Origin of the sequence: Aliamphritea ceti (assembly GCF_024347215.1) — a bacterium.
GTDB lineage: Bacteria > Pseudomonadota > Gammaproteobacteria > Pseudomonadales > Balneatricaceae > Amphritea > Amphritea ceti.
Genome location: NZ_AP025282.1, coordinates 346029 through 403270 on the forward strand (window position 1 = coordinate 346029; position 57242 = coordinate 403270).

General features: G+C 49.0%; 54 protein-coding genes (2 of these 54 cut by a window edge). 30 read left to right on the forward strand and 24 right to left on the reverse strand.

What is annotated here, in order from left to right:
- Together OCU49_RS01480 and OCU49_RS01485 are read right to left on the reverse strand one after the other, a co-directional pair.
- Positions 1–1653, reverse strand: partial view of a methyl-accepting chemotaxis protein gene (locus OCU49_RS01480; protein ID WP_261843260.1) — the 5' portion only. The gene continues 57 nt to the left of window position 1, outside the view; 1653 of the gene's 1710 nt are visible here — the first part of the coding sequence; its start codon is at positions 1651–1653; the stop codon falls past the left edge of the window.
- 225 nt (positions 1654–1878) lie between these two features.
- Complete coding sequence (locus OCU49_RS01485) at positions 1879–2778, reverse strand: LysR substrate-binding domain-containing protein (protein WP_261843261.1); 900 nt, start codon at positions 2776–2778, stop codon at positions 1879–1881.
- Positions 2779–2863: 85 nt separating this feature from the next.
- On the opposite strand from OCU49_RS01485, the gene OCU49_RS01490 reads away from it, so the two are divergent.
- Positions 2864–4408 carry a trimethylamine methyltransferase family protein gene (locus OCU49_RS01490; RefSeq protein ID WP_261843262.1) on the forward strand — a complete coding sequence of 515 codons (1545 nt, stop codon included), beginning with the start codon at positions 2864–2866 and terminating at the stop codon, positions 4406–4408.
- 100 nt (positions 4409–4508) lie between these two features.
- On the opposite strand, the gene OCU49_RS01495 is transcribed toward OCU49_RS01490, so the two are convergent.
- Positions 4509–5075, reverse strand: coding sequence for a phosphoribosyltransferase (locus OCU49_RS01495; RefSeq protein ID WP_261843263.1), 567 nt, complete (start codon positions 5073–5075; stop codon positions 4509–4511).
- 419 nt (positions 5076–5494) lie between these two features.
- Here OCU49_RS01495 and OCU49_RS01500 point away from each other — a divergent pair, with 419 nt between their 5' ends.
- The gene (locus OCU49_RS01500) at positions 5495–6793 is read left to right on the forward strand and encodes an NCS2 family permease (RefSeq protein ID WP_261843264.1); all 1299 of its coding nucleotides are present in this window, start codon (positions 5495–5497) and stop codon (positions 6791–6793) included.
- A 64-nt stretch (positions 6794–6857) separates the two neighbouring features.
- Here OCU49_RS01500 and OCU49_RS01505 read toward each other — a convergent pair whose 3' ends face one another.
- From OCU49_RS01505 to OCU49_RS01515, 3 genes are all read right to left on the reverse strand, one after another.
- On the reverse strand, positions 6858–7091 hold the full coding sequence (locus OCU49_RS01505) for a Rho-binding antiterminator (protein WP_261843265.1): 234 nt from the start codon (positions 7089–7091) through the stop codon (positions 6858–6860).
- 77 nt (positions 7092–7168) lie between these two features.
- Positions 7169–7372 (reverse strand): dodecin, encoded by a 204-nt coding sequence (locus tag OCU49_RS01510; RefSeq protein WP_261843266.1) that lies wholly within the window; start codon positions 7370–7372, stop codon positions 7169–7171.
- 139 nt (positions 7373–7511) lie between these two features.
- On the reverse strand, positions 7512–8618 hold the full coding sequence (locus OCU49_RS01515; protein ID WP_261843267.1) for an SPM autocatalytic domain-containing protein: 1107 nt from the start codon (positions 8616–8618) through the stop codon (positions 7512–7514).
- Between the two features lie 930 nt (positions 8619–9548).
- Here OCU49_RS01515 and OCU49_RS01520 point away from each other — a divergent pair.
- From OCU49_RS01520 to OCU49_RS01555, 8 genes are all read left to right on the forward strand, one after another.
- Positions 9549–10676 carry an aminotransferase class V-fold PLP-dependent enzyme gene (locus OCU49_RS01520; protein WP_261843268.1) on the forward strand — a complete coding sequence of 376 codons (1128 nt, stop codon included), beginning with the start codon at positions 9549–9551 and terminating at the stop codon, positions 10674–10676.
- A gap of 247 nt (positions 10677–10923) precedes the next feature.
- Positions 10924–11349 (forward strand): GlcG/HbpS family heme-binding protein, encoded by a 426-nt coding sequence (locus OCU49_RS01525; RefSeq protein WP_261843269.1) that lies wholly within the window; start codon positions 10924–10926, stop codon positions 11347–11349.
- Positions 11350–11436: 87 nt separating this feature from the next.
- A complete protein-coding gene (glyA, locus tag OCU49_RS01530; RefSeq protein WP_261843270.1) occupies positions 11437–12687 on the forward strand; it encodes a serine hydroxymethyltransferase in 1251 nt (416 codons plus the stop codon).
- Between the two features lie 64 nt (positions 12688–12751).
- Positions 12752–14137 carry an L-serine ammonia-lyase gene (locus tag OCU49_RS01535; RefSeq protein ID WP_261843271.1) on the forward strand — a complete coding sequence of 462 codons (1386 nt, stop codon included), beginning with the start codon at positions 12752–12754 and terminating at the stop codon, positions 14135–14137.
- 210 nt (positions 14138–14347) lie between these two features.
- Positions 14348–15991 carry an electron transfer flavoprotein-ubiquinone oxidoreductase gene (locus tag OCU49_RS01540; protein WP_261843272.1) on the forward strand — a complete coding sequence of 548 codons (1644 nt, stop codon included), beginning with the start codon at positions 14348–14350 and terminating at the stop codon, positions 15989–15991.
- 501 nt (positions 15992–16492) lie between these two features.
- Positions 16493–16957, forward strand: coding sequence for a hypothetical protein (locus tag OCU49_RS01545; RefSeq protein ID WP_261843273.1), 465 nt, complete (start codon positions 16493–16495; stop codon positions 16955–16957).
- A gap of 73 nt (positions 16958–17030) precedes the next feature.
- A complete protein-coding gene (locus tag OCU49_RS01550) occupies positions 17031–17498 on the forward strand; it encodes a DUF1493 family protein (RefSeq protein WP_261843274.1) in 468 nt (155 codons plus the stop codon).
- Positions 17499–17543: 45 nt separating this feature from the next.
- The gene (locus OCU49_RS01555; protein ID WP_261843275.1) at positions 17544–18065 is read left to right on the forward strand and encodes a DUF6653 family protein; all 522 of its coding nucleotides are present in this window, start codon (positions 17544–17546) and stop codon (positions 18063–18065) included.
- A 33-nt stretch (positions 18066–18098) separates the two neighbouring features.
- Here the strand turns inward: OCU49_RS01555 and OCU49_RS01560 are convergent, their stop codons facing one another.
- Positions 18099–18803 carry an ABC transporter permease gene (locus OCU49_RS01560; RefSeq protein ID WP_261843276.1) on the reverse strand — a complete coding sequence of 235 codons (705 nt, stop codon included), beginning with the start codon at positions 18801–18803 and terminating at the stop codon, positions 18099–18101.
- A gap of 66 nt (positions 18804–18869) precedes the next feature.
- Positions 18870–21164, reverse strand: coding sequence for a heavy metal translocating P-type ATPase (locus OCU49_RS01565; RefSeq protein WP_261843277.1), 2295 nt, complete (start codon positions 21162–21164; stop codon positions 18870–18872).
- A 199-nt stretch (positions 21165–21363) separates the two neighbouring features.
- Here OCU49_RS01565 and OCU49_RS01570 point away from each other — a divergent pair, with 199 nt between their 5' ends.
- The 5 genes from OCU49_RS01570 (at position 21364) to OCU49_RS01590 (ending at position 23740) form a co-directional block, all read left to right on the forward strand.
- Positions 21364–21726: a hypothetical protein gene (locus tag OCU49_RS01570; RefSeq protein ID WP_261843278.1), complete on the forward strand. Its 363-nt coding sequence runs from the start codon at positions 21364–21366 to the stop codon at positions 21724–21726.
- Between the two features lie 118 nt (positions 21727–21844).
- The gene (gene cueR / locus OCU49_RS01575) at positions 21845–22240 is read left to right on the forward strand and encodes a Cu(I)-responsive transcriptional regulator (RefSeq protein ID WP_261843279.1); all 396 of its coding nucleotides are present in this window, start codon (positions 21845–21847) and stop codon (positions 22238–22240) included.
- A gap of 42 nt (positions 22241–22282) precedes the next feature.
- Complete coding sequence (locus OCU49_RS01580; RefSeq protein ID WP_261843280.1) at positions 22283–22804, forward strand: DUF411 domain-containing protein; 522 nt, start codon at positions 22283–22285, stop codon at positions 22802–22804.
- A 109-nt stretch (positions 22805–22913) separates the two neighbouring features.
- Positions 22914–23522 carry a LysE family translocator gene (locus OCU49_RS01585; RefSeq protein ID WP_261843281.1) on the forward strand — a complete coding sequence of 203 codons (609 nt, stop codon included), beginning with the start codon at positions 22914–22916 and terminating at the stop codon, positions 23520–23522.
- Complete coding sequence (locus tag OCU49_RS01590) at positions 23489–23740, forward strand: hypothetical protein (protein ID WP_261843282.1); 252 nt, start codon at positions 23489–23491, stop codon at positions 23738–23740. Before OCU49_RS01585 ends, OCU49_RS01590 begins: the two co-directional genes overlap by 34 nt.
- 88 nt (positions 23741–23828) lie before the next feature.
- Here OCU49_RS01590 and OCU49_RS01595 read toward each other — a convergent pair whose 3' ends face one another.
- Complete coding sequence (locus OCU49_RS01595; protein ID WP_261843283.1) at positions 23829–24125, reverse strand: MTH1187 family thiamine-binding protein; 297 nt, start codon at positions 24123–24125, stop codon at positions 23829–23831.
- A 291-nt stretch (positions 24126–24416) separates the two neighbouring features.
- Between OCU49_RS01595 and OCU49_RS01600 the strand changes: the two genes are divergently transcribed.
- The 3 genes from OCU49_RS01600 to OCU49_RS01610 all read left to right on the forward strand — a co-directional run bounded on the left by OCU49_RS01600 (position 24417) and on the right by OCU49_RS01610 (position 27544).
- Positions 24417–25844, forward strand: coding sequence for an aldehyde dehydrogenase family protein (locus tag OCU49_RS01600; RefSeq protein WP_261843284.1), 1428 nt, complete (start codon positions 24417–24419; stop codon positions 25842–25844).
- Positions 25845–26015: 171 nt separating this feature from the next.
- On the forward strand, positions 26016–26645 hold the full coding sequence (locus OCU49_RS01605; RefSeq protein ID WP_261843285.1) for a TetR family transcriptional regulator: 630 nt from the start codon (positions 26016–26018) through the stop codon (positions 26643–26645).
- 38 nt (positions 26646–26683) lie between these two features.
- Positions 26684–27544 carry a HalD/BesD family halogenase gene (locus OCU49_RS01610; protein ID WP_261843286.1) on the forward strand — a complete coding sequence of 287 codons (861 nt, stop codon included), beginning with the start codon at positions 26684–26686 and terminating at the stop codon, positions 27542–27544.
- A 41-nt stretch (positions 27545–27585) separates the two neighbouring features.
- On the opposite strand, the gene OCU49_RS01615 is transcribed toward OCU49_RS01610, so the two are convergent.
- Positions 27586–28500, reverse strand: a complete 915-nt coding sequence (locus OCU49_RS01615; RefSeq protein WP_261845295.1) for a pseudouridine-5'-phosphate glycosidase — start codon at positions 28498–28500, stop codon at positions 27586–27588.
- 38 nt (positions 28501–28538) lie between these two features.
- Complete coding sequence (locus tag OCU49_RS01620) at positions 28539–29642, reverse strand: PfkB family carbohydrate kinase (RefSeq protein ID WP_261843287.1); 1104 nt, start codon at positions 29640–29642, stop codon at positions 28539–28541.
- A 206-nt stretch (positions 29643–29848) separates the two neighbouring features.
- On the opposite strand from OCU49_RS01620, the gene OCU49_RS01625 reads away from it, so the two are divergent.
- Positions 29849–30289 (forward strand): Lrp/AsnC family transcriptional regulator, encoded by a 441-nt coding sequence (locus tag OCU49_RS01625; protein ID WP_261843288.1) that lies wholly within the window; start codon positions 29849–29851, stop codon positions 30287–30289.
- Between the two features lie 9 nt (positions 30290–30298).
- On the opposite strand, the gene speB is transcribed toward OCU49_RS01625, so the two are convergent.
- Together speB and OCU49_RS01635 are read right to left on the reverse strand one after the other, a co-directional pair.
- Positions 30299–31114: an agmatinase gene (speB, locus tag OCU49_RS01630; protein ID WP_261843289.1), complete on the reverse strand. Its 816-nt coding sequence runs from the start codon at positions 31112–31114 to the stop codon at positions 30299–30301.
- Positions 31115–31126: 12 nt separating this feature from the next.
- Positions 31127–31882, reverse strand: a complete 756-nt coding sequence (locus OCU49_RS01635; RefSeq protein WP_261843290.1) for a transporter substrate-binding domain-containing protein — start codon at positions 31880–31882, stop codon at positions 31127–31129.
- Between the two features lie 288 nt (positions 31883–32170).
- On the opposite strand from OCU49_RS01635, the gene OCU49_RS01640 reads away from it, so the two are divergent.
- Positions 32171–33055: a DMT family transporter gene (locus OCU49_RS01640; protein WP_261843291.1), complete on the forward strand. Its 885-nt coding sequence runs from the start codon at positions 32171–32173 to the stop codon at positions 33053–33055.
- 2 nt (positions 33056–33057) lie between these two features.
- Here the strand turns inward: OCU49_RS01640 and OCU49_RS01645 are convergent, their stop codons facing one another.
- A complete protein-coding gene (locus OCU49_RS01645; RefSeq protein WP_261843292.1) occupies positions 33058–33516 on the reverse strand; it encodes an Lrp/AsnC family transcriptional regulator in 459 nt (152 codons plus the stop codon).
- Positions 33517–33825: 309 nt separating this feature from the next.
- Between OCU49_RS01645 and OCU49_RS01650 the strand changes: the two genes are divergently transcribed.
- The 5 genes from OCU49_RS01650 (at position 33826) to OCU49_RS01670 (ending at position 40620) form a co-directional block, all read left to right on the forward strand.
- On the forward strand, positions 33826–34572 hold the full coding sequence (locus OCU49_RS01650; RefSeq protein WP_261843293.1) for a response regulator transcription factor: 747 nt from the start codon (positions 33826–33828) through the stop codon (positions 34570–34572).
- A 123-nt stretch (positions 34573–34695) separates the two neighbouring features.
- Complete coding sequence (locus OCU49_RS01655) at positions 34696–36027, forward strand: diguanylate cyclase (protein ID WP_261843294.1); 1332 nt, start codon at positions 34696–34698, stop codon at positions 36025–36027.
- The gene (locus tag OCU49_RS01660) at positions 36005–37411 is read left to right on the forward strand and encodes an ABC transporter substrate-binding protein (RefSeq protein ID WP_261843295.1); all 1407 of its coding nucleotides are present in this window, start codon (positions 36005–36007) and stop codon (positions 37409–37411) included. The genes OCU49_RS01655 and OCU49_RS01660 overlap by 23 nt, the downstream gene beginning before the upstream one ends.
- Positions 37412–37436: 25 nt before the next feature.
- Positions 37437–39659: an ATP-binding protein gene (locus tag OCU49_RS01665; RefSeq protein ID WP_261843296.1), complete on the forward strand. Its 2223-nt coding sequence runs from the start codon at positions 37437–37439 to the stop codon at positions 39657–39659.
- 85 nt (positions 39660–39744) lie between these two features.
- Positions 39745–40620, forward strand: coding sequence for a DMT family transporter (locus OCU49_RS01670; protein WP_261843297.1), 876 nt, complete (start codon positions 39745–39747; stop codon positions 40618–40620).
- 80 nt (positions 40621–40700) lie between these two features.
- On the opposite strand, the gene OCU49_RS01675 is transcribed toward OCU49_RS01670, so the two are convergent.
- From OCU49_RS01675 to OCU49_RS01700, 6 genes are all read right to left on the reverse strand, one after another.
- The gene (locus OCU49_RS01675; RefSeq protein ID WP_261843298.1) at positions 40701–41147 is read right to left on the reverse strand and encodes a DUF6789 family protein; all 447 of its coding nucleotides are present in this window, start codon (positions 41145–41147) and stop codon (positions 40701–40703) included.
- Positions 41148–41192: 45 nt separating this feature from the next.
- Positions 41193–42803 (reverse strand): FMN-binding glutamate synthase family protein, encoded by a 1611-nt coding sequence (locus OCU49_RS01680; RefSeq protein WP_261843299.1) that lies wholly within the window; start codon positions 42801–42803, stop codon positions 41193–41195.
- Positions 42804–43186: 383 nt separating this feature from the next.
- On the reverse strand, positions 43187–44455 hold the full coding sequence (locus tag OCU49_RS01685) for a TauD/TfdA family dioxygenase (protein WP_261843300.1): 1269 nt from the start codon (positions 44453–44455) through the stop codon (positions 43187–43189).
- A 12-nt stretch (positions 44456–44467) separates the two neighbouring features.
- Complete coding sequence (locus OCU49_RS01690) at positions 44468–45901, reverse strand: amidase (protein WP_261843301.1); 1434 nt, start codon at positions 45899–45901, stop codon at positions 44468–44470.
- 12 nt (positions 45902–45913) lie between these two features.
- Entirely contained in the window at positions 45914–46675 is a 762-nt protein-coding gene (locus OCU49_RS01695; RefSeq protein WP_261843302.1) for an SDR family NAD(P)-dependent oxidoreductase, read from the reverse strand.
- Positions 46676–46713: 38 nt separating this feature from the next.
- Complete coding sequence (locus OCU49_RS01700; protein ID WP_261843303.1) at positions 46714–47877, reverse strand: mandelate racemase/muconate lactonizing enzyme family protein; 1164 nt, start codon at positions 47875–47877, stop codon at positions 46714–46716.
- 269 nt (positions 47878–48146) lie between these two features.
- On the opposite strand from OCU49_RS01700, the gene OCU49_RS01705 reads away from it, so the two are divergent.
- On the forward strand, positions 48147–49169 hold the full coding sequence (locus OCU49_RS01705; RefSeq protein WP_261843304.1) for a GlxA family transcriptional regulator: 1023 nt from the start codon (positions 48147–48149) through the stop codon (positions 49167–49169).
- Positions 49170–49201: 32 nt separating this feature from the next.
- Here the strand turns inward: OCU49_RS01705 and OCU49_RS01710 are convergent, their stop codons facing one another.
- The 4 genes from OCU49_RS01710 to OCU49_RS01725 form a co-directional block, all read right to left on the reverse strand.
- Positions 49202–49906, reverse strand: coding sequence for a transmembrane anchor protein (locus OCU49_RS01710; protein WP_261843305.1), 705 nt, complete (start codon positions 49904–49906; stop codon positions 49202–49204).
- Positions 49907–49932: 26 nt separating this feature from the next.
- Positions 49933–50589: a HupE/UreJ family protein gene (locus OCU49_RS01715; protein WP_261845296.1), complete on the reverse strand. Its 657-nt coding sequence runs from the start codon at positions 50587–50589 to the stop codon at positions 49933–49935.
- Between the two features lie 124 nt (positions 50590–50713).
- Positions 50714–51097, reverse strand: a complete 384-nt coding sequence (locus tag OCU49_RS01720; RefSeq protein WP_261843306.1) for a hypothetical protein — start codon at positions 51095–51097, stop codon at positions 50714–50716.
- A gap of 116 nt (positions 51098–51213) precedes the next feature.
- A complete protein-coding gene (locus OCU49_RS01725) occupies positions 51214–51975 on the reverse strand; it encodes an IclR family transcriptional regulator (protein ID WP_261843307.1) in 762 nt (253 codons plus the stop codon).
- Positions 51976–52306: 331 nt separating this feature from the next.
- Here OCU49_RS01725 and aldA point away from each other — a divergent pair, with 331 nt between their 5' ends.
- The 4 genes from aldA to OCU49_RS01745 all read left to right on the forward strand — a co-directional run.
- The gene (aldA, locus tag OCU49_RS01730; RefSeq protein ID WP_261843308.1) at positions 52307–53731 is read left to right on the forward strand and encodes an aldehyde dehydrogenase; all 1425 of its coding nucleotides are present in this window, start codon (positions 52307–52309) and stop codon (positions 53729–53731) included.
- 157 nt (positions 53732–53888) lie between these two features.
- Positions 53889–55181 (forward strand): MFS transporter, encoded by a 1293-nt coding sequence (locus OCU49_RS01735; protein WP_261843309.1) that lies wholly within the window; start codon positions 53889–53891, stop codon positions 55179–55181.
- Positions 55181–56413 carry a mandelate racemase/muconate lactonizing enzyme family protein gene (locus tag OCU49_RS01740; protein ID WP_261843310.1) on the forward strand — a complete coding sequence of 411 codons (1233 nt, stop codon included), beginning with the start codon at positions 55181–55183 and terminating at the stop codon, positions 56411–56413. The genes OCU49_RS01735 and OCU49_RS01740 overlap by 1 nt, the downstream gene beginning before the upstream one ends.
- 4 nt (positions 56414–56417) lie before the next feature.
- Positions 56418–57242, forward strand: the 5' portion of a protein-coding gene (locus OCU49_RS01745; RefSeq protein ID WP_261843311.1) for a GMC family oxidoreductase. The gene runs 789 nt beyond the window's last position; only the first 825 of its 1614 coding nucleotides appear in the window; its start codon is at positions 56418–56420; the stop codon falls past the right edge of the window.

The following is a 57242-nucleotide window of genomic DNA, read 5'->3' on the forward strand; positions in this document are numbered from 1 at the left end:
TTCTTCGCTGGCGTGGCTGGTCTCCCGGGTTGAAACAGAGGTTTCTTCCGCGATTCGCCGAATACTTGTGATATTACGGCTGATTTCTTCAGTGACTGCACTTTGTTCTTCGGCGGCACTGGATATCTGAATGTTAAAACTGCTTATTTCCCGGACAGCGCCGGCGATACTAGTCAAAGCCTGGCTGGCAGCATCGCTTTGGCTAAGAACTTCACTGCTTTGTAGCTGGCCGGCTTCCATAGCCAACATCGCGGCCTCAGAACCTTCTTGCAGTGCCCCGATAAGGGTTCGGATCTGTTCAGTCAGATTCTGGGTGCGGGAGGCAAGGTCACGTACTTCATCGGCGACAACTGCAAAGCCTCTTCCGGCTTCTCCTGCACGGGCTGCTTCAATGGCAGCATTCAGCGCCAGCAGATTGGTCTGTTCCGCCACTGACTGGATGACATCCAGTGCCGCTGAAATTCCCTGTGAGCTCTTGTTTACTCCGGAAATAACTCCGGCTGCCTGATTAATCTGCTCTTCGAGAGCCTGCATGCCGCTAAAGTTATTATTGACGACCAGCATACCGTCGCTCACAGCACTGGAGGCTGTTTCTGCTGCCAGGCTGGCATTCTCGGTAACGTTGGCGACATCACTGGCTGCACTGGCAAGCTGATTAATGGCCGTGGCGATCTGATCGGTTTCATTGTATTGCTCGGTGACCGCAGCATTGCTCTGGGTTGAAATTGCCGATAATTCTTGTGAGGCAGAAGCCAACTGACCGGATGCCTGGCTAACTTCACCGATGCTATTGCGCAAAATGCTGAAGAGGTTGTCCAGATCGCGGGATAGCTGACCCAGTTCAGTGTTACCGGAGAGATTAATGCGGCGGGTCAGATCCAGGTTATTGGCAATATCATCAACGGTATGACGTACATGGTTAATACTGCGGATGATCTGACGGCCTATCAGGTAACTGATGAGCAGAATCAGCAGTGTGGCGGTGCTACCGACGCTGAGAACCAGTGTGATGGCTTGTTTTTCATGGGCTTCCGCCCGTTGACCTGCAGCTTCTGTGAAAGCGCCCAGATTCAGTAAGACGGTTTCAACTTTTTGATTCAGGGTGTCTTCTTCCTGTTCGACGTTCCGGCTTAGCTGTTCGGCCTCGGGCAGATTGTTATTTACCAGTTCGGTAAACACTTCATTGGCATGTTGTCCATAAATGCTGTGCATGTCGGCAATATGAGTAAATTCGGTTTCAAACTGACGGAGCTTTTGCATATCTCCCTGGTCGGTGGTGTGTTCTTCAACGTTTACAATAAAACTTTGTGCCTGCTGGAGAGTATTTTCCACTTGTTGGTTGAGGCTGTCGAAGTGTTGACGGGCTTTAGCAAAACCAGCCTTAGAATAGCTGTCATTTTGCAGCGACATCAGTGTGCCGTAATGCAGGCTACGCTCGAATTCGACTGACTGCTCAAGCTGCTTGATGGCCATTTCCGTAACCATTGCTGTCATGGGAATATCTTCTTCGGCTACTGCTACCAGTTCGTCCCTGATATTGAGTAGCTGGTAGGTAGTGCTACTGATAACGGTCAGCAAAGCAATTGTTGCCAGCGATGAAAGGGCTATCAGTTGTTGTTTGACGGATATATTTTTTAACAGATTTTGCAGCATGACTATATTCCATTATGGTCAGGTACAGTACAGCCTGAAGGGGGCAGGCTGAAAAAGGCTTTCGATACAGAATAGCCGGGATTATGGGACCGTCAATGAAAAAGCATGCTGTATAAACAGAATCAATACTCAGTCTGTGTGAGACTAAAATTAACCTATTTAAATCAACTGCTTGAAAATGTGATGAAAGCGGTGATAGCCAGAAGCAAGCACCGCCCGGCGAGATCAGCGCATTTCTTTTAACAGCCAGTCGAGCAGTGCCTGAGCATTTTTATTCAATGCTTTATGTTCCGGCGCGATGATGTGAAACGGCTGATTAGTTGCGATTTTCTGCTCACAGGGTGCGACCAGTTTACCCTGCTGAATCAGTGGTCCGACGATATGCTGCCAGCCCAGCGCCAGCCCCTGGCCTTCCATTGCTGCCTGCAGAACAATTGAGTAGTCGTTATAGGTTTCATCGCCCCTGGAGCTTTCCCGGGTAAGATTGCAGTTTTCAAAAAAGTGTTGCCAGTTATAGCGCGAGATGTAACGTTCCTCTAAGTGGATCAGCGGAATGTCGTTGATACCGGAGAGGTCGCTCAGCTGATGTCTGGCTGCAAATTCCGGACTGCAAACCGGTATCAGAATTTCTTCAGCAAACTGCCAGCGCTGAAAGCCTCTTTCAGGTGCCAGACCTAATGGGATGCACAGATCAAAGCGACTATCCTGCAACCCCTGATCAGTATCCTGGGTGATGCAGTGCAGCTGTACTTCCGGATAAAGATGCTTAAAGCGTGCAATACGTGGCATCAGCCAGTGGCTGGCAACGGATGTAGATACCAGCAGCGTAATCTTTTCGGGCAAGGTATGGCTGAGAGTTTCTTCCAGCCCCTGCTGAATTTCTGACAGGCCACGATGAATCCGTCGGGCGAGCTTCTCTCCTATTTCGGTTAATACTACGCCTTGTGGATTGCGCTCGAAGAGTTCGACGCCAAGGCGTTCTTCCAACTGACGCACGCCGTGGCTGATGGCCGGCTGGCTGACATTCAGTGCGTCTGCTGCTTTGGTGAAACTGTTTTCCTGGGCTGCCAGATGGAAGGCCAGAATTGATCTGCTAGTGAGCAGGTGCATATTAATTTTTTTCATATCAGGCATTATCACAAGGGTAGTGGCTCGCCCAGTCTAGCGCTGATAAATTGGTTTCACAAATCAAGAGTTAGCGGTTAGTGCCATGAATTCAAATAATAATATACGCCCCACTCGCAACAGTCGCCGACGTCGTCAGGCACGTCACGCAGCACCTGCAAAAGAGGCTGCTGCTTATATCCAGCGGCAAATTCCCCATTACAATTTATTAAGTGATGAAGGCCTTGAGGCTATCGAGCATCATGCTGAGGTAATTCTGCATGAGTTTGGTATTCAGTTCCGTGATGACCCGGAAACGGTTCGCCTGTTTGTTGAAGCCGGTGCGGAAGCAAAAGGTGACATTGTGCACTTTCCTCCAGGACTGATTCGCAAACTGGTGGCAACGGCACCGGCAGAGTTTACTCAGCATGCCCGAAATTCTGCCCGCACTGTGCAGATTGGCGGAAATAATACTGTACTGGTGCCAGCCTATGGTTCGCCGTTTGTATTTGATCTGGAGAAAGGTCGTCGTTATGGCGCGTTGGAAGATTTCCAGAACCTAGTGAAGCTGGCCTATATGAGCCCTTATCTGCATCACAGTGGCGGGACTATTTGTGAACCGGTGGATATTCCGGTGAATAAGCGCCACCTGGATATGCTGTATAGCCATATGCGCTATTCAGATAAAGCGTATTTAGGCTCTATAACGTCGCCTGAACGTGCTGCAGACTCGATTGAAATGTCGAAGATTCTGTTTGGCGATGAGTTTGTGGATAACAATTGCGTAGTGATGGGGAATGTAAATGCTACCTCGCCACTGGTGTTCGATGGTGACGTGACCCGGGTAATCCGCACTTATGCTGCAGCGGGTCAGGGGATGATTATCTGTCCCTTTGTGCTGGGTGGAGCAATGGGCCCGGTAACACCAGCAGGTGCTGTTGCACAGGCACATGCTGAATCATTGATCGGTGTAGCGCTGACGCAGATTGTGCGTCCGGGAGCGCCGGTGATTTATGGTAATTTCCTGACCACAATGTCATTGCGTAATGGCTCGCCTACTTTCGGTCAGCCTGAAGCCAGTCTGGCGTATTTCGCGATCGGGCAGCTGGCCCGGCGGGCGGGACTACCTTTGCGGTGTGGCGGGTCTTTTACTTCATCGAAAGTGTCTGATTTCCAGGCCGGGCAGGAAAGTGCTGATGCACTGATGCCAGCGCTGCTGTCTGGCGCTAATTTCGTGTTGCATTCAGCCGGTTGGTTAGAAGGTGGCCTGACGATGGGGTATGAGAAGTTTATGCTGGACGCGAATCGTCTGGGAATGATGGCTAAGATGATGGGTGGGATGGCGCTGGATGACAATGCGTTTGGTCTGGATTCGTATCGCCAGCGTACCGAACATAATGAGCACTTCCTCGGTACTGCTCATACGATGGCGAACTACACCGATGTTTTCTATGAGTCGAATACGGCGGACGCCAATTCGTTTGAGCAATGGGAAATAGAAGGCAGTAAAACAGCGGAGCAGCGTGCACATGATCTGTTTAAGAAACAGCTCAGCGAATATCAGGCCCCGGAGATAGATCCGGCCGTTGATGAGGCGCTGCTTGATTACATAGAGAAAAAGAAGGCCTCAATGCCGGACCGCTGGTATTGATGTCAGATATCAGGACGTAAGTGCTTGTCATTTATGCTGTGAACAAAAAAAGGCTGACGCATTTCTGAGTCAGCCTTTTTTGTAACAGATACAGCGGTAATTACAGGCCGTATTCTTCGTAGATCTCTTTCAGACCTGGCTTATTCGTAATCGCCTCTTCGCGGGTCAGACCCTGAAGCTCGTGCGGGAATACCAGCCATTCAGAAGATTCGTGAATGTAGTAGTCCGGAACCAAACCTTCAGTCTTGTTGTTGGCCGGCTTGTACCATGGCGTAGCAATACGGATGTCGTGCGGCGTGTTCAGGCGGGCTTTGGTTTTCAGCGTCTTGATCACAGCTTCAACACTCAGGCCGGTATCGAATACATCATCGACAATCAGCAGAGAGTCAGGCGCATTTACGTTGCGGATCAGGTAATCCAGACCGTGTACACGGACTTCTTTCGCGCGGGAATCAATACCGGTGTAAGAAGACGTACGGATCGAGATATGGTCGGTTTTCACGTCCATCGTTTCCAGCAGTTCCTGAACAGCGATACCAACTGGTGTACCACCACGCCATACACCGACGATAAAGTCTGGACGGAAACCACTGTTGTAAACCTCAATCGCCAGACGGAAAGAGTCTTCCAGCAGCTCCTGAGCGCTTAAATATACTTTGTTAACCATAATCGAGCCTATCTTCTGCTGACTGGGGATCGTCCCGGTGCCGCTGAATTTTTAAGTTGGGTTCTACCGGCGTCATCTCTGCCTGGCGGGCTGCAAGTTTGCAGATGCCGTTACTGAAATCAGTAAGGAAAGAGGTTCAGGCGTGAACAAATACGACATTATAGTGAATAACTTTTGCTCTGTAAGCTTGATGTGTACAGTTTTTATGTATTTTTACCAACTGGTATGACTTTCAGTCTTGTATCTGTCTGATAGTCGCTATAGCCTTAGGCGCTTTTTTTCGGGCAGTGCTTTTGGGGCGGGTAAAAATAACCATAAAACCGGCTGCAAACTGATGGCAATAACAATAATCAGCCTTTAGCGACACCATTCACCGCGACGATAAAATTTCCAATTGTTTCATAAAGGATGATTGATCCATGCAAGCTCTGATGAGTTATTTCAAAATCGCTGAACGTGGCAGCGACATTCAAACTGAGATTCGGGCAGGTATTACCACTTTCCTGACGATGTCTTACATTCTGTTTGTGAATCCGCAAATTCTGAGTATGGCTGGCATGCCTGCAAATGATGTTGCGATTGCAACTGCACTGGCAGCGGCAATTGCGACTATGATCATGGGTGTATTTGCTAACTTCCCGTTTGCGCTGGCGCCGGGTATGGGCCTGAATGCCTACTTCACCTTTGGTGTCGTTCAGGGGATGGGCGTTGACTGGCAGGTTGCGCTGGTAGCTGTCTTCCTGGAAGGTCTGATTTTCATGGCACTGGCGATGACCGGTGTGCGGACCAAGCTGATTAATGCGATTCCATCATGTATTAAGATTGCCACGATGACAGGTATTGGTCTGTTTTTGGCGATTATCGGTTTTCAGGGCGCTCAGCTGACAGTTGATCATCCGGCCACACTCGTCACGCTGGGCAATTTACATGATCCAGGCGTATTGCTGGCGCTGGCCGGTATTGTGCTGATTTCTGCACTGATGATCCGTAAGGTAAAAGGTGCAATTCTTATTGGTATTGTGAGTGTTACCCTGATTGCCTGGTTTACAGGTTTGGCACCGGCACCGGAAAACATTGTGGCAATGCCTTCGCTGCCAAAAGAAACCTTTATGGCACTGGATTTCTCGCAGATCTTTAACGCCACACTGATTACAGTTGTGATTGCCTTCCTGTTTGTGGATATCTTCGATACTGCGGGTACTCTGATGGGTGTGGGGCGTTTGGGTGGCTTCCTGAATATGAAGGGTGAATTACCAGGAGCGGACCGTGCTTTCATGGCGGATGCTTCTGGTACAACGGCCGGTGCTTTGGTAGGTACCAGTACGGTTACGACTTATGTTGAATCTGCTACAGGTATTGAAGAAGGTGGTCGAACAGGCTTAACGGCAGTTGTAGTCTCTATTCTATTCCTGTTATCTCTGTTCTTTACGCCATTGTTTATTGCAGTACCTGCGTTGGCGACTGCTCCTGCGCTAATTGTTGTTGGAGCGCTGATGATGTCAGCCGCCCGTGAAATGGACTGGACCAAGCTGGAAGACGGTGTGCCGGCTTTTCTGACAATTATTGCTATGCCATTCACCTATTCTATTGCTCACGGTATTACCTTAGGTGTTATTTCTTTCGTGCTGATCCGTATTCTGACGGGCAAGACAAATGAAATTCATCCGCTAATGTGGGGGTTGGCGGTCGCGCTGGTGGCATATCACGGTTTCATGTAAATCAGTGATTATTGTTTGAAGACAAAAATTTAAATATAAAAATCCCCGCTATATGCGGGGACTTTTAGTAAGGCAGTCTGGACTCAATCAGATCCAGCCGGATGCGGTGTTTATCGCCGCTTTGAGTAATCGCTATCAGATATTCAGCGCTGTCGCTGATTTCAATATCGAGAAAGCGCAGTACTTCGGTATGTTCACCCGAAATATCCGTCCAGCTGACGGTATGCACAGCCTGACGCATGCAGGCCAGTTCATAACCATCATGCATTTCACACTGAATAGGTTGGTAGTCTTTCATACAGGTCACCAAATGTGGGATATCTGATGATGATATCCCGGTAACGGATGTTTGGCACTGAGCGGTTGTTTATATGCTTAGAGTCGGTAGCCGACTTTAAGCGTGACCTGATAGTGGCCAACTTTGCCATCGACGATGTGTCCGCGGGTTTCAATGACTTCAAACCAGTCGAGGTTGGTGAGAGTCTTATTGCATTCAGCCAGGGCATTTTCAATGGCATCTTCAATGCTGGTTTTAGACGAACCGACAACTTCTACTTTTTTATAAACATGATCAGACATCTGTGTCTCCTCAGGATAGGGAATCTCTCAAAACCTGATCTCAGTGTATGCAGAATTTGCCCGTATAGAAAATAAGAGATAACAGAAAACCGGCGTCCGCTGCTGTACCTAAGATGAGTCAGCGAACGCCCCGACAGGGTCAGACGACCATATCTACTTGCTGGACAGCACCGGAGTCACCGGCTTCTGTAAGGTAAAAGCCGGTTGCCCGTACCCGGCCATTGATTTGGTTATCACTGCCTTTTATATCGAAGGGCGTGTCGGCAGAACCCAGATAGATCGCGCCGATACCCCGGTCAGCGAGAGACTCTAACTTGTCTTCATCAACCGTTTTGGTCCACAGCTGTAAGTCGGCAAAGATACTGTCATTTTCATCAATGTAGCCGTTGCCATCTTCATCATACTGAGCCAGATCAGCAAAACCGTCACCGGTGAGAGCGCCGAACAGTTCGGTACCGTCGTTGATGGTGCCGTCATTGTTTTTATCCAGTGCCAGCATGGCACCATTACCGTTCAGATAACTGATGAGTTCCTGATCGCCATCTGCATCCAGATCAAAGCTGTATTTTTCGTCACTCAGATCTGCGGCTTCGCCCTGAAAATTGATGATTAACGGGTCCGTGAACGTGACTTCTTTGGTCATTTCAAATTCCCGGGTTTCGGTGTAACTACGTTCCATTTTTAACTGCATAGACAGATCAAATTCTCTGCCGTCAGCGGTTCTCACAACGCCACAGCTGGAAAATTCAGTGCATTCATATTCGGAGACGGTTTCTTTCATTTTTACCGTCACTTCCAGTTTGGCAGGTTGGATTTCAGTGCTGTGAGGCGTGTCGCCGCTTTCGGCCTGTTTCGCCTGGCTGATCAGCGCCATAATATCGCTGTTGGCAGAGGTTGCCGTAATGCGCTGACCGCTGACGGCCTGAAGCAGCCCCTGAAACAGTCGGTCATTGGCGAGCTGTTGCTGGTCAGTTATTTTCTGTTGTTCGGCAGGGTCCCGAAAACGGAAGCCTTGATCAGTCATTACTAATATGGATGAACTTGGATCCTGCTCTGAATCCTGTTGCTGGTTACTGCCGTCGGTGCCAGCTGGATTCGCAATGTCATCCGGTGCGAAATAGTTGGTCATGTTGTCGAGGAATAATTTACCGAACTGCAGGTCGCTGTTCAGTGAAGCACTGAAGCTACGAGACTCGGTTTTTTCATGGCTGGCACTCAGGTTGATGTAACTGGTGTCGATTATCATTGTCTTACTCCGTGTCGTGCTGAAAATAGCACCCGCCCTGGCTATACAGATAAGCCTGATGCCGGTCACCTGAACTTCATGGTTTCCTGTTTTCTTCCCTGAAATAGCGCGCAGGTTCCCCTATACCATCGGTCGTAACCGATAGCGGTAAAGCTGCCTGCAGGCCAGACACCGGACGAGCATACCCCTGGGAAGCTGAGCTCTGCCCGGCCGTTTGCCGGCAGACTCTGCTGCTCCCATCTTCTTCGGGCATAGGGGTACCCCGACATCTGAAAAACGCAGATACCCTGGCTCGAAACTGTGCATTGAAAATTCTTACCGGCGCAACGGTACAGCTACAGTCATTTGTCTGACTGTAATCGGTAGCGGGCCTGTTCGGACAGCAAGCTTTAGCGGCTTACGTTTGATGGCCTAAGATATTGATTTTCAATGTCTAATAGTTGAAATAATAAGCTTTGTCGTAAAGCCTTCTCCTGTGTGAATAACCTGTAGCCTGGTGATAGCCCGACTGTCGGCGTCGCGTATAGCTGCCGTTAGTTGGTTCATTTCAACCGGCTGTTCAGGCCGATGTTAAAAACTGGCTTTAGAAATGAAGCAAGAAGCGGGCCTAAAGTGATAATTCTGCTATGCAAGAAAAATTTCTCATCGTGAAAACGAATTATGCTAGTCGAGTATTGCAGTAGCTGGTGCTAATAAAGCCGGGAATTTGGCCTCATCTGTGTCGATATTTGTCTAAAATGCGGCGATATTACGCATTTTTGACAATGAGTATTCCGTTAGTCTGTAGTCTGGTGCTTACGCTATATGGGGATTGGCATTAGTCGCGCCGGTACAAAAAATATACATTTTTTGTTTACGAAGCTTGCCTTTTAAATAGTCTTAAGGCAGCATCGTGAAAAAATAATTACAAATTTCACGAAGAGCATAATAATGACAAATATTTCATCTCCTGTGGATCCTAACGGTCTGCTAGAATATTCCGTGGTTTACACCGATCGTTCCCTGAACCACATGTCCAAATCTTTCCAGAGCGTGATGAATGATATTTCCCGCACTCTGAAATCTGTTTATCAGGCAGACGCTGTTGCTGTTGTACCGGGTAGTGGTACTTTCGGTATGGAAGCGGTTGCCCGTCAGTTTGCTAACAATAAGAAAGCACTGATTATCCGTAACGGTTGGTTCAGCTTCCGCTGGACACAAATTCTTGAAATGGCTGATTTGCCATCAAGCTGCACTGTCATGAAAGCCCGTCAGACTGAAGAAGGCAGCCAGGCCCCTTTCGCGCCGGCGCCGATCGATGAAGTTGTTGCGGCTATTCACGCTGAAAAACCAGACGTTGTTTTCGCACCGCATGTTGAAACCTCTTCAGGTATGGTTTTGCCATCTGATTACATCAAGGCTGTTGCTGAAGCTGTTCACGCGGTTGGTGGTCTGTTTGTACTGGACTGCATTGCTTCCGGTGCAATCTGGGTAGACATGAAAGCCCACGGTGTTGATGTGCTGATCAGTGCGCCTCAGAAAGGCTGGAGCGGTTCGCCTTGCTGCGGTCTGGTGATGATGAACCAGCGTGCTCTGGCGGTACTGGAAACAACAGAAAGCAACAGCTTTGCCTGCGACCTGAAAAAGTGGCTGCAAATCATGAACGCATACGAAGGTGGTGCACACGCTTACCACGCGACTATGCCAACTGATTCTCTGGCGAGCTTTGCCCAGGTGATGAAAGAAACTGAAGAATACGGTTTCGATAAAGTTTGTGCTGCTCAGCAGGAGCTGGGTGACAAAGTGCGTGCATTGCTGGTTAGCAAAGGTATTAAGAGCGTTGCTGCTGAAGGCTTCCAGGCGCCAGGTGTAGTAGTTAGTTACACCGGTGATGCCGGTTTCCAGAACGGTAGCAAGTTTGCTGCTGAAGGTATGCAAATCGCTGCGGGCGTACCCCTGCAGTGTGATGAGCCAGCTGATTTCCAGACCTTCCGTCTGGGTCTGTTCGGTTTAGACAAGTTGTACGATGTTGATGCAGCTGTTGCCAAGTTTGAACAAACTCTGGAGAGAGTCCTGTAAGCAGGATTAGAGTAAGTTCTACCGTCGCGGCGTTCATCACTGAACGCTCCGGGCGCCTGCGGTGATCCCGCAGGTAGGCCCGGGAATCAGCATTTTGTAATGCAATGAGAAATCTTTCGGTAAGTTACAACTGACACATAGATTTCATATTAGGGCACCGAAAAAATAACAAATGTAGTGAAAAACGATACCGTACCTCAAAACCCGGTTATGATGTTTTTCAAACAAACTTAAAAAGGTGAATCAAATGAGAATGATGCCGAAACTGACCTTGCAAGATGCCCAACTGATCATGCAAGCCTGCGTTGCAAAAGCAGAAGAAATTAATGTAGATATGGATATTGCCATCACTGATGACAGTGGCAATCTGTTGATGTTCCAGCGTATGGACAATGCGCGGATCACCAGTATCGATATCTCTATGGGTAAGTCTTTTACTGCCTCCGCTGCGCGTAAATCTACCCGTGAATACGGTGAAGTAAGTGTGCCGGGTAAACCTGCTTTTGGTATTAATACCAGTAACCAGGGCCGTTTTTCTATTGTTGCCGGCGGTGTACCGATTTTTGCCGGTGAGCACATTGTTGGTGGTGTCGGCTGCAGTTCAGGCACCCCAGACCAGGATGAAGTGGTCTCTCAGGCCGGTGTTGACGCGTTTCTTGCGTCACTGAAGTAATTTCCTTTTTTGAATTGATGCCGGGCCCGGTTTAACCGGGCCCGTTTAGTTGCTGGTGCCTGTTCGCCAGCAAGAGGTAAGAATATTATGTTTAATAAGCAAGATCGTATTGATGCCTTTGATGCAGAATTGTGGACCGCCATGCAGGCTGAAGAAGCCCGTCAGGAAGAGCATGTTGAGCTGATTGCTTCAGAAAACTACACCAGCCCTATGGTTATGCAGGCGCAGGGTTCCGGCCTGACAAACAAGTACGCTGAAGGTTACCCGGGTAAGCGTTACTACGGTGGTTGTGAACACGTAGATGTGGTTGAGCAACTGGCCATCGACCGTGCTAAAGAACTGTTCGGTGCTGACTACGCAAATGTCCAGCCGCATTCCGGTTCTCAGGCTAACTCTGCTGTATATATGGCACTGTGTGAGCCGGGCGATACTGTTCTGGGTATGAGCCTGGCACATGGTGGCCACCTGACTCACGGTTCTAAAGTAAGCTTTTCCGGCAAGATCTATAACGCTGTTCAGTATGGCCTGAATGATGCCGGTGAGATTGATTACGCCGAAGTAGAACGTCTGGCAAAAGAGCATCAGCCAAAGATGATCGTTGCCGGTTTCTCTGCTTATTCCCGCATTATCGACTGGCAGAAGTTCCGCGACATCGCCGATATGGTCGGTGCTTACCTGTTTGTTGATATGGCACACGTTGCTGGCCTGGTTGCAGCTGGTCTGTACCCTAACCCGGTACCAGTTGCTGATGTTGTAACTACAACTACCCACAAAACACTGCGCGGTCCGCGTGGTGGTCTGATCATCGCCCGTGCTAATGACGCAATCGAGAAAAAGCTTAACAGCGCGGTATTCCCGGGTGGTCAGGGTGGCCCGCTAATGCATATCATCGCGGCAAAAGCTGTGGCGTTCAAAGAAGCGCTGCAGCCTGAATTTACCGGTTACCAGCAGACAGTACTGGATAATGCCCGTGCAATGGCTGAAGTATTTATCGAACGTGGCTACGACGTAGTATCCGGTGGCACCGATGATCATCTATTCTTATTAAGTCTGATCAAGCAAGGCATTACCGGTAAAGACGCCGATGCCGCGCTGGGCCGGGCGAACATTACAGTGAACAAGAATTCAGTGCCTAATGATCCCCAGTCACCATTTGTGACCAGTGGTCTGCGAATTGGTACACCGGCTGTGAGTAGCCGTGGTTTCAGTGTTGATGATTGCCGTCAGCTGACTGGCTGGATCTGTGATGTGCTGGAAGACATGGATAACCAGGCGGTTATCGATGACGTGAAAAGCAAAGTTCTGGCGCTGTGCGCTGAACATCCGGTCTACCGCTAAGCGGCGACTACTTACGGGCATGGTGTCCGGGCGGTGAGGGCCTGGATACCGAAGGGGTGAAAAGATGAATATCAGTGTTTTTGATCTGTTCAAAATTGGTATTGGACCGTCCAGTTCACATACTGTCGGACCAATGCGTGCAGCGTTGGATTTTGTTGCTAAGCTGCGCGAACGTGGCTGTCTGAAAGACGTTAGCGGTGTCAAAATCGAACTGTTCGGTTCACTGGGAGCGACAGGTGTCGGTCACGGTTCCGGACCGGCAGTCATTCTGGGTCTTGAAGGCCAGTCGCCGGAAAGTATCGATCCTGCGTATATGCAGCCACGGCTGGATGAAATTAAGCAGCAGGCGCGCCTGTCTTTGGATGGCGAACATGAGATTAGCTTCAACGAAGACGATGACCTGTTATACATCTTTACCCCTTTGCCACAACATCCGAATGGCATGCGTTTCAGTGCCCGTGATGCCGCAGGTATTCACCTGTACAGCCGTGAGTATTTCTCGGTTGGCGGTGGTTTTGTCGTAGATGAAGATGAAATCGAAAGTGCTGATCAGGCAGTCGGTGACGACGATGATACCGTGCTGCCGTACCCGTTTGAGACTATGGAGCAGCTGTTAGGTCACTGTAAGAGCAGTGGTTTGTCGATCAGTGAAATCATGATGGCCAACGAAACCGTACATCGCAGTGCTGATGAGGTGCGTAAAGGCTTACTGGATATCTGGCAGGTAATGCAGGCATGTGTACAACGTGGCTGTGATATTGAAGGCATATTGCCAGGTGGTCTGAAAGTAAAACGCCGTGCCCCTGAACTCTATAAAAAGCTGATGGGACGTCCTGAAGCTGCCTTACGCGATCCGTTATCGGCGCTGGACTGGGTAAACCTTTATGCCCTGGCAGTGAATGAAGAAAATGCAGCTGGTGGCCGGGTAGTAACAGCGCCAACGAACGGTGCAGCGGGTATCGTGCCAGCGGTCCTGCATTATTATATGCGTTTCTATTACTCCGGCAGTGAAAGCGGTGTGGTACGTTTCATGCTGACAGCTGCAGCTGTGGGTATGCTATGTAAGCGTAATGCCTCTATTTCCGGTGCTGAAGTTGGTTGCCAGGGTGAAGTAGGTTCCGCCTGCGCAATGGCTGCGGCTGGTCTGGCAGCAGTGTCCGGTGGTACGTCTGAGCAAATCGAGAATGCTGCGGAAATTGGCATGGAGCATAACCTGGGTCTGACCTGTGATCCGATTGCCGGTCTGGTGCAGGTTCCCTGCATTGAGCGTAACGCCATGGCATCGATTAAAGCGATCAATGCCAGCCGTATAGCCCTGAATGGTGATGGCGAACATTTCGTCAGTCTTGATAAAGTAATCAAGACCATGCGTGATACCGGTGCCGATATGCAGAGCAAATACAAAGAAACCTCTCAGGGTGGCCTCGCAGTTAACGTAATCGAGTGTTAAAACGCGACCTTTGACGACGCATTTGGCTAAATATTGGACACTGGTCTTATTGCGGCTACGATGTGTCGTTTTTAGTATGTACCTGAGAGTGAAAAGTCGTAAATAATACCGCTTTCCAAAATGATGGCTTTATCCCTGTGGATAAGGCCTTTTGCGGAAGCAAATAATAAACAATAAAAGAGCCAACCAGCTTAGTAGAGGTAGTGAGTAATGGAACGCGAATCCATGGAATTTGACGTCGTCATCGTTGGTGCCGGACCTGCAGGTCTGTCAACCGCATGCCGACTGATGCAACTGGCCAATGAGAAAGATCAGGAACTGACCGTATGTGTGGTCGAGAAAGGTTCCGAAGTCGGTGCTCATATTCTGTCTGGTGCGGTGGTTGAACCCCGCGCACTGAACGAACTGTTCCCAGACTGGAAAGAACAGGGCGCACCGCTGAACACTGCGGTAACCGAAGACCAGATTTTCATGCTGAAAGATGCTGAAAATGCTAAGAAAATTCCTAACGCACTGGTTCCTAAAACCATGCACAACGAAGGCAACTACATTGCCAGCGTTGGCAACCTTTGCCGCTGGTTGGGTGAGCAGGCTGAACAACTGGGTGTAGAAGTATTCCCGGGCTTCCCTGCTGCAAACGTAATTTACGGTGAAGACGGCCGTGTTGCAGGTATCGGTACCGGCGATATGGGTCTGGATGAAGAAGGCGGTCAGAAAGATTCATACATGCCAGGTATGGATCTGTTGGCTAAGTACACTATCTTCACTGAAGGTTGCCGTGGTCATCTGGGTAAAGAGCTGATTGCCAAGTTCAACCTGGACGAAGGTAAAGACGCACAGCACTACGGTATCGGCATTAAAGAACTGTGGGACATCGATCCGGCTAAACATCAGCCAGGTCTGGTTGTTCACGGTGCTGGCTGGCCTCTGACCGATGCCAGCGGTGGTTTCTTCCTGTACCACACAGATAACAACCAGGTAGTTGTAGGTCTGATCACTGACCTGAACTACTCTAACCCGCACCTGAGCCCATTTGATGAGTTCCAGCGTATGAAGCACCACCCAGAGTTGAAACAGTATCTGGAAGGCGGTACCCGTGTTTCTTACGGTGCCCGTGCAATCGCTAAAGGCGGCCTGAATTCACTGCCGAAAATGACTATGCCAGGCGCGCTGCTGCTAGGTTGCGATGCAGGTACCCTGAACTTCTCCAAGATCAAAGGTACACACACAGCAATGAAGTCCGGCATGATAGCCGCTGAAACGCTGTTTGATGCCCTGAGTGCCGGTGATGAAGGCGGTCGTGATCTGACTGCTTACGCTGAGAACTTCAACGATTCCTGGTTGTACGAAGAACTGTTCAAGAGCCGTAACTTCGGCCCTGCAATGCACAAGTTCGGTACAATTCTGGGCGGCGCGTTCAACTTTATCGACCAGAACCTGTTCAGCATTCCTGTTACGCTGCACGACAACAAGCCTGACTACGCGGAAATGAAACCGGCCAGCGAATGCCCGGTAATCGAATATCCGAAGCCAGACGGTGTGATCAGCTTTGATAAATCTTCATCTGTGTTCCTGTCGTTCACAAACCATGAAGAAAATCAGCCGTGTCACTTGCAGTTAACTGATGCATCTATCCCGATGACATCTAACCTGCAGAAGTTTGCCGAGCCGGCACAGCGTTTCTGCCCTGCAGGCGTTTACGAAATCGTTGAAGATGATGACGGTTCACAGCGCTTCCAGATCAACTCGCAGAACTGCGTACACTGTAAGACATGTGACATTAAAGACCCTGCCCAGAACATTACCTGGGTTACCCCTGAAGGCGGCGGCGGTCCTAACTATCCAAACATGTAAGCTTGAAAAAAGCTTGTTGAAGAATGTGTGACAAACCCATTGGCCACGCTTTCTTCGAGACCAATTTTGGCTCAGGTGGCGTAGGGATACGTCACCAACTTTTTTACCTTGTGTATTAACAATGTGTAATAAACCTCTCCCGTATTGGGCAGAGGTTTTTTTTTGCCTGAAGAACGTGATCGCTTTTGAGGAGCCTTAGGTTAACTGAATGACTACGGATAAAGCGGCTACAACTTTTTGAATGAACCATGGATTAGTGAGCAGTGATCGGTGGCATATTTTGATGCTGGCTTAACTAAAGAAAAGCGTGCAATATCAGCTATATAGAGTTATGCACAGACGATATTTAGTGTCTGTATAAACCCACAAAGCGTGCGTGCGTGTTTTTCCCGTGAAGAAACAGGATGTGCTTCATGAAAAGGTTCTTGGATTAACCAGATAATACCTTTCATATATTCCTTTCTCGGACCAATAGTGCCGTAAGCGTTAGGCTTCTTAATCATGCGAATAACACTTGCTGTAATCATTTTTATATTCAATATATCTTTTGCTTACGGATATAAAACCGAAGTTGCAAAGAATGGTGAAACAGTCATATTGCAAACAAAAGATTTGATTGGCGCGTTTGTTCTTTCAAATCAAACACCGACTTTTCAGCAGGCTACTTATCAATGGGCCCTCTATAAAAAAGATGCGCAATCATTAAGTTTTATAAAAATAGACAGTGGCAACGGTGTTACTGGTGATATACCAAAAAAGTTTCTGTTCTTTGAGTATGTATTGCTTAACCCAATAAAGTTTGGTCCGTTTTCTATATATTGGTCAGGAAAAGGCAAAAGATCTGGTTGGGTATATTTCGACTTCTTCGAGAATAATAGTGATTTGAAGTACTGTATTTATTCGTACAATCTACTAAACGAAACTCAATTCATGCCATATGGCTGCCATTACAAAAATGTTTATTAAAAAGTCTAACAAAAGCAGTCTTTTCATAGCTTCTTTCTCTTGTAGCGTCTACTGCTGCAAACGTTAGATATTTATGGATATTGAGAAAATATACGAGTTTCTGATTGAAGAGCAGGGTATAAAACGATCAAAATTATCTCCCTGTTGTGATCTTAGAAATGACCTGGGAATTGAAGGTGATTATTTCTCTGAGCTAATCGAGTCCTTTGCAGAAAAGCATCAGGTGAATATGAATTATTATCGCTGGTACTTTCATCATGGAGAGGAAGATTGGAGCATTGGTGCCCTATTTTTTGTGCCGCCATACGATCAGGTTAAAACGATTGGAATCAGCCCTCAGATATTACTTGATGCTGCACGATCCAAGAAATGGCCAATTAGCTATCCTAAGCATCAGATGACTAAAGGTCGTCCAGATATCACTTTTAATATGGTATTCCTTGTTAGTATCGTTTTGGTCGGTGGGGTAGTTTGGTTGGTAAAAGAAATTCAGTACTTCATGGTGTCATCACAAATCGCATTTTCAGCGTTGGACTCATAAAAAGTTACCAGCCTTTTTTGCGGCGTTACACCCAAAGGAAATACAGTGGATATTCTTAAGTGGGCCGAAAAGGCTATGTCGATGGATGAGGAAACCTGGAAGCGGCATTCTAATCCGTGGAGTGTCTACTCTCGCTTTACGACCTTACCCTTAATTTCCCTGGCATTCTGGTCCCGGGAATGGCTTGGCGTTTATGCTATAGCACTGATTGCACTGTCATTCTTGTGGGTGTGGATAAATCCCCGCTTATTCAGCGCACCTGCAACGACTAACAACTGGGCCTCAATGGGGACGTTTGGCGAGAGAATTTACTTAAACCGTGCCAAAGAGCTTATACCTGCTCATCACCTTCGTGTTTGTCAGATGCTTCAGATCCTATCTGCAATGGGTTTGCCATTGTTAATCTATGGGCTTTACGCATTGGACGTCTGGATTCTGATATTAGGTAACTTCTGGATAATGGTATTTAAAGCCTGGTTTGTGGATCGTATGGTGTGGATATATCTGGACGTGAAAGATTCAAACCCGGTGTATCAGGCCTGGCTCAGGGAAAAGCCAGACCTTTAGAGGCTGTATGGCAGTTAAAGGTTTAGGGCAAAGCTAATTAGCACTACGCCTTACCTGACGCTCAAGCTGCCAGAGCATGATTGCCGCGCCTGATGCTGATGCGCCGAGCATCATGGTCATAATCATGATTTGGTATCGCACGGCTATCAGCGGTGATACATCCGATAGAATCTGTCCAGTCATCATGCCCGGTAATGACACTAACCCTACTGCAAATAAAGCATTCACCTGCGGAATCATCGCGCCTTTAAATGCGGTGATTCTTGCCTGTTGCGCTGATTTTCCATCCTCTATATTCGCATGAAAGCGTTCGGTAGCCAGGCTGACAGCATTCATCGTATTCGCGAAATACATACCGGCTAGCGGAATAACGACTTTAGGTAAAAACCAGGGATCGACGCCCAAAACAAGTTTTACCGAAAGGAATAAGTGTAAGCATACGGCTATGGACAGGGCGATGACCGCAGGTTTCAAATACCCCAAATGATGACGCACAGGCCGAATAGCTATCCAGGCGGCTGCACTTAACATGACGCCCATCACCAGCAATGTGAGCCAGGGGGACGGGTTGTGGAACAAAGCTACCAGTACATAACCGACACCGACTAATTGTAGAACCATCCGCAAACTGGCTAAGAGTATTTCTTTTACATCGCCTTGCCAGACTAAATAAACAGAACAGGCAATCCCAATGGGAATGAAGCACCAGGTCAGTGCCAGCCAGGAAATGCTATGCATCGGTATATCCAAATCATAATAAAAAGAGAGGGTTACATGAGTGTACCCCTCTTACCTGATTTGCAGTTAGTGCTCTGGCTTATAAAACCTGAGCCTGTTGGCATTACTGATCACACTGATAGACGACAGCGCCATCGCTGCACCGGCGAATACCGGGCTGAGCAGAATACCTGTGAACGGGAAGAGCACACCGGCAGCAACCGGAATGCCCAGGGTGTTGTACAGAAAGGCCGCAAACAGGTTCTGTTTGATATTGCGCAGCGTTGCACGGGAGATATCCACAGCATCAGCAATGCTCTGCACCGAGTTGTGTAGCAGTACCATATCAGCACTTTCAATTGCTATATCCGTGCCCTGCCCGATAGCTAGGCCAACGTCTGCCCGAGCCAGTGCCGGTGCATCGTTAATGCCGTCACCGGCCATAGCAACTTTACGCCCCTGAGCCTGTAATGCTTTAACCTGATCGGCTTTATCGCCAGGCAGTAAGCTTGCGTGAAAGCCATCAAGTTTCAGGGCACTTGCCACTGCTTCCGCTGTGTGTGGGTTGTCGCCGGTGAGCATGATGACTTGCAGGCCTTTGCTTTGCAGACGCTGAACTGCAGCAAGGCTGTCTGAGCGGATTGGATCGCTGATGCTGATGACGCCAGCCAGTTGTGCATTGATTGCCAGGAAGACCGGCGTCTGGGCGCTATCCATACCTGCGGTAAGTGCATCTGTTTCTGCTGCGGTTATCGACAAGCTTTGCATGAAAGCCTGATTACCCAGATGCAACTGACGGTTATCCACCTGACCCTCTACACCCCGACCAACAATTGCATTGAAGTTGTCCACAATAAGCTTTTCAGAAGAGCTTTGCTCAGAAGAACCGTTTTCAGAAGCATTTTGTTCTGAAGAGATGTTTTTGGCTGCATTCTGTTCTGCGTCACTGGCCTGACAGATAGCTGCTGCCAGTGGATGTTCTGAATGTTGTTCCAGTGCGGCAGCAAGTTGCAGCAGTTCAGTTTTGCTGATGTTTGTGCCAGCTGTTTGAGTAAGTCCTACTGCTGTGACGGTTGGCTTGCCCTCTGTGAGCGTGCCCGTTTTATCCAGCAATACAGTATCGATTCCCGCAGCGCTTTGTAGCGTTTCTGCATTACGGATAAGGATGCCATAGTCGGCAGCCTTGGCGATGCCCCGCATGACGGCCATAGGTGTTGCCAGGCCTAAAGCACAGGGACAGGCGATGACCAGCACAGTCGTGGCTGTGATCAACATATAGGTCAACTGTGGTTCAGGGCCGAACAGATACCAGGCGACGGCTGTCAGCGCGCTGAAGACTAATACCACAGGGACGAAGACTGCAGCAACGCTGTCGGCCAGTCGGGCGATAGCAGGTTTGCTGGCCTGTGCCTGCTGTACCATGTCGATGATCTTACTGATAACCGTATCAGCGCCGACTTTTTCAGCTTCTATGATCAGGCTGCCGATTTGGTTCAGGGTGCCGGCAATCACCTGCGCGCCTGAAGTTTTACTCACAGGCACGGGTTCGCCACTGAGCATAGACTCATCGACCAGGCTCTGGCCTTCGATTACCCGGGCATCTACCGGAATTTGTTCACCGGGGCGAAGCTGGATCTGATCGCCTACTTGTACATCTTCAAGGGCAATATCTTCAGTGGTGCCGTTTCGCACTACCCGTACCTGCTTAGGTTGCAGATTAAGCAGCTTTTCGACTGCGCTGGAAGTTTGCCGCTGGCCGCGCATTTCAATGGCGTTACCCAGGTTGATCAGGCCGATAATCATTGCCGAGGCTTCAAAGTAAACGTGGCGGGAGCCGTCCGGAAACAGATCCGGAAACAGCACGACGGCCATTGAATACAGCCAGGCGCTGCCGGTGCCTAAGGCAACCAGCGAATCCATAGTGGCACTGCGGTGCTGCAGTGCTTTCCAGCCGCCGGTAAAAAAATGTCTGCCAGGAAAGGCCAGTACTGCCAGCGTGAGCAGGCCAACGGCTCCCCAGATGAGCTGATCCTGTGAATTGCTGATATTCATGCTGTCGGTTAACCAGCCAATCAGCATCAGCGGCAGGCCGAGGCTTAATGCCAGCGCAGCGCTGCGTAATCGTAAACGGTAAGTGCGGGCTTCCTGCTGCTGCAACTGAGCGCGGTATTCAGGACTGTTCTGATCAACCTTGGCACCAAAGCCTATTTCTTCGACAGCACTGATCAGAGCGATTTCACTGATATCGCCTTCTACTCGCAGACGGCGTTGGGGAAAGTTAACCCTGGCGTCGTTAACACCAGGGGTTTCTGCCAGCCCCCGTTCAATTTTACCGACACAGCCGGCACAACGGACACCTTCCAGAATAAGGGTGGTAGCCATGTTGATGCTCCGAAAATTAATGCGCATGAAATCTATTCTCAGGGAGTGTAAAGCTTCCCCCTGGGGGAAGGTCAAGGCAGATAGCGATCTGTGTCAAAACAAAGATGTATGACTCAATTTAGCCTTGATTTTCCCGCCGTAAGCGACGAATCTATAAATGAAACTATATGACTGAACACGTAACTGAAAACTGATTTTAATGATTGAATCCATACACAACAGGCTCGTATCACGACGCCACTGGCTGTTGATTCTGCTGACACTGATCTTCCTGACGGGGCAGTGGTTGGCGGCAATTCAGCCGGTATCTGCTGCTATGCCCGCAAAGAGTGGCATGGTGATGGATATGGCATCTTGTGGAGCTTCCTGTGAGCATGATGCTGCTGATGAGGGTTACTGTGAAAGCATCTGTACGCTGAGCATGAATTGCTCGCCGCAGATCGGGGGAAACGCAGTTACTCTGTTGCTCAGCGCCGGCATCGTGCAGATGGATTATCAGGAAAATTATCAGTTTCAGTTTGCTGAACCTATCTATCATCCTCCAAGACAGGTCCATGCCTAGATCTTAAACCTGAGATCTGGAATCTGAGATCTTTGTGACTGATTATGACGCGGTATCGCCGGAGTTATAAAAAACAAAGATCCCGACCTGTTAACTTCTTGTTTGTGGATACTGACGTATGAACATCTCTCAGGCCGCAGCGGCCACCGGACTCAGTGCTAAAACTATTCGTTATTACGAACAGCAGGGGATAGTTGCGCCTGCGGAACGTTCGGATAACGGTTACCGGACCTATTCGCCGGTGCATATTGATGAGCTGAAGTTCATCAAGCGTACGCGCAGTCTTGGGTTTTCGCTGGAAGAAGGCCGTGATTTGCTGCGTCTGGCTCAGGATCCCAACCGCACCAGTGCCCAGGTAAAAAGTAAGGCGCTGGAGCATATACAACAGATCACTGAACAGATTGAAGCGCTGGAAGCAATGCGGGCAGCTTTATTGCCGATTGTTGAACAGTGCCAGGGTGACGAGTCGACAGACTGCCCGATTATTGATCAGCTTAGTGGTCGCTCCCAGTAACAGATTATCTGGTGTGCTTTGCATACCTGATCTGGAGTGATGATGAAAAATTTTTCCCGGGCGAGCCAGCGTGCTGCCCAGTTGTTAGTAAGTATCTTTTTGAGTGTTTCTTTTGCTGGTTTTTTTGTTGGCGTAGCGCAGGCGGCGGATCCTGTCTGGCAGGTCAGCGAGGATAATACGGCCTATCCGATTACTGTGTATCGCAGTACTACCTGTGGCTGCTGTAAGGCCTGGGTGGCACATTTGCGGGAACATAATTTTGCAGTGAAGGAAGTTACGGATTCTGAAATGAATACCGTTAAGCGTGCTTTTGGCGTGCCTCAGCAGATGGCTTCCTGTCATACCGCCACGGTAAACGGTAAGCTGATTGAAGGGCATGTGCCTGCACAGGATATTAAGCGTTTGCTGGCAGCAGACAATGATATCCGCTTGCTGAGCGTACCTGGCATGCCATCCGGTACACCTGGTATGGATATGCCGGGCGCACCTAAGCATGATTTTAAAGTGTATGCGGCAAATACTGAGGGCGAAGTATCTGTCTTCAGCGAATATGCTGGCTACTGATCAGCATGAGTGCTGATTAAACACCTGCAATTTACATGGTTGTCGCCTGGCTCACAGGCGGCGTATCATGGCCTGAACTGATTTTCATATGGTCGGGTTACTATAACGCATGGATAACTATCTGCTGTTTATTCTGATTGCCGCGGCAGTCATCGCCAGCCCCGGACCTGGTATCGTACTGACGCTGAAAAATGCGCTGCAGTATGATTTCAGAGGTGCCTTGCCGGGTGTGGCGGGTGTCGCACTGGGGATGTTACTGATCGCCGTTATTTCCGCGGCGGGGCTGGGTTTACTGCTGACCACATCTGCACTGGCATTTAGCGTGCTTAAGTATTTAGGGGCCGCTTATCTTATTTATCTGGGGATAAAACTGTGGCGCAGTGCCGGTCAGGCGGCGGATCTATCGGTCGGGCGACGCAGTTCAGTACGCGTTAGATTTTTTGAGGGGCTGGGGATAACTGCACTGAATCCTAAACCTATAGTGTTCTTTTTATCTCTGTTTCCGCAATTCATTGACCCGGCAGCGGCCTATGTACCTCAGTTTGCGTTACTGGCGCTGACTTTTAGCGCTTTGGTGGTAGTCATACACTGTGGCTATGCGGCAGCTGCTAATCTGGCCCGTGATAAACTACGTACGCCTAAGGGCAGTGAAATAATTAATAAAGTAAGCGGAGGGGTATTTGTATGTTTTGGATTAGCTCTGACATCAAGCAAGTAAGTATCAAGAATGTCACTATTGGTATCTTTCTGTTGGTTCTGGCGGGATATGGATATTTTGGTGACGGCTCAGGGCTGTTGCCGGAACTGAATGATAAGCAAAATATGCTGATTATTGCGGTGATTGGACTGGGTAGTATATTTTATGGCGTAAAGGATTATTTCTTTTATAAGCCGGAAGAAGAGCCGTCAGAAGAATCTGATTCACAGCAGAAGTAAGGTTTTAGCAGAGTTTAATATCTTATTGAACAACAGGTGACGCGATAGAGCTGCTGCCACCTGCCGTATAACAGGACGCGACAGGCGTTTACATTTTCTCGTTTACGCTGTCGATCTTGTCCTGAATTGTCTGAGCTTTGTCGGTACGGGTACCCAGCTTCATGTGGCTGGTGATACGTACAGCGCCCATTTCATGCAGGTCTTCGTGGCAACGTTTTACCGCAGCCAGTACGTCATCCCATTCGCCTTCAACGTTGGTGCCATAGCTATGCATCTGATGGCTCAGGCCGGCTTCCTGAAAAATTTTCTGGCAGTGCGCGACGTAAGGTGAAACGGATATGCCAACGCCACCCGGAGATACCATGATATCCATGATTACGAACATGTTAATTCCTCTCAAATTCAGTGATACCGGGCATAATAGCACTGCCGGGTAAGGACAGAAAATCACCCTATTTAGTCTAATGCGCAGTCATAGACGAGCAAACAGATTAATTTTAGGGTGATTAATATTTTCTTCAAAATGTCTATTTGTTGAAATTATTAGGTCTATATAACGTAATATTTTGCGTTTTTTGCTTGTTTGTTACAAGTTGCTTCTCTATGATCTGACGCAATCATTATTAAAAGTGGGGCCCCTGGAAGACAGGTCAACACCCCGATAGGAGTATCAGCCATGTTGCAGAAACGCGATTTTTACATCAATGGTGCCTGGGTGGCACCGAGCCAGGTGAATGATTGTGAAGTAATTAATCCGGCCACAGCTGAGGCCTGTGCGGTTATTTCACTGGGTAGCCAGGCAGATACTGATGCGGCGGTTGCAGCAGCGCGTCAGGCATTTAACAGCTGGTCTGAAACCCCTAAAGAAGAGCGTTTGAATTTAATCAAGGCGTTGCTGCGTGAATATGAAAAACGTAACGACGATATGGCAGCGGCTATTTCTATGGAAATGGGTGCGCCGATTGATCTGGCGACCCGTGCGCAAGCCGGTTCTGGCAGTTCGCATATTGAAGGTTTTATTGAAGCCTTTGAAAGCTTTGAGTTTGAAAAATCACTGGGTAGTAACGAACAGCTGATCCATGAGCCTATCGGTGTTTGCGGCATGATTACACCGTGGAACTGGCCAATGAATCAGGTCACGCTGAAGGTTATCCCAGCACTTGCTGTTGGCTGTACTGTGGTACTGAAACCTTCTGAAGTAGCGCCTTTATCTTCCATTGTATTTGCTGAAATTGTCGATGCTGCGGGTTTTCCTGCCGGTGTGTTTAACATGGTCAATGGTGACGGCGTAGGTGTTGGCAGCCAGCTTTCCAGCCATCCTGATGTGGATATGCTGTCGTTCACTGGCTCTACAAGAGCCGGTGCGCTGATCAGTAAAGCCGCGGCGGATACCGTCAAGCGGGTAACACTTGAGCTGGGTGGTAAGGGCGCAAATATCGTTTTTGCGGATGCTGATGATAAAGCGGTAAAGCGCGGTACTTTCCATTGTTTCAATAACACCGGACAGTCCTGTAATGCACCGACACGTATGCTGGTGGAGCGATCTGTTTATGATCAGGCAGTGGCAGATGCAATAGCAGCAGCTGGTGCGACTGAAATTGCCGATCCTACTTTAGCGGGTAAGCACATTGGTCCTGTGGTTAGTGAAATGCAGTACAACAAGATTCAGGAGCTGATTCAGGTTGGTATTGATGAAGGTGCACGCCTGATTGCCGGTGGTACAGGTAAGCCGGAAGGGCTGGAGCAGGGCTATTTCGTTAAGCCGACTATTTTTGCGGACGTGAATAACGAGATGCGGATTGCCCGGGAAGAAGTATTTGGCCCGGTATTAACTATGATTCCATTTGATACTGAAGAAGAAGCAATTCGTATCGCTAACGATACGGATTATGGTCTGACTAACTATGTACAGACTCAGGATCCGGAAAAAGCTAAACGTGTAGCCCGTAAGCTGCGCAGCGGTATGGTACGGGTGAACGGTATTGATTCAGCAGGCGCTTCACCATTTGGTGGTTATAAGCAGTCTGGTAACGGCCGTGAAGGTGGTATCTGGGGTCTGGAAGACTTCCTTGAGATCAAACATATCACTGACTGGCAGGGCTGATTTAAGCCTGTTTGGTAAACATACCTCGCTTCGGCGGGGTATTTTTTTGTCTGTAACTTATTGTTTTTGTAGTTGTATCGAGTTTATCGATTACAGCACTCAGAAAAAGTTTGTTGAGCGTCCAATATTATTGTGGCAGTTTGCTTAAAAAATGATCAGTAAGGAATTGTCATGACTGCCGTAGCTGTGCCTGATGCTGTCACTAAACCAATGACCAAGGCAGAAACTCGTGCAATACGGGAAAAGAGCTTGCTGCGAGCAGCATTAGTGACGGTTGCCAGATATGGCATTGAAGGGGCTACAGTGGCGCGGATTTGCAGCGAAGCCGGTGCTTCCCGTGGACTGATATCTCATTACTTTGTCAGTAAAGACGCCTTGTTGATTGCCGCCTTGCAAGGGCTGTTTGATGAAGCGCAGACGCTTAAAGAAAATATAGCTGCCGATCAGAGCTTACCGTTAACCGAGCGAATCCGCGGCATTGCTCATAGCAGTTTTCAGGCGCCGGTGTATAGCTGGGAGATGGCGGCAGCCTGGCAGGCTTTCACGAATGCCTGTCGATTTACGCCTTTATATCTGGAGCCGATTCAGGACTCTACAGAACAGTTTAACGATACGGTTCGGCTTTTGTTCATAGCATTAGGAGATGAACAGAACTTAGCTGTTAGTCCGGCAGCTGCAGCCAGGGGATTGTTTATTTTGATAGATGGCTTGTGGAATAGCCTGGCGACTGGCAAAGATGATATGACCCCGGAAGAAGCGACCCAAATGTGTGATGTCTTTATTTCTGGATGTTTGCAGTAAAACAACAGTAAATCTCAACTAACAGCAAAGGTGAGAAAATGTCTGCATTAACCGCACAACAGATTATTGATCATCAGCGTTACCCCATAGCTGATACGGACAGGCCGGAGCGAGCTGCACTGATTGAAAAAATTCAGAAGGATCTGGCTAAGGACGGCTGTGCGGTGGTTAAAAACTTCCTCAGTGAAACCGGCTTGCGGGACATGCTTAATGAAGCACAGGAGCGAAAAGATCAGGCTTATTATTCGGAGAAAAAGGCCTGTAACGTCTATCTTGGTGACGGTGATCCTGAATTATCGGAAGAGCACCCCCGTAATGTGTTTTTGCCTCGCACCAATGGTTTTATTACGGCGGACTTACTCACTGAAGATACCGCCGCCCGGATTTTGTATCACTGGGAACCACTGACTCGCTTTTTGGCTGACTGTCTGGGGAAGAAAGAACTGTTTATTTACGACGACCCGGTTTCTAACATGATTGTGAATCTAGGGAAGCCTGGCCAGCAGTTCAACTGGCACTACGATACTAATGAGTTCACCATCACCATGTTGCTAAAGCCAGCGGTTACCGGCGGGCATTTTGAATATGTGGCGAACTTACGGACCTCTGAAGATGAATGCTACGATGAGGTGAAAAAGGTACTCGATGGTGATCGCAGCCGGATTACCCGGTTAGAGCTGAATGCCGGTGATTTGCAGTTTTTTCTGGGGCGTTTTTCTCTGCATCAAGTAACTGAAAATACGGGGGATGATGATCGCTTACTTTTGATTATGTCATTCACTGAAAAGCCAGGTGTGATTGGCAGTTTGTATCGGGTGAAAGACCTTTACGGAAAAGTGACTGACGCTCATTATGAAAATGAGCGTAATCGGGTCAGAGCTGACGGGTTACTGGACTGAAGTGAGGCGTCATAGCAGTAACCCTACAGATTTAGCACCGCTTACAGTTTGCAGTATTCAGCTGCAATTTTAGCTGCCAGACGGGCGTTATTCAGTACCAGCTGAATGTTTGCTGCCAGACTTTTGCCTTCAGTTACTTCAGCAACCCGGGACAGCAGGAAAGGCGTGCTTTCTTTGCCGCTGACACCTTGCTCGTCCATTTCCCGCAGGGCGTTTTCAATCACACCGTCAATCATATCCTGATCCAGTGCGTGGGCTTCAGGAATTGGGTTGGCAACAACGACGCCGCCTTCCAGCCCCAGCTGCCATTTAGCCTGTAACGCTTTGGCAATAACCGTTGGGTTATCCAGCTGATAATCCACCCCAAACGGGCTGTTACGGGTATAGAACGCCGGCATAGTTTTGGTCTGGTAGCCAATAACAGGTACGCCGTGGGTTTCCAGATATTCCAGCGTCAGGCCTATATCCAGAATAGATTTAGCGCCGGCACAGACAACCGCCATAGAGGTGTTGGCCAGCTCCTGAAGATCGGCAGATACGTCCATTGTGGTTTCAGCACCGCGGTGAACGCCACCGATACCGCCGGTTGCGAATACCCGAACACCGGCCATTGCTGCAATGATCATAGTGGAGGCAACAGTTGTTGCCCCGTCCAGTTCCTGAGCAACGATAAACGGAATATCCCGGCGGCTGGTTTTGATGACGGCTTTACCGGTTTTACCCAGATAGGTAATTTCATCTTCACTCAGGCCAACTTTCAGACGACCTTTGATGATGGCTATAGTGGCAGGTAATGCGCCGTTTTCACGGATCGCCTGTTCTACTTTTAAGGCGGTTTCTACGTTCTGTGGATAGGGCATGCCATGGGAAATAATGGTGGATTCCAGCGCGACGACAGGTTGCCCGGCTGCCAGTGCAACGGCGACATCCGGATGAATATCCAGATACTGTTTCAGGTTAGCGGATGATGCTGACATGTTTATTCTCGGCTAATTTAATTAGATTCGGACAGGAGCTGCTTCACGTTCAGACGTGACATCTCCGGATTAATAGTGGATTGGCTGGCCAGTGCCAGACTGGCAGCAGCCAGCGCGAAGCGACAGGTTTGGCGGGCAGACATTTGCTGTAGCCAGCCATGGCAGAGGGCTGCCATCAGAGCATCTCCCGCGCCGTTGCTGTTGATAACTGTTTGGCTGGTTTGCTGGCAGCGGAAAGCCTCGCCGTTCAGGTGGCTGTAATACAGACCTTCACTGCCAAGGCTGATAAATAAACGTTCGACACCTTGCTGATGGAACCAGCCTGCCAGCTCTTTAAGGGCTGGCTCGGACAGGTTTTCAGAATCGAGATGTATACCGGATATTGCCGCTGCTTCTGCCAGATTTGGTTTCAATGTATGGATACGGGACAGAAATGGCTGGATTTTAGGTGCCTTGGCACTGGAAACGCAATCCACAAAGAAGCGTTGCTCCGGTAACTGATCAAACAGGCATTCCAGGGTACTGTTCTTCAGGTTGGTATCCAGTACCAGCAATTCTGCCCGGGCCAGTAAGCCCAGTTGTTTACGCAGATAGTCTGGCCCGAATGCATCCAGAATCGCCATGTCGGCAATCGCTTGCTGCATTTCACCCTGTTCATCGACCAGCGATAAATAGCTGGAAGTTGCATGGCCAGGAATCGTCACCATCTGGCTGGTATCGATACCAGCAAGGCTGCTTAATTCGGTGAGCTGCCGGCCACTGTGGTCGTCACCTACCGGTGCGATCAAATAGCAGTCTTCCCCCAGACGGGCAAGGTTTTCAGCAATGTTACGACCAACACCACCAGGACTGTAGCTGACTGTTCCTGGAGTTGAGCTGCCTGGGGTTAAGGCCTGATTAGGGGTACCAAGAATATCCATATTGGCACCGCCAATAACGACCGAGTAACGGCGTTCATTGAGGATATAGCCCCGGCCTTTGATAGCCCCTTTGGCGGTTAGATTAGTCAGATGGGTAGCGACAGCAGAACGGCTGATACTGAGAGAGTCCGCCAGTTCCTGTTGGCTGATCAGCGGATTGGCTTGTAGTAATTGCAGCAACTGACGTTCGCGATTTGTCATTTCTGGATTTTTGTCTGTAAATTGAAGTTTGTCTATTTTAGGTGTTAAGCGTGAAGAGTCAACTGCTGTGATACTGCATGTACGAAGCATTTCTTCGGAGTTGTTATGCAAGCATGTGCCTTCCCTGATGCGGATGTATAACTACGGATTGCATTTGTGGATAAGTCGGGAGATGCTTAGTTGCAGATTTGTTAAGGATAGATGTTTTGAATTTAGATACTAAAGATCAGCATATTCTGGCGTTGTTACAGCAAAATGCACGTATGCCGACGGCGGAAATTGCCCGGGCTGTTAATCTGGCCCGTTCGACAGTTCAGGAACGTATACGTCGGCTGGAGGAAAAGGGCGTTATTGAAGGCTATGGAGTACGTCTGAATGCTCAGCTATTACCGCGGCCCCAGTTTTTCAGCCGGGTGTCTGTGAGTGTATTGGCGCCGTTCCAGGCGGCTGTTATAGGTATTCTGGAAAGCATTCCACAGGTGTATTGCTGTGAAACCGTCAGTGGCAGTATTGATCTGATGTTAGAAATACGTGCTCATGATTCGGCTGAACTGGACGCGGTGATTGAAAAGATCAGCGCGCTCAAAGGTGTTGAGCGCACTGAGTCGGGAATCATTCTGCGTGAATTTTTTCGCCGCGCTTTATAACCAAGGCGTTTAGCTTTGCTGGCAGTCTTTAAGCAGCAGAGCTGCGAGTTCCTTATAAAGCTTTGCGCACACCATCGCCGTCATATCATTTATATCCCGTGAAGGATTGTATTCCACAATATCAGCGCCTATAACCGGGGCATCCAGCTGTTGCAGAATTGTTAATACTTCCCGGACTGTCAGCCCGCCAGGCTCATGATGTGAGACACCCGGGGCAAAAGCCGGATCCAGCGCATCCAGATCAATTGAGATATACACAGGTCCTTTTATATCCAGAGAGAGGGCTCCCTGCCAGTGACGCATTTCGTGAACTTCGACACCAAATTTTTCCGCTTGCTGCCGCTGATGGGCATTCAGTGTACGGATACCTACCTGTATCAGCCGGTCTGCGAGTTGCTCTTCCATAATGCGGGCAAACGGGCAGGCATGGGAGTGGCGATTACCCAGCAGTTCGTCATAAAGATCTGGATGGGCATCAAAATGTAGAATAGTTAACGGCTGCCGTTGCTCCTGCAGGCCTTTAACCAGCGGATAGGTGATCGAGTGGTCGCCACCAATGCTGAGTAACTTATGACCGGCACTATATACCTCCGCAGCCCGTTGCTGGATACAGGGAAAGGCGCTGGTCTGATCGGGCCAGGTTAGCATGCCTGCGTCTGTGAGCCGGTTGTCTTTGCCTATATCAACACCGCTCTCACTGCTTAGGTTGGCTGAGCCGTTATGCAGTATTTTGTGGATAATCGGTGGCGCTTCAGCGGCACCTGTCAGGTGTGAAGAGTTAAAGTCGAGAGGGATTCCCAGCACTGATACCGCCTGAAACGTCATAGTGAATACCTGTTAATAAATACTGAAAGGGAAGTAACGGCGATTAATTTCTGCATACTGACCGTTGGCAACAATTGCGCTGATGGCGTCGCTGAAAGCCTGTTTGAGAGCAGAACCTTTACGAACGGCAATGGCTATCTGGTCCTGAATGTCTATATCTGAACCTTTAAATTCATAATCCTGACCGTCTGCGGATTGTAACCAGTCATAAGCAGGAAATTTATCTGAAACAAGTAAATCAATCCGGCCGGACTTCATATCCAGATAAGCATTTTCCTGAGTGTCATAGAGCTTAATATCTACGTCGCCACTGTAATTATCTTCCAGATACTGGCTGGAAACTGTGGCCCGGTAAGCACCAATGGTTAAGCCTTGCAGGCCTGCATCTGATGTGTCGAACTGGCGCTCTTTTGCACCGAGAAGAACCAGTGAATTGGAATAGTATTTTTCGCTGAAGTCGACGACTTTAGAGCGTTCTTCGGTAATCGACATTGAAGAGATAATGGCATCGAACTTTTTTACCCGTAATCCCGGGATCATGCCATCCCAGGGCTGCGAGACTATTTTGCAGTCTGCCTGCATCTGTTGGCAGAGGGCATTAGCAATGTCGACGTCAAAGCCGCTTAATACACCGCTGTTATCGACGATGGCAAAAGGTGCAAAGGAACCGTCAATAGCGATACGTATAGTTTCAGCCTGGCTGGTTAAACTGAAGCTGCTAAGCAGTATAGCGCTCAGGCTAAGCAAAGTTTTTATTCGGTTTGTCATAGGTGCGTCCTGATTATTTTTATAAAGTTTGTGCGGGCGTCCATATTGCAGGGACAGTCTGGCCGGAAAAAACCGGCAGAATGACGGAAGTAGTTTACAAAACCGTTGAAGCGCCGGTGAGCTTGAATAAAAAGCCATTAACTTACGAATCGTAAGCTAATAATCTTAATTTCTTTATTAACTAAAGCTTTATGCCGTTACTTCGTTAGCATATGGCTGTAGTTACGGGTGTTGTGAGGACTAAAATAGCTGCCTGTTAGTTGGTGTGTTTCATACGGAGTTAAAGCAATGAGTTTTATCAGCCCTTCTCATTTATTGCTGGTCAGCGTGGCAGCAATCTGGGGTTTTGCCTTTGTGGCGCAAAGTGCTGGCATGGATTATCTGGGGCCGCACAGTTTTAATGCAGCGCGTTTTATTTTGGGGGCTGTATCGCTGGTTCCACTGTGGATTCTGATGGGAAAGCAGCGACTACCTCAAGGTAAGACGCTCTTATACGGTGGTATTCTGGCGGGCAGCGTTATGTTCGCAGGGTTCAGTTTTCAGCAAATTGGTCTGTTATATACCACCGCTGGAAATGCGGGTTTTATTACCAGTATGTATATTGTACTGGTGCCTATTGCCGGAATATTTCTGGGTCAGACAACTAACGTAAACACCTGGATTGGCGTCGTTTTGGCAGTCATCGGTTTGTATTACCTGTCGATTGGACCAGATCTTAAGATTGGTTATGGTGATTTACTGGAACTGATAGGTGCCTTTTTCTGGACCGCGCATGTGATTACCATTGGTTGGTTATCCCGTAAGGTGGATGCAATTGGTTTATCGATTACTCAGTTTATAGTGGCTGCAATCTGGGCCACAGGTGCTGCGCTGATTTATGAAACACCTGTGTTGGGTGATTTTCAGGCAGCCTGGTTACCTTTACTGTATGCCGGTATAGCTTCCAGTGGCATTGCCTGTACCCTGCAGATTATTGCGCAGCGTAAAGTGCCAGCCAGTATGACTGCACTCATTTTATCGATGGAGGCGTTGTTTGCCGTTCTGGGTGGCTGGTGGCTTCTGGGTGAGCAGATTGGTATGAAGGAGCTGATTGGCTGTAGCCTGATGCTGGCGGGCATATTGGTAAGTCAGTGGCCGGTTAAACGTGACCGGAGCCTGGCTGCACAAAGTTAAAATTAAGACTCTGCCTCAGCGTTAAAAAATGTCTGGGGCAGAGGTCTTTCGACCGGTGTGGACAGTACCATCATGGTATTGGTATCACTCAGATCACAAAAAGCTTCAAGAATGGCATCCAGATGTGACATTGAAGCAACTGCCAGTTTGATAAGAAATGCCTGTTCGCCGGTGACGTTCTGGCACTCAATTACCTCATCATAACTCAGTACCAGTGCTTTAAACTGACGTTCTTTGGTACGGAATACCTTGCATTGCACCAGCGCCACGATAGGATAGCCGAGCTTATCCAGATTTACTTTCAGGCTGTAACCGGTAATAACTCCGCTTTGTTCTAGTTTTCGAATTCTTTCTGCCACCGCCGGGGCTGACAGGTGTACCCGTTTGCCCAATTCTGCATATGAAATACGAGCGTTTTCCTGAAGAGCTGCGATTATTTTACGGTTTATTGCGTCGGTCATTTGTGGCTGCTGATTGTAAATCTGGAAGCTTAACTATGGGCATTTCCTGAGGCGCTGGCAAGGGTCACAAAACGGTAGTTTTAATGCGACTTATACAGTCAGGATTCAGGCTTAGGGGTTCTATATAGTTTATAGATCAATAGCCTATGGATATTCATAGGTAGATTATTGCCTATATTAATTCTAGTGTTTACTTAGGAAAAATTGTTTTAAACGGCGATGGCATTGGTTGTTATGGAGATTTCTGACGTTGGACGTTCAGGGATGCCGGTCAGTACACCGGGTTCAGCGTATACATGAATGGTTGCAATGCGTATGCGGTTAAGTGGTGTGGAAGAAATTCTGGTTGTGGATGACTCGCCTGATGACCTGCGTTTATTAAGTCAGTTGTTGCAGGCTGAAAATTATCAGGTTCGACCAGTTTTAAGTGCCAGTGAGGCGTTTGCCGCACTGGAAATTCAGTTAGCAGATATAATTTTATTAGATGTAAGAATGCCCGGCATGGATGGGTTCGAATTATGCCGGCAATTAAAAGCCAATGAGCGAACGGCTGATATTCCGGTGATTTACATGAGTGCCGTGAATGAAACTGAAGATGTTGTCAGAGGTTTGCAGCTGGGTGCGGTTGATTATTTAGTTAAACCGTTGAAACCCGCAGAAGTGTTAGCGCGGATTGCCGTGCATCTGGATATTTGCCGGGTTTATTCTGAGCTTGAACAGCGTAATCAGTCACTGCGGAAAATTAATCAGCAGCTGGAAGGTATTATTGATAACTTTGAAGAGAGCTCAGGGCCTCCTAAGTCTTCACGGGTATCAAAAAAATCGTCAAAGCGAGGTGCTGAAGGTACGGTAAAACTGACTGCCCGGGAGCTGGACTGTTTGTCTTTATTAGCTCAGGGGTACAGGACAGTGCAGATTGCAGATCAGCTGAATATTAAACCTGTTACGGTTGAATTCCATCTGGCGAATGTGCGTAACAAACTGGAAGCTAAAACGCGGGAACAGGCATTGGTAACCGCGATCATGCAGGGGTTGATGGAACCTGCATTTCATTAAAATACTTGACCGCCATGTATGGTTGCCAGCAATGGTAACTGTCTGGCGGTTTATCTATATAGGGCCGGCAGGCGGAAAATTATTTAGGGAATACAGTCGCCCCTTTTATCGGATAAAGGTTTTATGAAGGCAGTGCAGAAGCATCAGGTATTGGTAGTGGATGATAACCACGATGACCTGCGTTTATTAAGTCAGGATCTGGCGGAGCTGGAACTAGACGTCAGAGTCAGTATCAGTGCTGCTATGGCACTTAAGCAAATTAAGCAGTCATTACCTGATCTAATTGTTCTGGATTGCAAAATGCCGGATATGGACGGTTTTGAACTATGCCAACGGCTGAAAAGTGACGCTTGTACACAAGCGGTACCGGTGATTTTTGTCAGTGCTTTATGTGATAACGAGGAAGTTGTTAAGGGATTAGAAATAGGCGCTGTAGATTTTATTCGTAAACCTTATGTCAAAGCAGAGATTCTCGCACGTGTCAGGGTTCACCTTAATCTGAAGCAACGTACGGAGCAGTTGCATCGCTCACTGAATGAGTGTCGGGATATTGCCTGGCAGAATCAGGAAGGCTTCTTTCATCGCTTAATCGAAAGGGTTAACAGCGTTTATTGGATAGTCAGTGGTGACTGGCAGCAGATGCATTATGTGAATCCGGCTTATGAGTCGGTATGGGGCGACAGTGCTGAGCAGTTGCGTGCTGAGCCTTTAACCTGGCTGAGTCGTCTTGCCAGTGGTGATGTCAGCACTATCCGCCAGTGTATTGAGCGGACGATTCGGGAACTGCCGGATATGATCAGTCTGCCGGACTATCGGCTGGTTTTATCTGATGGCTCCGTAAAGTGGATTCAGACCAAGGGCTACCGCATTGAGCCAGGTAATTTAACGGATGATCGCTATGCCTGGGTCAGTACGGATATTTCTGTCCGCAAAAGCAACGAACAAAACCTAAATTATCTGGCGAATCATGATCCGCTTACGGGCCTGCGTAATCGTTTACAGCTTGCCGACCGTGTCAGCAGTGAGGTGATTCGTTCACAACGGCGTGGGCACTCGCTGGCTCTGCTGATTATTGATGTTGATCATTTTAAATTGGTGAATGATCAGTATGGTCATATGGCGGGTGACCTGGCCTTGTGTGCATTGGCAGCGGTGCTGAAAGAGCAGATTCGCTCGATTGATTCGGCCTTTCGCTATGGCGGCGAAGAATTCGTGGTTATGTTACCTGAAGAGTCTCTTTCGCAGGCGTTGCAGGTTGCCGAACGGATTCGTCAGCGGGTCGCGGATAAGCCTTTGCAGCTGGAGAATGGTGAAGTGCAGATTACCGTCAGTATTGGCGTCTCGGTTTACCCTGCTGATGGTGATGACTATAACCGCCTGATCCGGGTGGCAGACCGACATTTGCTGAATGCCAAACAAAGAGGCCGTAACTGTGTACAACCTGAACATGATTAATGTTTGGGGCTTGTGTCGCCTGTTATTGCCTGGTTTGTCCGCTTTACTGCTGCTGACATGGTTTCCTCTGTCTGTTCAGGCAACACCTGTTGGTGCGCTGAATGTTTCTTCATGGCAGAAAGCAAACATAAACTGGCAACAGTTTTCCGGCACTACATTATCAGTGTTAGCCGATGCACAGCCGGCATTTCAGGCGTTGCAGACAAAATTACCCTATTTTGAAAAGCTGACGGGCATTAAAGTGGGCTTTCATCAGGTAGATCAGGAGCGAATGCGGGATATTCGCAGAATTGATCTGAATACTGGCGCTGGTATTTATGATGTTGTGCCTATTGGCATCTCTTATTTAGGAGAGGCCTATCATAATGGCTGGCTCGAAGAGCTTCAGCCTTATCTTGAAAATCCAGCTCTGACTGATACCGGTTGGTACGACCAGGCCGATATTACCCCGGGTAGCCTTAAACTGAGCAGCATTAACGGAGTAATGTTATCCCTGCCTTTCGATTTTTCGGCGCCAGTATTCTTCTATCGCAAAGATTTGTTTCAACGCTATGAATTGCAAGTGCCGGACACTTTTGAACAACTGTTGCGGTTAAAGACAGACTTGCAGATGGCGCTTGAAGAAGATGGCTACCATGACATGTATGCGTTTGCATCCCGTACCCGTGCCGGAGCTGGCTTAAATACCTGGACGGTCATTCCGGTTATTCGGTCGTATGGCGGTGAAATGCTGGATGGTTCACTGACACCTGTTTTTAATAGCCCGCAGGCTGTAGAGGCACTGCGGGTTTACCGGGATATGGTGACAGGGTATGGCAGCCCGCCCGGGGCTCCGATGTTAAATTCTTACGAAATTCGTGATCAGTTTAAGCAGGGAAGGCTGGCGGCTGTGATTGCTGCTTCGCACCTGTTTGCCGAAATGGATAGCCCGCAAAAGTCAGTTGTTTGGGATAAGTGGGATGCTGCACCCATGCCCCGTGGCCCGGTGACCAGAGCTACTTCATTATGGTCCTGGGCGTTTGCGATTAACGCCCATGCCAGAAATAAAGATGCGGCCTGGCTTTTTCTGCAATGGGCCTCTTCCAGAGAAACTGCGCTGTTGCTGCGTGATGATGATGCACCTGCGCGGGCGTCACTTTGGTACTCCGACGTCTATGATTACCTTAATGCTCCCGGTTTTATTAACGTCGGTCGCTGGCTAATGGATCAACGTGATATCGACCGTATGCAAAATGGTTTGCCGGAATTCCCGGAAGCCGGACTGGTGGCGTCTCAGGCATTCAATGAGATTTTTTTTGGTGCGCCAGTCACTCCGACACTGGATCAGGCGGTAATCCGGGTTGAGCAGATTATGCAGTCAGGCTCCAGCCGGGGTAATCGCTGAGGTGCAGATGCTGGGAAGGTTTTCTTTGAAAATAAAGTTGTTGCTGGGAGTGGCGCTGATCACTATTGCCAGCTTTGCGCTGAATACCTGGCTTCACCTCTATGAACTGCGTGTCACCTACCTCAATGAAGCAACGAATAATGCGCGGACTTTCTCCCAGGATTTACCCAGAGAAATGCAGTTATTGCAGGAAAGTAATGACAATCTTGACTGGATACGTCGGGTTCAGACAATCAGGTGTATAGAGCTATATCAGATGGGACGTGCACAAGGGATAAAGTTTGTCTCATTGCTCGACGAGCAGGGCGTCGCGGTTGCCCATAGTGATGTGAATCAGATAGGCGTGACTGTTACCGGTATCTTTCCGTTAGGTCAGAATCTGTTAAAGGAAAAAGCACTTTTAAAAGAAGGTGTTATTTACATTCTGATACCTGTGTTTGGGAGAGATGGCAGTTACATGGGCACTGTCTTTATGGGAGAAGAAGCCGCTGAGCTGGAGAGTAAGCTTGCGGATTCGTTAATGATTTCAGTGTTTATCTTTTTCCTGTGTATTTTGCTTGGCATTACGGCTCTGTATTACCTGTTGAAGACTTTCTTTTTGCGCCCGCTAATGGTGTTGCACGAGGCTGCCAGCAGGATCACCTCCGGTGATCTGGATAATCCTGTGGTACTACAGGGGTCCGGAGAAATTGTAGAACTGGCCCGCAGTGTCGATCTGATGCGGATCTCTATTAAGAGCAAGATTAATGAACTAAGCAGTTACGGCGATAAGCTGGAAAAAGAAGTCGAACAACGCACCGGAGAGCTGGAGGCTGAGAAAGAAAATGCCGAAGCGGCTAATCAGGCTAAGAGTGTGTTTCTGGCGAATATGTCGCATGAAATCCGCACTCCGATGAACGCAATTCTGGGTTATTCACAGTTATTATTGCGGGATAAAGGTCTGAGTTTTCAGCAACGGGAATCGGTTGATGCGATTAGCCGCGGTGGCACACATCTGCTGACACTGATTAATGATGTGCTGGAAATGTCGAAGATCGAAGCTGGGCGTTTAGAGCCCAAGCTTGCCTACTTCAACATCCGTGAAGTGATTGGCGATATGGAAAGTATGTTTGCTAACAAAGCCCGTTCCAAGCGCTTACTGTTTAAAGTAGAAAACGACTCGCAGATGCCGGACTTCCTTATTTCTGATGAAGGTATGTTGCGTCAGCTACTGGTAAATCTGGTTGGTAATGCGATTAAGTTTACCCATCAGGGAGGTGTGACTGTTCGGACTGTCTTTCAGTTACTGACGGAAGATACCGGACGTCTGATTATTCAGGTAGTAGATACCGGCGTGGGTCTTAGTTCAGAGGAGCAGGAACGAATCTTTGAACCTTTCGAACAGTCCATTATGTCAAGCAGCCAGTATGGTCGTAGCGGTACCGGGTTGGGCCTGGCTATTTGCTGCCAGTATCTGGAATTACTGGAAGGAGAAATGCGCCTGCAGAGTCACCTGGGCGAAGGCAGTTGTTTTTCTGTAGAGCTGCCAGTGCATATAGCGGATAACCAGCAACGTCGGATGAGTGAATATAACCGTCGGCCTGTTGCTCTGGCAGCAGAGCAGGCTGTGCCTAAAATCATGATCGTGGATGATGTTGCCAGCAACCGGGATATCTTTAAAGCTTTCTTGCAGCCACTGGGATTTCGACTGGCGGAAGTTGGCAGCGCGACATATGCGCTGGAACTATATAACCGCTGGCAGCCGGACCTGTTACTCATGGATAAACGTATGCCAGAGATGGATGGCATATCTCTTATGCAGCAGATTAAGTCTGCAGCAGCTAATGCACGTTTGAAAGTGCCCAAGGTTATTTTGGTAACCGCCAGTGCGTTTAAGGATGAGGAACGGGTGGCTATAGAGGCCGGGGCAGATGCCTTTTTACGTAAGCCTGTGAATGAGTTTGAGTTACTGTCTTTGGTCGGCCGTTTGCTGCGTTTGGAATATGTATTTGAACGGTTTGAAGCAGGTACGGCGATCAGTCCGCCTGAAAAGATCAGTGTAGAACGTTTGGAAGCTCTCCCGGCTGAGTTACATCAGGATTTATTGCAAGCCGCACAGCAAATGAACTTTACCCGCTGCCAACAGCTGATCGAAGCTGTTCGCAGTCATGATGCCGATATGTATGAGACGCTGCAGAAGTTGCTCTGGCACTTTGAGTTTGAACAGATCAGCGAGTGTATGAACAGACGTTCAAGTTTTTCTGACTGATCAGACTTGTATTCAGGCTGTATTACTGTCATTTAGTAAGCTTAGATTTATTACCGCTGTTAATTGTACAGAGTAGGGAAGCAGAATGGATACGCAACGCCCGATGCTAGGCATATGCCTGATGGTTGCAGGTATGCTGGTGGTGCCTTTTCTGGATGTTTGCGCCAAAATTCTTGGTCAGACTTATCCGGTAATGGAGGTTGTCTGGGCACGTTACTTTTTTCATTTTCTCTGGTTGTTGCCTTTATTGGCCTGGAAGCGGTTAGCCTGGTGGCGCTGGCCGGCAAGTGCGGGTTCACAAGGTTTGCGGGGGCTATTTCTATTAGCCTGTACTTTGTGCTTCTTTCTGTCGATTCAGAGCAATCCTATTCCGAATTCTTTGGCGCTGTTATTTGTGGCCCCGCTGATTATTACTGCATTGTCGCCGCTAATATTACGGGAACGGCTGGATCTGCGCAGAGCCGGGGCGGCAGGGTTTGGCTTTATTGGTGTATTAATTGTGCTACAGCCGGCGGCCGATGATTTTGCCTTTTCCAGCCTGTGGGCGCTCGCGGCCGGTGTGTGTTATGCGTTTTATATTATGTCGACGCGTAAAATGTCACAACGGGCTAAACCTCTGTTAGGCCTGATGTATATCGCGATAGTGGGATTGGTGCTGATGAGCCTGATGATGCCATTTGTCTGGGTTGCACCGGATCTGAAAGGCTGGGGGATTATGGCACTGATGGGGTTGTTTGCAGCTACAGGTCATTTTCTGATTATTAAAGCCTGCGAGTATGCCCCGGCTTCTTTACTGGCTCCTTTTAATTACACCGAGATTGTCGGCGCCTGCACTATCAGTTATCTGTTTTTTGCCTATTTGCCGGATGCACTGATGTGGCTGGGGATAGGTATTATCTGTGCCAGCGGTATTTATACGTCAGTGTATGAATACCGCCGTCAGTCTGCTGCGCGTGGTTGATTATTTAAAAGTTCTGATTGAAAGCCACCTCTTCAGTACCTGTTTACACAGGTGCTGAAGAGGTATTCTGGATATTCAGTTTATTCCGGTTTACCGACGACACTTCCCAGTATTACGCCAAATACCATATGGCCCATCAGTGCGACCATTGCTCTTGGCATGCTGTCCAGAAAGAGTCCCTGACCAATCGCCGGCATTACCACTGTCATAGCAAACAGGTAGACAAACAGTAGGAATATAACGCCCCGGAGAGCTGCTGGTCCGGGCAGCCGACGGGCTGCTAAAACCAGATAGGAAAGTGGGAAGGCGATGGTACCCAGGGCGAAATGCGCGATCATGCCATCCAGGTGAGAGCCGTTAAACAGCGGTGCCAGAATAGCGGCAACGTCCATGGCGTGGCCAATCATTAACGGGGCTATGAACTTACCCATCATGGTAAAGGCCAGGGTGCCGGCAAAGCCGCCCAGTAGCGCTTTTAACAGATGGCTTTTGACATAACTGCCGGTGTCGGTTGAATAAGCATTCATGGTTTTATCTCTGCTTTGAAAAGTTAACAGTAAGAGGATCAGTGCTCAGCCAGTGGTTACTGAGTCAGGATATGGCGGTGAAAAATATTCCGTACTGGCCAGTTGCCAGTCACGGGCATAATCGGCGGGAATGTTTTCGTTAAGTAAGCTGTTCGGTTCCAGGTAGTTGTAAAGCTCGCGGTAACTCTTTTCCCGCTCGTCTTCGACTCGTCGCCAGATTTGTTCAGGCTGTAACTGATCCGGGTGTTTCAGGCCCATTGCGCCGAGAATATCCAGCATGCTGTCCACAGTCGCCTCGTGGTAATTGGCGACCCGCACATGTTTCTCTTTGATGTTTACCGCTTTAGCAAGCTTTGGATCCTGCGTGGCAATGCCTGTCGGGCAAGTATTGGTATTGCAGCGTAATGACTGAATGCAGCCCAGCGCAAACATCATTGCCCGGGCTGCATTACACATGTCGGCACCCAGCGCCAGCTTGGTTATCATGTCGAAGCCAGTGGCGACTTTACCGCTGGCAATGATACGGATCTGATCGCGCAGGCCAATGCCAACCAGACAGTTGTGTACAAAAAGTAAGCCTTCGTTGAGCGGAGTACCGAGTCGGTCGGTGTATTCGACCGGGGCAGCACCTGTGCCACCTTCGGCACCGTCAACAGTGATGAAGTCAGGCAAAATACCGGTTTCCAGCATTGCTTTACAGATACCCATGAACTCAGCATGATTGCCAATACACAGCTTAAAACCGATAGGTTTACCCTTAGACAGCGTGCGTAGTTGTTCAACGAAAATCAGTAATTCCCGTGGCGTAGAGAAGGCTGTGTGGGCCGGTGGTGAAATGACATCTTCACCGACAGGTACCAGACGAATACTGGCAATTTCCTGATTCACTTTTTGAGCTGGGAGTACGCCTCCATGGGAAGGCTTCGCGCCCTGAGAAAGCTTTATTTCAATCATTCTGACCTGCGGTAGCGCTGCTTTTTCCGCGAATGCTGTTGGATCAAAATTACCCTCCGGATCGCGGCAGCCAAAATAGCCGGTACCGATTTGCCAGAAAATGTCACCGCCTTCCTGTTGATGATAGGGGCTCAGTCCACCTTCTCCGGTGTTATGGGCAAAGCCCCCTAACTTCGCGCCGGCATTCAGAGCACGGATGGCATTCGGGCTGAGGGCACCGAAGCTCATCGCGGAAATATTTAGCCGGGAGGCCTCATAAGGTTGCCTACAGTGTTTACCACCGACACGCACCCGACTGTCTGCCTGGCTGATTGTTTGCGGTGACAGAGAGTGGTTAGCGCGATGGTAACCGTTGGTGGTGATATCGAACTGCGTACCGAAAGGTTGAGTGTCATTACTTTTTTTGGCCCGGGCATATATCAGGTTACGGATTTCCCGGTTATACGGCCGGCCGCTCTGGTTGGTTTCAATGAAATACTGACGGAGCTCCGGGCCTATCGACTGTAGCAGGTAGCGCAAATGGCCAATGACGGGGTAGTTATGCAGGATGTTATGTTTAGGTGTGTTTATGTCATACACGCCAATTAGCATGTATGGAAACAACACCACGAACCCCCAAAGCGCGGAGGGATGCAGTAGCGATAACAGCATTATTAGCAGGGTGCCGAATATTGAAATTCGGAAGAATACTTTTCTGGCCATAAGATGTTCTTCTTTTTGTTTACGGAGAGTTATGGAGAGTCGTTGGCGGTCACACTGTCTGGCTGCAGATAAATGCGTCTGTTTCTGGCGGAGTGTCAGAAGAGGTGTTGTACAGGCGACTGCTTAAGATTGACTGCCTGCTAGCCAGACTAAGTAAAACTGCTATCTGTGTTTGTTAGATACCTAACAGACGCTATTTGCCTGTTGCGATATGTAACCAGGCAAGCTGCACGTTAAGCGCGTATTTACGGACGCTCTGCACATCAGGAGCAGGGACAGCCAGAGGCACTCATGGGGGAAGTAAATACGGGGTGAGGGAACAACGCTAAGAGAAGAGAGTAAAGGGGCAGAGGGACGGGCGTTTACACGTCCTCTGCGTTTTATCAGGCAGGACAGGCGCCCTGCGGCAGAATCAGATCGTAATCTTTCCGCCCCAGACGGGCACCTAATTCCCGTAACCGGCCGTGGAACTCATCCCGTGGCACATGGCAGGTGCGAATACGGCGAGGAGAGGTCGGCACAAATGCATTACGGCCATGCATACTGCGGTTGTTATCAATGAATACGGCAGTGCCAGCAGGAATTTTTATAACCGCTTTGAACTCATCGCTTACCATGCGCCGGTGATATTCTCTAATAGCCGCGTACATAGGTTCGATAAGTTCACCTGGCAGGTCCAGAGGCGCCATTGCCCGGTCAAAATATCTAACGCCGGAAATATTGCCATTCCAGTCCAGCCGAATGAGCGGGGCGTGAATCCGGAAATCAATTTCACCCGGATGACGACGAATATGCTGAATGGGCACCGTGGTTAGCAATCTGAAAGCTTCGGGCGCTTCTTGCCGTAACGATTCAGCAATGGCGAAACCGTCGCAGTAGGTGGATTCGCCGCCTTCTCCCTCAATATTTTGCAGGCAATGAAATACCACTACGCCGGGATGGTTATAGCAGAAGGCATCATCGTGATGAGTGTCCTGATGAATGGCAGTTTTTGAGCCTAGTTTGGATACAGCTTCCACCTGCACTTCAAAAATCCGGCCATAAACAGTGGTCTCGTGAATGGGGCCAAGCAGGCCTGCGAGGCGTTCAGTTTCTCCTGCTTCACTGCCAACATTATCAAGTTTAACGATTCCATAATCCCGTAATGTTTCCAGCATGGTGAGATGGGCAGTTTCGTCGCTATGCAGGTTGCGATAATCGTGGCTGGGAAAGTCATTGGTAACATCTGCTTTCCAGAGTGTCGGTGTGAAACTCAAGCGATGTTCCCGCTGGCGCTGGCTGTAGCTGTGCAGGCGTAGCCAAACCGCTCCATATTCTGATTCATGACCGTCTGGCCAGACGACTAACAAATTGCCAGCATCATCGAGACTGACACTGCGGGGGTGAATATCCGGGTCGATGTCCAGAATAGTCAGTGCGCGGATACCATCGGCACTGTTACCGCACTGACTACAAAAACAATTGTGACGTAGCCATATATAGTGGAACTCGCTGCGCTGATTATCCTGCCAGCTGAGGGTGATGCTGCGGGTATTGCTCTCAACTTCCCTTATGTTGCACTGTCCATCACTGAAGTCAGCGGGTGCGGCGCAATGATTACCCATAAAGGCATTGCTGGTGGTGACGCCGGTAATACTTTGTTCCTGTTTCATCCCGGTCTCTCCTTATTTGCTAAAGTTGGGACGCTGGTCGGCATTACTCAGCCAGGGACGGGCAGCCTCACAGGCGCCGGCAATGCTGAATACGCTGAGGTCATCATATGGACGGCCAACTATCTGAATGCCTGTTGGCACGCCGCTGCTGGCAAAGCCAGAAGGAATGTTAATAACCGGTAAAGGGCTTAACATGTTGAAGGGGTATGTCAGCAACCAGCCAAAGTCGGCGGCAACAGGTTTATTATTGACCCTGAAATCCGGATCCAGTGGCGAATGGTTCAGCGCTACAGCCGGCACCGCCAGTGTCGGACAAATCAGTGCATCGCAACGTTCTAAGATCGGCGACAGTTGTTGCCACATGTTGGCTTCTTGTGCCAGTGAGTCCATAAACGCTTTAGCGCTGAGGTTTTTGGCGGTAGCGCCGTATGCACAGGCGTAATCGGTCATCTGGCTGCTGTGTTCCGGCAAATAGTCCGCAACCCAGGCGCCAAAAATAGCCGCACCGTGATCACGAAAAGCCTGTAGGCATTGTTCAGTCCAGTCCAAATTAACTTCTATTAGCTCTGCCCCTAATTCTTTCAGTAAAGCGAGTGTTTCCAGGGTGTTAGCCTTAACCTGTGGATCTACTTCGACATAGCCAAGATCCATCGACCAGGCGATAGTTTTGCCTTTGAGAGACTGTTGATATTCCAGGGGCAACTGAGGATTCCCCGGCAGTGAGAACAGGTCACCGGGATGCTGGCCACTCATCGCGTTCTGGAGCAGAGCGCAGTCAGCAACGGTTCGTGCCAGCGGACCGTCGTGATCGTACCAGTCGAGATTAAAAAAGGGGGAAACCGGATTACGTCCCCGCGGCGGTTTGTAACCGACAACACCGCAACTAGAAGCCGGAATTCTGATTGATCCACAGTAATCGGATCCGTTTGCCAGAGTAGTCGTGCCTGCGGCCAGAGAGGCTGCTGCACCGCCTGAAGAACCGCCACTGTTGTAGTCCGGATTCCAGGGGTTCTTTGTTGGCCCCTGCATATCAGAACCTGTGATAGCTGCAGTGCCCATTTCACAAACGTTGGTCCGGCTGTGGATTATTCCGCCAGCAGCACGGATAAGTTGTACCGGCAGTGCATCACCGCCGGCGACACCTTCACTGAATACTTTTGAACCAGCTGAGGTAGGTTTGCCAGCAACACCTTTATCTTCCTTGATTGCAACGCACAGACCGTCAAGAGAGGACGCTGTATGGCCTTTTACATAGCGTTGTTCCGCCGCTCTGGCTGCATCCATAGCTTCATCAAAATAGGTCTGGGTGAATGCACCCAGTTTAGGTTCTTGCAAGCTGTGCTGCTGTATCAGTGCCTGCAATAATTCCACCGGTGACAAGGTTCGGTTTTTGAAGTGTTGCAGGGCTTCATTGGCGCTGAGATAACACAGATCCTGATTACTCATAAGGCAGACCTCTTATGCGTTATAGCCGCCATCAACATGTAAGGTTTCGCCTGTCATGTAACCGGCACCTGCACATAGAAACAGCATTACTTCAGCGTATTCGCGACCGGTACCCGGACGTGGAATAGGTAAGTCTTTACTGTCTTCGAATACGGATTCCCATTTCAGTGGGAAGTTCGTGTCATTAGGATCCACATACATAGGGGCAATAGCATTTACCCGAACATCCGGCGACAGACCCCGTGCTAGTTCTTTCGTCAGTGTGGCTACGCCGCCTTTGGCAACGCAGTAAGGGGTACTGGAACCACCGGAGCGGAAGCCGGACATCGAACTGGTTGAAACCACCGCACCTTTGGACTCCCGCAGATAGGGCTCTGCCGCTTTTACTGTGCGAAATACGGACATCAGGTTGACTGACATGATGTCTTGCCAGAGTTGCTCTGTCTGGCTCTGAAGATCGCCGGGTGGAATTATCTCTAGAGTGACGGAATGGCCGGCGACATTCACCAAGTAATCGATTCCACCCATGGCTTCAGCGGCCTGCTTAACCATGTTATCTACAGCATTGGTATCCCGCAGATCGGCAGGGGCTGGTAGCACGTGGCGGCCCATTTCGCTGAGGCGGGTAACCTGAGCATTAATTCGTTCTTCGTTAACATCGCAAATGGCGACTGTGCAGCCCATTTCTGTGAAGAGTTCAACGGCACAAAGCCCAAGCCCGGAGGCTCCACCGGTGATGATGGCAGATTTACCTTGCAGATCAGCAGTAATCATAGTGTTGTCCTTTTATTTTTGTTCTTGATAAGTAATTTTCAGCGGATGCCGTATTGTTCAACCAGTTCTTCATTCAGAGTGATGCCCAGTCCGGGCGCTTCGGGCAAGGTAATCAGACCATTGCGAATTTCCGGTTCGGCCGGGCTGACAAGCTCCGTCCGCAGGCGCGAAGGTCCCAGCCGGGAGGAACGGAATTCCACCATTGGAATAGTCAGACAGGCGGCTTGCAGATGAATATTGCAGATGTCGGTAATGCCGGTGGCATAGGAGTGGGGGATCAGAGTAGCGCCATAGAGTTCACACATTTCGGCGATACGCATCAGTTCGGTGAAACCACCTGCCCGGCTGATGCCCGGCTGAACCAGCGATACTCCTCCGGTCTCCAGCCATTCACGGACTTCCCAGCGGCTGACGGCAAATTCAGCGCCGCCGACTTTTACCGGGCTGACGATTGCCAGCTTGCGGTGCCCGTGCAGGTCGTCATGCCATAGTGGCGCCTCGGCAAAGGCAATGCGGCAGTCATCAATGCGCTTCATTAACCAGGCTGCATCCTGCCAGTCCCGCCAGCGATAACCGAAATCCAGTGATAATTCTATGTTGTCGCCAACCATGCTGCGGCAATCTTCAATAAATCCGACCAGTTTTTGATCGCTAAGGTGCTGACCAAAGAGGATAGGTACTTTTACGGAGCGCAGGCCCTGTTCAACGGCGGTTTCAGCCTGCTTTTCCAGCTCGTTCACAATTGTGTTCAGTGGGCCGTCGTAAATATCGCCGGGATAAATAGTTGCGTATGGGCGGATCTGATCACAGCGGGCACCGCCAAGTAACTTATATACAGGAAGCCCCAACTGCTTACCTGCAAGGTCATACAGCGCGATATCAACCGCAGAAAGTGCATGGATCAGAATGCCGCGGCGGCCATGGTAGAAGGATGAATGGTAAATTGCGTCGTAAATGGCGCGGGCTTCAATGGGTTCCCGGCCAATGACGTGTTCTTTAATACCCTGACTCCAGAAGTGCACGGTTGGCATGTCGATCATTGCTTTGGTGACAGAAGGCGTGGCAACACATTCGCCTATACCGTAACGGCCTTGCGCATCTGTAACTTTAACTAACACTGTTTCTTCAGCACCTTCGGCAAAGGCATTACCTTCGGCGGGAACTGACACAATGATGGCTTCAAGATCGACAATAGCTGACATAACAGGCTCCCTGAACATGAGGTTGAATCCTCATTAAATGTCAGTTAAGAGCGATAAATCTGACGATATACGCCATATTTCTGATTGCAGTGAGCAGACGTGCTGTTTTTCAGTATGGCGTTATAAAGGTATTAACAGCACTTTTAGTCTGAAGATGGCTGCACATTTATGAAAATTAGCGGGTTTCTCAATTTTCTGGCTGTTGTTTTATCTTCATAACTGGCAGAGTCAGGGAAATGGGTCTGATCGTCTGCGTCAGGAGGTTTTTTGTGTCTGATTCTGAGCCGTTACAGCGGCGTTTTGCGTTCGTGCTATTACCGTCATTTAATATGATGGCATTATCGGCGGCGATTGAGCCTTTGCGGGTGGCGAATATGTTATCCGGTCAGGACCTGTATCGCTGGCAGCTTTTTTCCGCCGGGCCAGGACAGGTACAGGCCAGTAATTCTACCCAGATTACCGTTGACGGAGACCTGGCGGCGGCTGATGCTTTTATGGCTGCTGGCTGCGATACCTTGTTTATATGCGCCAGTTGGTACCCGGAGCAGCTGGACAATGAACAACTGTTTGGCTGGTTGCGTCAGCATGCCCGGAGCGGTTTACGGCTGGGAGGCATTGATACCGGTGCGATCGTACTGGCTCGGGCACATTTACTGGACGGTTTCAGGGCTACTGCAAACTATGATGTGATTGCCGGATTTGCGGAAGATCATCCCCGGGTGACGGTGACGGATCATCTGTTTGAGGCGGATCAGAACCGGATGACCTGTTCAGCGGGTACGGCTCCCATCGATATGATGCTGTTGCTGATGCATGAGCATTGGGGGGAAGAGATTACTAATCGGGTATCCAGGCATCTGTTTTATCAACAGTTACGCAGCGGAGGAGAGTCCCAGACGGCTCTGGTGCGGGAGTTCGGTTATGACTTTCCCAAACAGCTGCAATACGCAATTCATTTGATGGAAAGAAATATTGAATCACGGCTGATGGTTCGTGAAGTAGCAGAGCAAACCGGTACGTCATTGCGCACACTGGAGCGTTTATTTAGGGAACATACTCAAATGTCTCCGGCGATGTTTTATCTGCGCTTACGGTTGGAGAAAGGTCGGCAGTATCTGTTACACACCAGAATGTCAGTACTACAGGTGGCTGTGGCGTGCGGGTTTCTTAGTCAGGAACATTTTGCCCGCCGTTATCGGGATGTGTTCGGTCGTTCACCACGGGATGAAAGGGCTGTGGCAGCATTGCAGACAACTGCCGATATGGCGTCGGTTGCGGTAGATAATAACTGAGAAGCAGGGGCTGAACAGCCCCTGCTGACGGATCAGATTACCCGTTTCAGTTGGATGAAGTCACCGCTAACCTCCAGTGTCATAGTGACATCTTGTTTAGTACGATTTCGCCAAAACCAGCCGTGTTTGCCATCAAAGGCTGCTTTCAGTTTGCCGCTCTCACCGGGCACAAAGCGGCCTTTTCCATAGCCGTGGTAGAAGCCTTTCGGGGCATCATACGGATCACCATGAGTATCGTAATTCAGTTTGCCGCCGTTGGCGCTCCAGCTGTAATTTACCCGCGCGTTTTGCTTCATTTCCAGTTTGATTTCTGCTCCCTGACCAGGTTTGAGCACAAAGCTTACTGTTTTGCTCTTAGGGGCAGGTTTTACTGGCTCAGGTTTAGTTACGGCAGTCTCCGTTTCTACAATAGGCGCAGATGTGGGTTGTGTAACGGCTGGTGCTGTCACCGTTTTTGTCGGTGTCGGCGTAGCTGTTGTACTGGTGATAACCGGTGTGGCTGTCAGAACCTCAGATCTGGCGGAATCTGCTGCAGCTTCTTCTGCCAGTTGCTGTTTAATTTCTCCCATTTCGGTCAGGCCAAGCAGCCGGCCAGCACCGGTAGGATCGACGGCATATTCGGATGGTAGTACGACACAGACCAGCAGGATCATAGCGACAATCAGCGCCGTGATGGTGGAGCGGACCAGTTGGCCAGCACTGGGCTGGGGCTGGGATAAATTTTGCGTGTTATACATATTCATATTTCCTTAAATAAGTTTGGTCACTGGGCCAGTATCAGGCCGCTGATTTGGTAGCCCATCAGTAAAAAACCGAGGCTCATCATAGTGACGTTGGCGGTATAGGCATGGCGCATAAAGTGAATACTGCGCCGCCAGAAAGCCATCAGAATCAGAATGGCGGACAGTGCCAGTATCTGGCCGATCTCTACCCCTACATTGAAGGCAATAAGGTTGACCAGCAGACCATCCGGAGAGATGTCAAAGTCCTGGATTTTGGTGGCCAGTCCAAAGCCATGCATTAGGCCGAACAACAGCGTGGCGATTTTGGTGTTCGGCTGAAAACCGAACCAGCGCGGAAATGCTCCAAGATTATCCAGTGCTTTGTACACCACGGAGAACCCTATGATGGCATCCACCACATAGGCGCTGACGCTGATATTGCTCAGCACGCCCAGCAGTAAAGTGACAGAGTGTCCGACTGCGAACAGGGTGACGTATAAGCCGACATCCTTAAGTCGGTAGAGGAAGAAAATGACCCCGAAAAGGAATAGCAGATGATCATAACCGGTGACCATATGCTTAGCCCCCAGATAGATGAAAGGGATGATCAGTATCCCCGAGCTTTCCTGAATATAGCCCTTGTCACCGGTTGCAACTCCGTGCGCAAAGGCAGCATCAATACTGCTAAGCAGCAGCATACACGCCAGTATGATAAGCAGCGTGTAGCGGCCGACAGGCAAAGGCCGGCCGGCAGATAAATAACTAAACATAATTTAGCCCTATCAGTAATTATGAATCAGGCAAGCCGTAGCCTGCCGCGTTTCAAACCTGCTGAAGGGCTTTAGGAGGGCGTTCGATCAGGAATAATGGCGGGTTAGGTATCCATTGCTGATAGTTGGAGAGTTTGGTGTCAGCAATAGGGATGTAATTATCACTATCAGTCAGTGCCAGCTGGACCGAGTCGTGAAGGTGATCAGCGGTTTGCGGCGGATGCTGGTGGGTAATATTGAAGGTCTGATGGAATGACTGTTGCTGATGGTCATGATCGTGACTGTGCTTGCTGTTCTCAGCCAGCGTTTGTGTTGCTGCGGCAACCGGTGCAGGTAGATGTACTGTAACTGCCAGCGTAAACAGATGCCCACCCCATGCATAGAGCAGCATGAGGATCAGTTGGGGAATCAGAATTTTACGGGTTGTTGCTTTCACGGTGTGGCAGTCTTTCCGGGTGTTTAGCTCGCGGCAGCATAATTGAAGCTGCAAGGTTTCTCAATCTTGCTGTTATGAGCCTGTTTTTACGTCAGAGTTCCCGGTAATAACTCAGGTTAAACGATTCGGGCAGATAGCTGACGGGCAGCCTGAATCAGTTTTTTGGAATAATCACGGGCGTCCTGAGGATTAAGCATCTCACCACTGATACCGGCGCTGATTGCCGCGACCGGTTCATTGCGCAGGTTCAGTACCGGTGCAGAGATGCAACTTACCTGGCTGTCGATTTCACCATTAGTGACTGCATACCCCAGACGTTTAGCCCGGCTAAGGTCATCCCTGATACGGGATTCAGTCTCGGGATTATTCTCTTGAAGACTGTCTTCTGCGAGCAGATAACTGTCCTGAAATTCTTCCGGTCGCATGGAGAGAATAGCCTTGCCGGACGCGGATACATGCAGCGGCATAGTCTGGCCAATATAAATATTGAAGACGCTGCTCAGAGAGGACTCGACTTTGGAAACGACAACGACTTTGTTACCCACAGGTACACAGAGAAAAATGGATTTGTGGATTTCATTTTTGAGAATCTCTGCAATGGGATAAAAGAACGCAATGATGCTTTGTTTGTTATAGATGGTTGAGGCGATCTGAAAGATCTTCGAGCCTATGCAATAAGATTTTTTGCGGCTTGGGTCTAGCGCAACCATCTGATGCTCGATAAGAGTGTTGATAATACGATGACCGCTGGCAGCAGCAATACCGGTAGATTCGCAAATTTCAGACAGCGTCAGTGGATAAGATGAGGCGGCCAGTAAGTCCAGAATCATCACAGTATGGTCAACGGCTGGTGCTTTTGACTTGTCTTTGGGCTGCATAGAAGAGGTCACTTTTTCTGTATATGGAAAAACTCTTCGATTATGGCCGGTTATTGCTGAGTTGAATAGGCAGAAAAACGCCCTGAAAGATTAAATGGCCCTAGTTGAAAAAAATAAAATTAATTTTGATCGTGCTGTTATTGCTTGGTTTTACGGGCTAATTACTGATCTTCAAGAAGGAAAACGGTTTAAATACTTAGAAATTAAGTTTCTTAACTATATGTTTTTAAATGTTATTTCTTATATGGAATTTATTTTTCGGATATGGAAGAAAATTGACAGTTACGCCCTGTGCTCCTAGCATTTCATAATCAAATATAGGGTGTGCGTCATGAAAATCGAACAAAATTTTATTGCCAATTCATTCATCGCTTCTGCCAATAGTGCCATGATTCCGGTGTATAACCCGGCCGATGGTGAGTTAGTTGCTCAGGTGCCTTCGGCAACAGCTGATGAAGCAATTGGTGCAGTAAAGACTGCCGCGCAAGCGCAGAAAAGCTGGCGCAAACTCACCAGTGTGGAGCGTGGTGCATATCTGCATAAGCTGGCGGATGCTTTGCTGACGCATAAAGAAGCGATTGGCACTGCGCTGGCGCTGGAATCCGGTAAAAGTCTGGAAGATGCCACCAATGAGGCGGTTTACGCTGCAGACATTACCCGTTATCACGCAGAGTGGGCGCGGCGTATCGAAGGTGAAATAATTCCCAGTGATTCGCCATCTGAAAACTTGTTGCTACAACGTGAGCCTATTGGCGTTATTAGCTGTCTGATCCCGTTTAACTACCCTGTTTATACCTTGCTACGGAAAATTGCACCGGCACTGATTACCGGTAACACGGTCGTTGTAAGACCAAGCAACAATACACCTTGTTCGGCTTTTGAGATTGCCAAAGCAGTACAGGCTGCGGGCATTCCAGCCGGTGTAGTGAACATTCTGACTATGGATCATGCAACGGCAGAGATCGTGTGTACCCATCCTAAGGTCGGCATGATTACGCTGACAGGCAGTGTGGGTGCTGGCCGTAAGGTGCTGGAGTATTCGCAGGTAAACATTGCTAAGTCATCACTGGAACTGGGTGGCAAGACGCCGGCGATTGTCGAAGCAGATGCTGATTTGCAGCAAGCCGCCCGTGAGATCGTTGGTTCAAAAACTACTAACTGTGGACAACTTTGTACAGCAGTAGAGCGCGTCTATGTTCATGAAGCCGTTTACGATGAGTTTGTCAGTTTGCTGAAGCAGCACATGGGTGAGCGACAGTTTGGTGATCGTGCGGCACAGCCTGCACATATGGGGCCTCTGGTTAATGATAACGCCCGTCTGAATATTCATCAGATGGTGGAACGTGCCATTGATGACGGTGCTCAGCTGGAAGTCGGTGGTTATATCCCGGAAGGGCAGGGGCACTTTTATCCACCGACCCTGTTAACCAATTGCCGTCAGGATATGGAAATTGTTCAGGAAGAAATTTTTGGACCGGTACTGCCCGTACTCAAATACAGTAATGCTGAAGAAGCGCTGGAACTGGCTAACGACCATCAGTTTGGTCTGGCATCAGTCATCTATACAGAGAATTACCGCACTGCTATGGGAATGGCAAACAATATTGAAGCCGGTGAAGTGTACATCAACCGTACGCCGGCGGACCCGTATCAGGGGTATCACGCAGGCTGGAAACGTTCTGGTCTGGGCGGGGATGATGGCAAGCATGGCATGCTTGAGTTCACTCAAACCCGGTTAGTGGTACAGAAGTACTGATACTTATCAGGGCTGAGCTGCCCACATCTAACTAGCTCAATCATCACAGAGTCCTATCTGACTGCAGTGTCTACATTGTGGCCCGGGTCTCTGTGTGTCTGAAAACTGTAGCTCGTTGAGAAGATGGCTTTAAGAAAGCCTTAAGGACATAACAATAATGACGACTTTAAATGCTTCGATGGCTGCCGGCTCCGGTAGCACCAACCTGAAACGTTATTTTCAATTTCTACTGTTATTACTGGCGGCAGGGGCAATTTATCCGTTGCTATATCTGCGCCAGAATTTTGAAACCTCTATTCTTGAGGCTTTTCAGATTACTACCTCGGACCTGGGTAATTACTACTCAATGCTCGGGGTGATGTATATGGTGTGCTACCTGCCCAGTGGCTGGCTGGCGGACCGTTTCTCGCCGAAAGGTCTGATTGCGTTTTCAATGCTGCTGACCGGTGGGTTGGGCCTTTGGTTTGCTGCTATCCCTGATAAAGAAATGCTGCCGTATATTTTCGCGGCTTGGGGTATTGGGGCCGGTCTTACTTTTTGGGCTTCGATGCTTAAAGGCGTGAAGATGCTGGCCAGTCATAATGAACAGGGCCGTTTTTTCGGCATTCTTGATGGCGGCCGTGGATTAGTGGAAGCGGTACTGGCGACAATTGCCATTGCCATTTTTGCCTATGCTATTGAGTCTCAGGGACAGAGTAATACCGTGGCGCTACAGCAGGTTATTTATATGTATTCCTTCACTTGTATTGTGATTGGCGTATTGGCATTTCTGTTTATCAGTAACGAACCTGCAAACAAAGAAGCTGCTGACACTAAAGCCAGTAGCAACGGAAATCTTGTCCGTGATCTGAAATTCCTGATGTCTATTCCGGAACTGTGGTTAGTATCGATTATTATTTTCTGTGGCTATCAGCTGTTCTGGGCAACCTATTCCTTCTCTGCTTTTCTACAGGAAGGTTATGAAATTACTGCAGTGACTGCGGGCTTTATTACAGTCGCCAAGTTATGGATGCGGCCTATCGGTGGTATCGGCGCCGGCTTCCTTGGGGATAAATACGGTAAGGAAAATATTCTGGCCGTTGCATTGCTGGGTGCATCTATCGGCTTAGTGGTGATGATTGTTTTCCCGCAGCTGAACTCAGTGTATTTTCTATTGGCAGTCGTGCTGCTAATTGGTGTACTTACTTATGCTATTCGTGGCCTCTACTGGGCGATTCTGGATGACTGTGATATCCCGTTACATGTAACAGGTCTGGCGATTGGTATTGTGTCACTGATTGCTTATACACCGGATATTTTCTTGCCACAGATTAATGGTTTTATTGCTGCCCGCTATGAAGGTGTAACAGTGTATAACCTCTACTTTGGCTATATTGCTGTGATGGGTGTGGTTGGAACACTGACTGCGCTACGGTTGAAAAATATGATTGCGAATAAAAAGGCTTCCTGATGAAAGTTACTTCCTGCGAAACCCATATTGTTGCAACACCGCCGCCGCATGTTGGTGGTATGTACTGGATCTTTGTCAGCCTGAAAACTGAGTGCGGTATTCAGGGGGTTGGTGAGGTGTATGCGGCATCCTTTCATCCAACCGTGATGGAAAAGGCCATAGAAGATGTCTTTGACAGGTATCTGAAAGGCTATGATCCACACCATGTGGAGCGCTTCTTTAGGGAATGTTATTCCAGTGGCTTCACACAGCGCCCGGATCTCACCATGATGGGTGTGGTCAGTGGTCTGGAAATGGCCTGCTGGGACATTATTGGTAAAGCTGCCGGTAAACCTGTGTACGAACTGATAGGCGGCAAGGTTAATCATAAGCTGCGCAGTTATACCTATCTGTACCCGGAAAATGCTCAGGGCGAATACGATTACGACAATGTCGAGCTGGCGGTGGAATGTGCACTGCAGAATAAGGAGCGGGGTTTCACCGCGCTGAAGTTTGATCCGGCGGGGCCTTACACGGCGTATTCAGGGCATCAGTTATCCCAGAACGATCTGGATAAATCAGAGACGTTTTGCCGAAGAATTCGCGAGGCTGTGGGTAACAGCTGTGATCTGCTGTTTGGTACGCATGGTCAGATGACACCAGCAGGCGCTATTCGTCTTGCTAAGCGTCTCGAACCTTATGATCCGTTGTGGTTTGAGGAGCCGGTACCACCAGGTCAGGCAGAAGCGATGGCACAGGTGGCTCAGGCAACCAGTATTCCGGTTGCGACTGGTGAGCGTCTGACAACTAAGTTTGAGTTTCATGATGTGTTGAAGAACCGTGCTGCGGCGATTCTGCAAATGAATCTTGGCCGGGTCGGCGGCATTCTGGAAGGTAAAAAAGTGGCTGCACTGGCAGAGGCATATTATTGCCAGATCGCACCGCACCTTTATAACGGCCCTGTAGGTGCGGCGGCCAGTGTTCAGCTGGCCACCGCGACACCGAATTTTTTGATTCAGGAAAGTATCGGTACCTGGGATGGTTTTCATGCAGAAGTGCTGGAAGAGAAAATCGACTGGCAGGATGGCTATATCATACCCTCAGATAAGCCGGGGTTAGGCGTTGAGCTGAATATGGAAACAGTGAAAGCCTGTTCACCATATAAAGAGCCGACGCTGCATCTTTCTATGGACGCACGGCCATATGATTACAAGCGTCAGTCCTCCACGCACTGGAAGAAAACCGGTCAGTAATATTATGCAATATGACTTCATTATTGTTGGCGCCGGCTCTGCCGGCTGTATTCTGGCGGATCGTCTGAGTGAGTCAGGTAACTATTCAGTTCTGCTGCTGGAAGCGGGAGGGAAAGACAGCCTGCCGTGGATAAAGCTACCTGTAGGCTTTGCTAAAACGTATTACAACCCTGAGTACAATTACATGTATTACAGCCAGTCGGAAGCGGCAATGAACGGCCGTAATATGTATGTGCCCCGTGGCAAAGTTCAGGGGGGCTCAGGTTCGATTAATGCGATGATCTATGTGCGTGGGCAGCGGTCTGATTTTGATGACTGGGCTGCGGCGGGAAATCCAGGCTGGTCATACAATGAGGTACTGCCGTATTTCAAAAAGCTGGAACGGCATCCGGCGGGTAATACGGAGTATCATTCTGCCGAAGGTAAAATGGGTATTTTACCCATGAAGCAGGATGCGCATCCTCTGTGTGACTATTATTTGCAAGCCGCTGAGGAACTTAGCTGGCCGTTAAGTGATGATTTCAACGGGGCCGATTTTGAAGGCGCTGGCGTCTATGAAGCGAACATTAGCAAGGGTCAACGTGATTCCAGTAATACTGCTTATCTGAAGCCTGCTTTACGACGTTCTAACTTGTCAATTATGCATAATGTTCAGGTGCATAAGGTTCAGTTTGATGAGCAGAAACGCACGGACGGCGTGGTTTTTGTGCAGAATGGAATCGAGAAAAAAGCGACAGCTAACCGGGAAGTTATTGTTGCTGCCGGTGCTATAGATTCGCCCAAACTGCTTCAGCTTTCAGGCCTTGGTGATGCTGAATTATTGGCGGAA

What these genes read in the sequence shown, in the direction of transcription:
- OCU49_RS01485 (WP_261843261.1), bottom strand. Translation starts at nt 2,778, where the DNA reads ATGAAAAAAATTAATATGCACCTGCTCACTAGCAGATCAATTCTGGCC.
- OCU49_RS01490 (WP_261843262.1), top strand. Translation starts at nt 2,864, where the DNA reads ATGAATTCAAATAATAATATACGCCCCACTCGCAACAGTCGCCGACGT.
- OCU49_RS01495 (WP_261843263.1), bottom strand. Translation starts at nt 5,075, where the DNA reads ATGGTTAACAAAGTATATTTAAGCGCTCAGGAGCTGCTGGAAGACTCT.
- OCU49_RS01500 (WP_261843264.1), top strand. Translation starts at nt 5,495, where the DNA reads ATGCAAGCTCTGATGAGTTATTTCAAAATCGCTGAACGTGGCAGCGAC.
- OCU49_RS01505 (WP_261843265.1), bottom strand. Translation starts at nt 7,091, where the DNA reads ATGAAAGACTACCAACCTATTCAGTGTGAAATGCATGATGGTTATGAA.
- OCU49_RS01510 (WP_261843266.1), bottom strand. Translation starts at nt 7,372, where the DNA reads ATGTCTGATCATGTTTATAAAAAAGTAGAAGTTGTCGGTTCGTCTAAA.
- OCU49_RS01515 (WP_261843267.1), bottom strand. Translation starts at nt 8,618, where the DNA reads ATGATAATCGACACCAGTTACATCAACCTGAGTGCCAGCCATGAAAAA.
- OCU49_RS01520 (WP_261843268.1), top strand. Translation starts at nt 9,549, where the DNA reads ATGACAAATATTTCATCTCCTGTGGATCCTAACGGTCTGCTAGAATAT.
- OCU49_RS01525 (WP_261843269.1), top strand. Translation starts at nt 10,924, where the DNA reads ATGAGAATGATGCCGAAACTGACCTTGCAAGATGCCCAACTGATCATG.
- glyA (WP_261843270.1), top strand. Translation starts at nt 11,437, where the DNA reads ATGTTTAATAAGCAAGATCGTATTGATGCCTTTGATGCAGAATTGTGG.
- OCU49_RS01535 (WP_261843271.1), top strand. Translation starts at nt 12,752, where the DNA reads ATGAATATCAGTGTTTTTGATCTGTTCAAAATTGGTATTGGACCGTCC.
- OCU49_RS01540 (WP_261843272.1), top strand. Translation starts at nt 14,348, where the DNA reads ATGGAACGCGAATCCATGGAATTTGACGTCGTCATCGTTGGTGCCGGA.
- OCU49_RS01545 (WP_261843273.1), top strand. Translation starts at nt 16,493, where the DNA reads ATGCGAATAACACTTGCTGTAATCATTTTTATATTCAATATATCTTTT.
- OCU49_RS01550 (WP_261843274.1), top strand. Translation starts at nt 17,031, where the DNA reads ATGGATATTGAGAAAATATACGAGTTTCTGATTGAAGAGCAGGGTATA.
- OCU49_RS01560 (WP_261843276.1), bottom strand. Translation starts at nt 18,803, where the DNA reads ATGCATAGCATTTCCTGGCTGGCACTGACCTGGTGCTTCATTCCCATT.
- OCU49_RS01565 (WP_261843277.1), bottom strand. Translation starts at nt 21,164, where the DNA reads ATGGCTACCACCCTTATTCTGGAAGGTGTCCGTTGTGCCGGCTGTGTC.
- OCU49_RS01570 (WP_261843278.1), top strand. Translation starts at nt 21,364, where the DNA reads ATGATTGAATCCATACACAACAGGCTCGTATCACGACGCCACTGGCTG.
- cueR (WP_261843279.1), top strand. Translation starts at nt 21,845, where the DNA reads ATGAACATCTCTCAGGCCGCAGCGGCCACCGGACTCAGTGCTAAAACT.
- OCU49_RS01580 (WP_261843280.1), top strand. Translation starts at nt 22,283, where the DNA reads ATGAAAAATTTTTCCCGGGCGAGCCAGCGTGCTGCCCAGTTGTTAGTA.
- OCU49_RS01585 (WP_261843281.1), top strand. Translation starts at nt 22,914, where the DNA reads ATGGATAACTATCTGCTGTTTATTCTGATTGCCGCGGCAGTCATCGCC.
- OCU49_RS01590 (WP_261843282.1), top strand. Translation starts at nt 23,489, where the DNA reads ATGTTTTGGATTAGCTCTGACATCAAGCAAGTAAGTATCAAGAATGTC.
- OCU49_RS01595 (WP_261843283.1), bottom strand. Translation starts at nt 24,125, where the DNA reads ATGTTCGTAATCATGGATATCATGGTATCTCCGGGTGGCGTTGGCATA.
- OCU49_RS01600 (WP_261843284.1), top strand. Translation starts at nt 24,417, where the DNA reads ATGTTGCAGAAACGCGATTTTTACATCAATGGTGCCTGGGTGGCACCG.
- OCU49_RS01605 (WP_261843285.1), top strand. Translation starts at nt 26,016, where the DNA reads ATGACTGCCGTAGCTGTGCCTGATGCTGTCACTAAACCAATGACCAAG.
- OCU49_RS01610 (WP_261843286.1), top strand. Translation starts at nt 26,684, where the DNA reads ATGTCTGCATTAACCGCACAACAGATTATTGATCATCAGCGTTACCCC.
- OCU49_RS01620 (WP_261843287.1), bottom strand. Translation starts at nt 29,642, where the DNA reads ATGACAAATCGCGAACGTCAGTTGCTGCAATTACTACAAGCCAATCCG.
- speB (WP_261843289.1), bottom strand. Translation starts at nt 31,114, where the DNA reads ATGACGTTTCAGGCGGTATCAGTGCTGGGAATCCCTCTCGACTTTAAC.
- OCU49_RS01635 (WP_261843290.1), bottom strand. Translation starts at nt 31,882, where the DNA reads ATGACAAACCGAATAAAAACTTTGCTTAGCCTGAGCGCTATACTGCTT.
- OCU49_RS01640 (WP_261843291.1), top strand. Translation starts at nt 32,171, where the DNA reads ATGAGTTTTATCAGCCCTTCTCATTTATTGCTGGTCAGCGTGGCAGCA.
- OCU49_RS01645 (WP_261843292.1), bottom strand. Translation starts at nt 33,516, where the DNA reads ATGACCGACGCAATAAACCGTAAAATAATCGCAGCTCTTCAGGAAAAC.
- OCU49_RS01650 (WP_261843293.1), top strand. Translation starts at nt 33,826, where the DNA reads ATGCGTATGCGGTTAAGTGGTGTGGAAGAAATTCTGGTTGTGGATGAC.
- OCU49_RS01655 (WP_261843294.1), top strand. Translation starts at nt 34,696, where the DNA reads ATGAAGGCAGTGCAGAAGCATCAGGTATTGGTAGTGGATGATAACCAC.
- OCU49_RS01670 (WP_261843297.1), top strand. Translation starts at nt 39,745, where the DNA reads ATGGATACGCAACGCCCGATGCTAGGCATATGCCTGATGGTTGCAGGT.
- OCU49_RS01675 (WP_261843298.1), bottom strand. Translation starts at nt 41,147, where the DNA reads ATGAATGCTTATTCAACCGACACCGGCAGTTATGTCAAAAGCCATCTG.
- OCU49_RS01680 (WP_261843299.1), bottom strand. Translation starts at nt 42,803, where the DNA reads ATGGCCAGAAAAGTATTCTTCCGAATTTCAATATTCGGCACCCTGCTA.
- OCU49_RS01685 (WP_261843300.1), bottom strand. Translation starts at nt 44,455, where the DNA reads ATGAAACAGGAACAAAGTATTACCGGCGTCACCACCAGCAATGCCTTT.
- OCU49_RS01690 (WP_261843301.1), bottom strand. Translation starts at nt 45,901, where the DNA reads ATGAGTAATCAGGATCTGTGTTATCTCAGCGCCAATGAAGCCCTGCAA.
- OCU49_RS01695 (WP_261843302.1), bottom strand. Translation starts at nt 46,675, where the DNA reads ATGATTACTGCTGATCTGCAAGGTAAATCTGCCATCATCACCGGTGGA.
- OCU49_RS01700 (WP_261843303.1), bottom strand. Translation starts at nt 47,877, where the DNA reads ATGTCAGCTATTGTCGATCTTGAAGCCATCATTGTGTCAGTTCCCGCC.
- OCU49_RS01710 (WP_261843305.1), bottom strand. Translation starts at nt 49,906, where the DNA reads ATGTATAACACGCAAAATTTATCCCAGCCCCAGCCCAGTGCTGGCCAA.
- OCU49_RS01715 (WP_261845296.1), bottom strand. Translation starts at nt 50,589, where the DNA reads ATGCTGCTGCTTAGCAGTATTGATGCTGCCTTTGCGCACGGAGTTGCA.
- OCU49_RS01725 (WP_261843307.1), bottom strand. Translation starts at nt 51,975, where the DNA reads ATGCAGCCCAAAGACAAGTCAAAAGCACCAGCCGTTGACCATACTGTG.
- aldA (WP_261843308.1), top strand. Translation starts at nt 52,307, where the DNA reads ATGAAAATCGAACAAAATTTTATTGCCAATTCATTCATCGCTTCTGCC.
- OCU49_RS01735 (WP_261843309.1), top strand. Translation starts at nt 53,889, where the DNA reads ATGACGACTTTAAATGCTTCGATGGCTGCCGGCTCCGGTAGCACCAAC.
- OCU49_RS01740 (WP_261843310.1), top strand. Translation starts at nt 55,181, where the DNA reads ATGAAAGTTACTTCCTGCGAAACCCATATTGTTGCAACACCGCCGCCG.